At 69.4% G+C, this 57,671-nt stretch carries 42 protein-coding genes (1 of these 42 cut by a window edge); 27 read left to right on the top strand and 15 right to left on the bottom strand.

The window, feature by feature from the left end:
• Positions 1-20: 20 nt before the first annotated feature.
• The gene (locus FB390_RS02035) at positions 21-1,085 is read right to left on the bottom strand and encodes a nitronate monooxygenase (RefSeq protein ID WP_185756918.1); all 1,065 of its coding nucleotides are present in this window, start codon (positions 1,083-1,085) and stop codon (positions 21-23) included.
• Positions 1,086-1,306: 221 nt separating this feature from the next.
• Between FB390_RS02035 and FB390_RS02030 the strand changes: the two genes are divergently transcribed.
• From FB390_RS02030 to FB390_RS02010, 5 genes are all read left to right on the top strand, one after another.
• On the top strand, positions 1,307-2,170 hold the full coding sequence (locus FB390_RS02030) for a M23 family metallopeptidase (RefSeq protein WP_141807418.1): 864 nt from the start codon (positions 1,307-1,309) through the stop codon (positions 2,168-2,170).
• A 173-nt stretch (positions 2,171-2,343) separates the two neighbouring features.
• Entirely contained in the window at positions 2,344-3,327 is a 984-nt protein-coding gene (locus FB390_RS02025) for a helix-turn-helix domain-containing protein (protein ID WP_141807417.1), read from the top strand.
• A 229-nt stretch (positions 3,328-3,556) separates the two neighbouring features.
• The gene (locus FB390_RS02020) at positions 3,557-20,314 is read left to right on the top strand and encodes an amino acid adenylation domain-containing protein (RefSeq protein ID WP_141807416.1); all 16,758 of its coding nucleotides are present in this window, start codon (positions 3,557-3,559) and stop codon (positions 20,312-20,314) included.
• Between the two features lie 183 nt (positions 20,315-20,497).
• On the top strand, positions 20,498-21,520 hold the full coding sequence (locus FB390_RS02015; protein ID WP_141807415.1) for an alpha/beta hydrolase: 1,023 nt from the start codon (positions 20,498-20,500) through the stop codon (positions 21,518-21,520).
• Between the two features lie 110 nt (positions 21,521-21,630).
• Positions 21,631-22,875 (top strand): Nramp family divalent metal transporter, encoded by a 1,245-nt coding sequence (locus FB390_RS02010; RefSeq protein ID WP_141807414.1) that lies wholly within the window; start codon positions 21,631-21,633, stop codon positions 22,873-22,875.
• 96 nt (positions 22,876-22,971) lie between these two features.
• On the opposite strand, the gene FB390_RS02005 is transcribed toward FB390_RS02010, so the two are convergent.
• Both FB390_RS02005 and FB390_RS02000 read right to left on the bottom strand, forming a co-directional pair.
• Positions 22,972-23,997 (bottom strand): SDR family oxidoreductase, encoded by a 1,026-nt coding sequence (locus FB390_RS02005; RefSeq protein WP_141807413.1) that lies wholly within the window; start codon positions 23,995-23,997, stop codon positions 22,972-22,974.
• Positions 23,998-24,295: 298 nt separating this feature from the next.
• Positions 24,296-25,108 (bottom strand): enoyl-CoA hydratase-related protein, encoded by an 813-nt coding sequence (locus FB390_RS02000; protein ID WP_141807412.1) that lies wholly within the window; start codon positions 25,106-25,108, stop codon positions 24,296-24,298.
• A 132-nt stretch (positions 25,109-25,240) separates the two neighbouring features.
• On the opposite strand from FB390_RS02000, the gene FB390_RS01995 reads away from it, so the two are divergent.
• Entirely contained in the window at positions 25,241-26,479 is a 1,239-nt protein-coding gene (locus FB390_RS01995; protein WP_141807411.1) for a TetR/AcrR family transcriptional regulator, read from the top strand.
• A 103-nt stretch (positions 26,480-26,582) separates the two neighbouring features.
• On the opposite strand, the gene FB390_RS01990 is transcribed toward FB390_RS01995, so the two are convergent.
• A complete protein-coding gene (locus FB390_RS01990; protein ID WP_141807410.1) occupies positions 26,583-28,109 on the bottom strand; it encodes an aldehyde dehydrogenase family protein in 1,527 nt (508 codons plus the stop codon).
• Between the two features lie 400 nt (positions 28,110-28,509).
• Here FB390_RS01990 and FB390_RS01985 point away from each other — a divergent pair, with 400 nt between their 5' ends.
• Genes FB390_RS01985 through FB390_RS01975 form a run of 3 tightly spaced genes read left to right on the top strand, consistent with a single transcriptional unit; the run spans position 28,510 to position 31,174 of the window.
• Positions 28,510-29,514 (top strand): ATP-binding cassette domain-containing protein, encoded by a 1,005-nt coding sequence (locus tag FB390_RS01985; RefSeq protein WP_141807409.1) that lies wholly within the window; start codon positions 28,510-28,512, stop codon positions 29,512-29,514.
• On the top strand, positions 29,511-30,329 hold the full coding sequence (locus FB390_RS01980) for an ABC transporter permease (RefSeq protein WP_141807408.1): 819 nt from the start codon (positions 29,511-29,513) through the stop codon (positions 30,327-30,329). The genes FB390_RS01985 and FB390_RS01980 overlap by 4 nt, the downstream gene beginning before the upstream one ends.
• Positions 30,326-31,174, top strand: coding sequence for an ABC transporter permease (locus tag FB390_RS01975; protein ID WP_141807407.1), 849 nt, complete (start codon positions 30,326-30,328; stop codon positions 31,172-31,174). Before FB390_RS01980 ends, FB390_RS01975 begins: the two co-directional genes overlap by 4 nt.
• 187 nt (positions 31,175-31,361) lie before the next feature.
• Here the strand turns inward: FB390_RS01975 and FB390_RS01970 are convergent, their stop codons facing one another.
• The gene (locus FB390_RS01970) at positions 31,362-32,558 is read right to left on the bottom strand and encodes a lycopene cyclase family protein (protein ID WP_141807406.1); all 1,197 of its coding nucleotides are present in this window, start codon (positions 32,556-32,558) and stop codon (positions 31,362-31,364) included.
• 208 nt (positions 32,559-32,766) lie between these two features.
• Positions 32,767-33,243 carry a hotdog fold domain-containing protein gene (locus FB390_RS01965; RefSeq protein WP_141807405.1) on the bottom strand — a complete coding sequence of 159 codons (477 nt, stop codon included), beginning with the start codon at positions 33,241-33,243 and terminating at the stop codon, positions 32,767-32,769.
• Positions 33,244-33,688: 445 nt separating this feature from the next.
• Here FB390_RS01965 and rpsJ point away from each other — a divergent pair, with 445 nt between their 5' ends.
• The 14 genes from rpsJ to FB390_RS01895 all read left to right on the top strand — a co-directional run bounded on the left by rpsJ (position 33,689) and on the right by FB390_RS01895 (position 42,897).
• The gene (rpsJ, locus tag FB390_RS01960) at positions 33,689-33,994 is read left to right on the top strand and encodes a 30S ribosomal protein S10 (protein WP_003938093.1); all 306 of its coding nucleotides are present in this window, start codon (positions 33,689-33,691) and stop codon (positions 33,992-33,994) included.
• A gap of 14 nt (positions 33,995-34,008) precedes the next feature.
• On the top strand, positions 34,009-34,674 hold the full coding sequence (gene rplC / locus FB390_RS01955; RefSeq protein WP_141807404.1) for a 50S ribosomal protein L3: 666 nt from the start codon (positions 34,009-34,011) through the stop codon (positions 34,672-34,674).
• On the top strand, positions 34,671-35,345 hold the full coding sequence (gene rplD, locus FB390_RS01950; RefSeq protein WP_141807403.1) for a 50S ribosomal protein L4: 675 nt from the start codon (positions 34,671-34,673) through the stop codon (positions 35,343-35,345). Before rplC ends, rplD begins: the two co-directional genes overlap by 4 nt.
• Positions 35,342-35,647 (top strand): 50S ribosomal protein L23, encoded by a 306-nt coding sequence (gene rplW / locus FB390_RS01945; protein WP_011207266.1) that lies wholly within the window; start codon positions 35,342-35,344, stop codon positions 35,645-35,647. Before rplD ends, rplW begins: the two co-directional genes overlap by 4 nt.
• 33 nt (positions 35,648-35,680) lie before the next feature.
• Positions 35,681-36,517: a 50S ribosomal protein L2 gene (gene rplB, locus FB390_RS01940; protein ID WP_067785345.1), complete on the top strand. Its 837-nt coding sequence runs from the start codon at positions 35,681-35,683 to the stop codon at positions 36,515-36,517.
• A 15-nt stretch (positions 36,518-36,532) separates the two neighbouring features.
• A complete protein-coding gene (gene rpsS, locus FB390_RS01935; RefSeq protein WP_067785343.1) occupies positions 36,533-36,814 on the top strand; it encodes a 30S ribosomal protein S19 in 282 nt (93 codons plus the stop codon).
• Positions 36,811-37,212: a 50S ribosomal protein L22 gene (gene rplV, locus FB390_RS01930; protein WP_141807402.1), complete on the top strand. Its 402-nt coding sequence runs from the start codon at positions 36,811-36,813 to the stop codon at positions 37,210-37,212. Before rpsS ends, rplV begins: the two co-directional genes overlap by 4 nt.
• A complete protein-coding gene (gene rpsC, locus FB390_RS01925; protein ID WP_141807401.1) occupies positions 37,213-38,016 on the top strand; it encodes a 30S ribosomal protein S3 in 804 nt (267 codons plus the stop codon). It abuts the gene before it with no gap.
• 3 nt (positions 38,017-38,019) lie between these two features.
• Positions 38,020-38,436, top strand: a complete 417-nt coding sequence (rplP, locus tag FB390_RS01920) for a 50S ribosomal protein L16 (protein ID WP_067785334.1) — start codon at positions 38,020-38,022, stop codon at positions 38,434-38,436.
• Entirely contained in the window at positions 38,436-38,675 is a 240-nt protein-coding gene (gene rpmC / locus FB390_RS01915; RefSeq protein ID WP_011207272.1) for a 50S ribosomal protein L29, read from the top strand. Before rplP ends, rpmC begins: the two co-directional genes overlap by 1 nt.
• Positions 38,672-38,941, top strand: a complete 270-nt coding sequence (gene rpsQ, locus FB390_RS01910; RefSeq protein WP_141807400.1) for a 30S ribosomal protein S17 — start codon at positions 38,672-38,674, stop codon at positions 38,939-38,941. Before rpmC ends, rpsQ begins: the two co-directional genes overlap by 4 nt.
• Before the next feature lie 203 nt (positions 38,942-39,144).
• Complete coding sequence (locus FB390_RS01905) at positions 39,145-39,939, top strand: phosphatase (protein ID WP_141807399.1); 795 nt, start codon at positions 39,145-39,147, stop codon at positions 39,937-39,939.
• A gap of 293 nt (positions 39,940-40,232) precedes the next feature.
• Positions 40,233-40,676 carry an EXLDI protein gene (locus tag FB390_RS01900; protein WP_185756917.1) on the top strand — a complete coding sequence of 148 codons (444 nt, stop codon included), beginning with the start codon at positions 40,233-40,235 and terminating at the stop codon, positions 40,674-40,676.
• A 31-nt stretch (positions 40,677-40,707) separates the two neighbouring features.
• Entirely contained in the window at positions 40,708-42,897 is a 2,190-nt protein-coding gene (locus tag FB390_RS01895; RefSeq protein ID WP_141807397.1) for an MMPL family transporter, read from the top strand.
• A 107-nt stretch (positions 42,898-43,004) separates the two neighbouring features.
• Here the strand turns inward: FB390_RS01895 and FB390_RS01890 are convergent, their stop codons facing one another.
• From FB390_RS01890 to FB390_RS01880, 3 genes are all read right to left on the bottom strand, one after another.
• Positions 43,005-45,305: a hypothetical protein gene (locus tag FB390_RS01890; protein WP_141807396.1), complete on the bottom strand. Its 2,301-nt coding sequence runs from the start codon at positions 45,303-45,305 to the stop codon at positions 43,005-43,007.
• Positions 45,306-45,484: 179 nt separating this feature from the next.
• Positions 45,485-45,880, bottom strand: coding sequence for a VOC family protein (locus FB390_RS01885; protein WP_141807395.1), 396 nt, complete (start codon positions 45,878-45,880; stop codon positions 45,485-45,487).
• Positions 45,881-45,944: 64 nt separating this feature from the next.
• Positions 45,945-46,688: a type II CAAX endopeptidase family protein gene (locus FB390_RS01880; RefSeq protein WP_141807394.1), complete on the bottom strand. Its 744-nt coding sequence runs from the start codon at positions 46,686-46,688 to the stop codon at positions 45,945-45,947.
• A 214-nt stretch (positions 46,689-46,902) separates the two neighbouring features.
• On the opposite strand from FB390_RS01880, the gene FB390_RS01875 reads away from it, so the two are divergent.
• A complete protein-coding gene (locus FB390_RS01875; protein ID WP_141807393.1) occupies positions 46,903-47,310 on the top strand; it encodes a hypothetical protein in 408 nt (135 codons plus the stop codon).
• Between the two features lie 87 nt (positions 47,311-47,397).
• Here the strand turns inward: FB390_RS01875 and FB390_RS01870 are convergent, their stop codons facing one another.
• Positions 47,398-48,327, bottom strand: a complete 930-nt coding sequence (locus tag FB390_RS01870) for an RluA family pseudouridine synthase (RefSeq protein ID WP_141807392.1) — start codon at positions 48,325-48,327, stop codon at positions 47,398-47,400.
• 277 nt (positions 48,328-48,604) lie between these two features.
• The gene (locus tag FB390_RS01865) at positions 48,605-49,057 is read right to left on the bottom strand and encodes a TIGR03667 family PPOX class F420-dependent oxidoreductase (protein ID WP_141807391.1); all 453 of its coding nucleotides are present in this window, start codon (positions 49,055-49,057) and stop codon (positions 48,605-48,607) included.
• Positions 49,058-49,397: 340 nt separating this feature from the next.
• On the opposite strand from FB390_RS01865, the gene FB390_RS01860 reads away from it, so the two are divergent.
• Both FB390_RS01860 and FB390_RS01855 read left to right on the top strand, forming a co-directional pair.
• Positions 49,398-51,251 (top strand): ABC transporter ATP-binding protein, encoded by a 1,854-nt coding sequence (locus FB390_RS01860; protein ID WP_141807390.1) that lies wholly within the window; start codon positions 49,398-49,400, stop codon positions 51,249-51,251.
• Positions 51,248-52,984 carry an ABC transporter ATP-binding protein gene (locus FB390_RS01855; protein WP_141807389.1) on the top strand — a complete coding sequence of 579 codons (1,737 nt, stop codon included), beginning with the start codon at positions 51,248-51,250 and terminating at the stop codon, positions 52,982-52,984. The genes FB390_RS01860 and FB390_RS01855 overlap by 4 nt, the downstream gene beginning before the upstream one ends.
• 62 nt (positions 52,985-53,046) lie before the next feature.
• Here FB390_RS01855 and FB390_RS01850 read toward each other — a convergent pair whose 3' ends face one another.
• From FB390_RS01850 to FB390_RS01835, 4 genes are all read right to left on the bottom strand, one after another.
• On the bottom strand, positions 53,047-53,754 hold the full coding sequence (locus FB390_RS01850; RefSeq protein WP_141807388.1) for a siderophore-interacting protein: 708 nt from the start codon (positions 53,752-53,754) through the stop codon (positions 53,047-53,049).
• Between the two features lie 220 nt (positions 53,755-53,974).
• Positions 53,975-55,357 carry an alpha/beta hydrolase family protein gene (locus FB390_RS01845; protein ID WP_141807387.1) on the bottom strand — a complete coding sequence of 461 codons (1,383 nt, stop codon included), beginning with the start codon at positions 55,355-55,357 and terminating at the stop codon, positions 53,975-53,977.
• A 318-nt stretch (positions 55,358-55,675) separates the two neighbouring features.
• The gene (locus FB390_RS01840; protein ID WP_141807386.1) at positions 55,676-56,383 is read right to left on the bottom strand and encodes a siderophore-interacting protein; all 708 of its coding nucleotides are present in this window, start codon (positions 56,381-56,383) and stop codon (positions 55,676-55,678) included.
• A 93-nt stretch (positions 56,384-56,476) separates the two neighbouring features.
• Positions 56,477-56,944 (bottom strand): MTB12 C-terminal domain-containing protein, encoded by a 468-nt coding sequence (locus FB390_RS01835; protein WP_141807385.1) that lies wholly within the window; start codon positions 56,942-56,944, stop codon positions 56,477-56,479.
• Positions 56,945-57,101: 157 nt separating this feature from the next.
• Between FB390_RS01835 and FB390_RS01830 the strand changes: the two genes are divergently transcribed.
• Positions 57,102-57,671, top strand: the start of a protein-coding gene (locus FB390_RS01830; RefSeq protein WP_246123810.1) for a SidA/IucD/PvdA family monooxygenase. 717 nt of this gene lie beyond the right edge of the window; the window shows 570 of its 1,287 coding nt (coding positions 1-570); the start codon lies at positions 57,102-57,104; its stop codon lies off the right edge, out of view.

Below are 57,671 nucleotides of genomic sequence, written 5' to 3'. Positions count from 1 at the left end.
AGTCTAATCGAAAGTGGTTGTCAACAATCCTGGATTCGCCGTGAAAGTGCCGCGTTGAGCGCGGTTTTCGTACCGGCCGCCAGTTGGGCGACCAGTTCGCGGGCCGGTAGCTCCGGCGTCAGCGCTTGGGTTTGGCCAGCCCACAGGTTCACTTCCTCGGGGTTGCCCGCGGCCCGCGCCGCGGCCCGCAACGGCCCTGTCGCGTAGTGGATTTCCGGATACGCGGCGGGCGCCGTCGCGCTGTGCTCGTCCATGAACTCGTTGCGCAGGCCGCGGGCGCGCCGTCCGGTGAAGGCGCGCGTCAGCATGGTCGACGCGGTGCTCGGCAGCGCGGCGCGGTGCACCGGGTTGGTGCCCGCCTCCGGGCAGCGCAGGAAGACGGTGCCGAGCTGCGCGGCGGACGCACCCGCGGCGAGCGCGGCGGCGATGCCCGCGCCGGTCGCGATGCCGCCCGCGGCGACGATCGGCAGGTCCACCGCGGCGGTGAGCAGTTGCAGCAGGGCGAGCAGGCCGAGCGGATCGGCGGCGTCGTCGGCCACCCGGTCGACGAAGGTGGCGCGGTGCCCGCCCGCCTCGGCGCCCTGGGCGATCAGCACGTCGGCGCCCGCGGCCACCGCGATCTCGGCCTCGGCGACGGAGGTGACGGTCACCCAGACCTCCGAGCCCACCGCGTGCAGCCGGTTCACCTCGGCGGCGGTCGGGCAGCCGAAGGTGGAGGTGACGACCGCGACCGGCGACTCGACGAGCAGGTCCAGCTTGGCGTCCCAGTCGTCGGTGTCGTGCTTCGCCGCGCCCAGTTCGTGTCCGGCGGCGAGCTCGGCGAGGTAGTCCGCGTACTCGGCGGGCGGGGTGGGCGGTCCGGGGGCGAAGAGGTTCACGCCGATCGGCGCGTCGGTGCGGGCGCGGGTCGCGGCGATCCGGGTGGCGGTGTCGGCCGCGCTGAGATAACCGGCGGCCAGCACCCCGAGTCCGCCCGCTTCCGCGACCGCCGCCGTCAGCTCGGGGGTGGAGGGTCCGCCCGCCATCGGAGCGAGCACGATCGGGACGCGCAATTCGTCGATGATCACGGCCCAAGTCTCGCCCATCGAGACCTGTGATCCAGCCCTCACCTGCGACTTCACAATCGAAGGTTGCGGAATGGTCACGACAGGGTAGAGTTCCCGTCACAACGGATGCCGAAACGTTACAAACTTCGGTCACCGGGAAATCTGAGCCCTCGGCAACGCGGCCTCGAGACTTCACCGGTATCTCGTTCGCAACGCGGCGGCCTTCGTTCGGAAATGTCGTCGGACGCTAGGACGAAGCATTGTCGCAGCACCGGGTAGGCCCCAGTTCCATTACCGTCAAGAGCCTCATCGGCGACGACGTGACGGGTCGGCCGACGCGGCACCGCGCCGAGTCGTCGCAGGTCGAGCGAGTCCGCGCGGCCGCTGGCGCGGCCGTCGCCGCCGGCGCCCTGATCGGCGGTGTCGCCCAGATCGCCCCGGCGATCGCCAACGCCTCGCCGCTGGCGCCTTCGCGTGACGCCGACCAGGCTGCGGACGAGATCACCTTCAAGGGCACCGCCGACATCCAGAACGTCGCGGCGGCCAAGCAGGTCGCAGCCCCCGTTGCCGAGCCCGCCGCCCCCGCGCCGGAGGCGACCCCGGTGGCCGCGCCCGTCGCAGCCCCGTTCGGCTTCGGCAACCTGCCGCCCGAGATCGCGGGCCCGCTCGCCCAGGTCGAGGACATCCTCAAGGGCGTGCACCAGCAGGTCGCCCCCGCGCCCGCGGTGCGCCCGGTCGCCGGCGCGATCAGCTCCGGCTACGGCACCCGCTGGGGCCAGTTCCACTACGGCGTCGACTTCGCCGACCAGCTCGGCGCGCCGATCCACTCGGTCAGCAACGGCACCGTCATCGAGGCGGGCCCCGCCTCCGGCTTCGGCCTGTGGGTGCGGGTGCTGCAGGACGACGGCACCACCGCCGTCTACGGCCACGTCAACGACATGTACGTGACCGAGGGTCAGCGGGTCCGCGCCGGCGACGTCATCGCCTCCGTCGGCAACCGCGGCCAGTCCACCGGCCCGCACTTGCACCTGGAGATCTGGGACCAGAGCGGCGCAAAGATCGACCCGCTGCCGTACCTGGCTTCCAAGGGCGTCCCGATGCACTGGGGCCCGTCCGCCCACTGATTCCACTGTCCACCAGTGCGACTCGGGCGTAGCTCTGTCTCCGCTGCCGCCATCCGCGGGCTGACCCCGCTGTCGGCAGCGCCGGTTGGGCGTACCTTCGCCGCCGCCCTCGCTGCGGCCATGCGCGGACTGAGGACGGACTATCGTCCGGCAGCGCAGGTTAGGCTCGCCTTGTGACCGATCTGGGCGATATCTTCGAGCCGGGATCACCGCACGGGCGCACCTACGCCGTGCTGGTGCACCACCCCCGATCCGGCCTCGCCGATATCGCGCGCTACCTCGACGTGACGCCGGAAGAGGCCGCCGCCAACCTGGAAATCCTGTGCGCACTGCAGGCCGCCGTCCGGCTCGAGGATGCCGAGGGCGAACCGGTCTGGGACGCGCACGCCCCGGAATCGTTGTCCGAGGCCGAAGCCCGGCGCCGCCAGCACGAGATCAACCAGATGCACGCCGCCGCAGCACGTCTCAGCGAGACGTTCCGCTCGGTGCGACGTTCGCCGCGCGGCAACGGATCCGTGGTTCCGGTCTTCGAACGCCTGGAGATGCTGGCCGATTTCGAGGAGATGCAGACCTCGGCGCGCACGTCGGTCAAGATCATCGAACGCGGCCCCTACCTCAGCGACATCGAGCGCGAGAACCAGCAATACCTGTTGAAGCGAGCCAGGATCGGCGAGGGCATCCGCTATCAGACCCTCTACCAGGACACGATCTACCAGGACGCGGAACGACTACGGCACGCGCTGTCCACCAACGCCAGCGGCGCCCAGGCGCGCACGCTGCCGGAACCGCCGTTCAAAATGATCATCGTCGACGACGAGCGGGCCAGTCTGGTCCTGCACGCCGACGAACGCCGTCCCGACCCGATGGGTCTGCGCTTCACCGGATCTCCCGCGCTGCGCCTGCTGGTGCGCACCTTCGACGTGCTGTGGTCGCTGGCCGCGCCGATCTCGGTGAACCCGAGCGCCGACGAACTCGACGACCGCGACAAAGCGATCCTCACCCTCATGGGCCTCGGCGCCACCGACGACACGATCGCCCGCAGGCTCGGCATGTCCCGCCGCACGGTGGTCCGCCGCACCGCCCGCCTCCTGGAGCGACTTGGCGCGAGTACCCGATTCCAGGCCGGTGTACAAGCCACCCGACGCGGGTGGCTGTGAGCCGTTACAAGGGCGTGAAGGTAGCCTCGACCAGGAATGTAACGCGACACAAGCGTCAGCGATTGGTCTCATAACCGAGTAGATCAGACCGGTCGGCCTGTTGCGGCTGCCCGCCTACACTGATGTGATTGCTCGGACCGCGCCGACCCACGGCAGTTCAGGATGGGCGGGGACTGATCTGCTTTCGGTCGTGCGGTGATAGCTCGACGCGAGAGGTGAATACGCTCGAATGGAAACTGCCCGTCGCTCTACACGTGGTAGTCGTCGCCGCAGGCCAGGTAGTCCACTGTTCGGGCAGTTGCTCACTGCCGCGGTGGAGTCCGCGGCCGATGAGGTGGCGGTGCGTTTCGACCCCGCCAACGACCCCGAGACCGCCGTCGAGTTGACCTACCGCCAGCTGGACGAGGACTCGTCTCGGCTGGCCAGGGAACTGATCGAGCGGGGCATCGGCCCCGGCGACGTGGTGGCCATCGGTATCGCGCGGTCCGTCGCGTCGGTGCTCTCGGTATGGGCCATCGCCAAGACCGGCGCGGCCTACGTCCCGGTGGATCCGAGCTTCCCGCCGGACCGCATCGCGCACATCGTCTCCGACTCCGGCGCCGCGCTGGGCCTGACCACCTCGGCGCATCGCCGGGCGCTCGGGACCGGTGTCTACTGGATCGAGCTGGACGACCCTGTGGTGGCCGAGCGCATCCTGAACAGGGAAGAGCGGCCCATCACCTACGCCGATCGGGTTCGCGCACTGGACGAGCGCCACCCGGCCTACATCATCTATACCTCCGGATCGACCGGCAAGCCGAAGGGCGTCGTCGTCACCCACTCCGGTCTCGCCGGTCTGGTCGCCGCCGAACGCGACCACTTCGGGTTCGACGGCGACTCGCGGATGCTGCACGTCGCCTCGCCGAACTTCGACGCGTCCGTGTTCGAGATGCTGCTGACCTTCGCGGCGGGCGCGACCCTGGTGATCGCGCCGCCGAAGGTGTACGGCGGCGACGAGCTCACGGATCTGCTGCGCCGCGAAGGCGTCACGCACATGCTGATGACGCCCGGTGCGCTGCAGTCGGTCGACCCCACCGGACTCGACGACCTGCGCGTCGTGATAGTCGGCGGCGAGAAGGTCGGTCCGGAACTGGTCGCCCGCTGGGCCGACGGGACGCGCGAGGTCTTCAACGCCTACGGCCCGACCGAGGCCACCATCGTCGCCACCAGCACCGCGCCGATGCACCCCGACGAGCCGATCACCATCGGCTCGGCCATCTCGGGGATGGGCGCTTTCGTGCTGGACAGCGGAATGCGTTTGGTGCCCGCCGGTGTCGTCGGCGAGCTGTACCTGTCCGGTCCCGCGCTGGCGCAGGGCTACCTGAACCGTCCCGGCCTCACCGCGGAACGCTTCGTGGCCAGCCCGTTCGGCGGGGAGTCCGATCCGGCGGGTTCGCGGCTGTACCGCACCGGTGACCTGGTGCGCCGCAGCGAGATCGACGGCACCATCGAGTACCTGGGCCGCTCGGACTTCCAGGTGAAGATCCGCGGCCTGCGCATCGAGCTCGGCGAGATCGACAACGCGCTGACCGCCCACCCGGATGTCGACTTCGCCGCCACGCTCGGCCGGTCGCTGCCCTCGGGCGCGACCGCGCTGGTGTCGTACGTGCTGGCGCGGCCCGGCGCGACCGTGGACACGGACGAGCTCGCCGAGTTCGTCGGCCGATCGCTGCCCGGCTACATGGTGCCCGCGGTGATCATGGTGCTCGACGAGATCCCGCTCACGCCGGTGGGCAAGCTGGATCGGAACGCGCTGCCGGAGCCAGTCTTCGCGGTCAAGGAGTACCGCGCGCCCGCGACGCGGACCGAGGAGATCGTCGCCGAGGTGTTCGCGGCCCTGCTGCTGACGGACGACCCGGACGCCCGCGTCGGCGCGGACGACGACTTCTTCGAGCTGGGCGGCAACTCGCTGCTCGCCGTACAGGCCATCGCGCGGATCGGCACGGCCCTCGGCACGCGGGTGCCGATGCAGCTGCTCTTCGACGCCTCCACGGTGGCCGGGCTGGCCGCGCTGCTGGAGCAGCACGCCGGGTCGGCGCTCGGGCGGGCGCTGGAGCCGCAGCCGCGTCCGGAGCGGATCCCGCTGTCGTACGCCCAGCAGCGCATGTGGTTCCTGAACCGCTTCGATCCGGCCAGCGGCGTCAACAACATCCCGGTGGCCGTGCGGCTTTCGGGCGCGCTCGACGTGACCGCGCTCGGCGCGGCCGTGCGTGACCTGGTGGAGCGGCACGAGGTGCTGCGCACCGTCTACCCCGAATTCGACGGCGCCGGATACCAGCTCGTGCTGCCCGCCGACGACCCGCGCGCGCTGCCCGAGCTGGTCGCCGAACCCGCCACCGAGGCCGAGGTGTTCGACCTCGTCGCGGCGGCCGTGACCGAGGGCTTCGACGTGACCGCGGCGGCGCCGATCCGGCTGCGCCTGCTCGAGGTGAGCGAGACCGAGCACGTGCTGGTCTGCGTGGTGCACCACATCGCGGGCGACGGTTTCTCGATGGGTCCGCTGACCCGCGACCTGATGACCGCCTACGCGGACCGCGTCGCCGGGCGCGCGCCCCAGCTCGCGCCGCTCGCGGTGCAGTACGCCGACTTCACGCTGTGGCAGCGCGAGGTGCTCGGCGCGGAAGACGACCCGGAATCGGTGCTCGCCGAGCAGGTCGCGTTCTGGCGCGCGGAATTGGCCGGGCTGCCAGAACAATTGGAGCTGCCCGCGGACCGTCCGCGCCCGTCGGTCGCCTCCTATCGCGGCGACGTGCTGCGCTTCGAGATCGACGCCGACCTGCACGCCGCGCTGGGCGAGGTGGCCCAGCGCCACCACGCGACGCTGTTCATGGTCGTGCACAGCGCGTTGGCGGTGCTGCTGGCCCGGCTGTCGGGCACCAGGGACATCGCCATCGGCACGCCGGTCGCCGGCCGCGGTGACGCCGCGCTCGACGATGTGATCGGCATGTTCGTCAACACGCTCGTGCTGCGCAACGATGTCGACCCGGCCGCGACGGTCGATCAGCTGCTCGCCACGGTTCGGCACGGCGACTTGGCCGCCTTCGGGCACGCCGACCTGCCGTTCGAGCGGCTCGTCGAGCTGCTCGACCCGGTGCGCTCGGCGGCGCGGCACCCCCTGTTCCAGGTGATGCTGACCTTCCAGAATCTGGCACGCACCGAACTGGAACTGCCCGGCCTGACCGTCTCCGGCGTGGACATGACGGTGCCGCTTGCCAAGTTCGACCTGCAACTGGCGATGGCCGAGCGGGTCGATTCCAGTGGCGCGCCCGCCGGGATCTCGGCCGAGATCACCTATGCCACAGATCTTTTCGACCCCGCGACGGTGCGCGGGTTCGCCGACCGCTTCGCGCTGGTGCTCGCCGCGTTCGCGGGCGATCCCGCCGCCGTGATCGGCGACATCGACCTGCTCGCGCCCGAGGAGCGCGCCGCGGTGCTCACCGGCTGGAACGACACCGCGCGCCCGGTCCCCGCCGCCACCCTCGTCTCGCTGTTCGAGCGCCAGCGCGCCGCGACGTCGTACGCGACCGCGCTGGTGTTCGAGGACGAGCGCTTGACCTATGCGGAGTTCGGCGCGCGGGTGCACCGCATGGCCCGGCTGCTGCTCGCCGCGGGCGTCGGCCCCGGTTCGCTTGTGGCGCTGGCGATCCGGCGCTCGACCGAGCTGGTCGTCGCGATGTACGCGGTGCTGGAGGCGGGCGCGGGCTACGTTCCGCTCGACCCGGACCAGCCCGCCGACCGCGTGGACTACGTCCTGGAGACCGCCCGTCCCGCCGTGGTCCTCACCACCCAGCGGGACGGTTTCGACACCTCCGCCGCACCCGTGCTCGCGGTGGACGCTTTCGAACTCGACGGCTACGAATCCGCGCCGATCTCGGATTTCGAACGGGCGCGCCCGATTCGGCCCGGCGACACCGCGTACGTCATCTTCACCTCGGGTTCCACCGGCCGCCCGAAGGGCGTGGCCGTCACGCACGCCGCGATCGTGAACCGCCTGCTGTGGATGCAGCACGAGTACCCGCTCGGCGCGGACGACGTGGTGTTGCAGAAGACTCCGGCGACGTTCGACGTGTCGGTGTGGGAGTTCTTCTGGCCCTTGCAGGTCGGCGCGCGACTGGTCGTCGCGAAGCCGAACGGTCATCGCGACCCGCTGTACCTGGCCACGGTGATGCTCGAACAGCACGTCACCACCGCGCATTTCGTGCCCTCGATGCTGTCGGTGTTCGTCTCGACGCTGGCCGACGGCGCACCGGTGCCGCCGCTGCGTCAGGTGTTCGCCTCCGGTGAGGCGCTGCCCGCGCCGACCGCGCAGCGTCTGCGTGAGCTGACCGGCGCGCGCCTGCACAACCTGTACGGCCCGACCGAGGCCGCGGTCGACGTGACCTACCACGAGGTGACCGACGCCGACGAGACCTCGGTGCCGATCGGCCGTCCGGTGTGGAACACCCAGCTGTACGTTCTGGATTCGCGCCTGAACCCGGTCGCCCCGGGTGTCGCGGGTGAGCTGTATCTCGCGGGCGATCAGCTGGCGCTGGGCTACCTGAACCGCAGCGACCTGACCGCCGACCGCTTCGTGGCGAATCCGTACGGGCCGCCCGCGTCCCGGATGTACCGCACCGGCGACTTGGTGAGATGGACCATCAACGGTGAGCTGGAGTACCTGGGCCGCACCGACTTCCAGGTGAAGCTGCGCGGTCTGCGCATCGAGCTGGGCGAGATCGAGGCGGCGCTGCTGGCGCAGCCCGGTGTCGCGCAGTCGGTGGTGGTGCTGCGCACGGACTCGCACGCCGGTGACCAGCTGGTGGGTTACGTTGTCGCCGAACCAGGTTCGGCGCTCGAAGCCGAGGCCGTGCGCAAGGAGCTCGCGGCCGTGCTGCCCGGGTACATGGTGCCCGCGGCGCTGGTCGTGCTGGACGCCTTCCCGCTGAACCCCTCCGGCAAGCTGGACCGCAAGGCGCTGCCCGCGCCCGTGTTCGGCGGCGGTTCGGAATTCCGCGCGCCGAGCACGCCCATCGAGCAGACCGTGGCCGAGGTGTTCGCGGCGCTGCTCGGCGCGAACGAGATCGGCTTGGACGACGACTTCTTCGCGCTCGGCGGCAACTCGCTGCTCGCCACCAGGGTGGTCGCCAGGCTGAACGCGGCACTGGACGCGAACATCGAGGTGCGCGAACTGTTCGAGGCCCCGACGGTGGCCGCGCTCGCCGCACGCGTCGTACCGGGCGAGCCCGGCGACGCCCGGCCGCCGCTGGCGCCCGCCGTCCGTCCGGACCTGGTGCCGCTCTCGCTCGCCCAGCAGCGCATGTGGGTGATCAACCAGATCGACCCGCATTCGGCCGCCTACAACATCCCGTTCGCCATCCAGCTCGCGGGCAAGCTCGACGTGGCCGCGCTGCAACAGGCCGTGCTCGACGTGCTGGAGCGGCACGAGGCGCTGCGCACCCGCTACCCGGCCGCCGCCGCAGGCGACATGCCGCACCAAGAGATCTCGACCGTCGCCGACACGTTGCCCGGCGGACTCGTGGTGGAGCAGCCGACCGACATCATGGGCCGCGTCGTCGAACTCATGTGGGGCGGCTTCGACGTCACCGAGCGGCCGCCGGTGCGGATCGCGTTGCTCAACGGCGGCGTTCCGGACAAGCACCTGCTCGTCCTCGTCACCCACCACATCGCGGCCGACGGCGCCTCGCTCGCGCCGCTCGCCCGCGACCTGATGACCGCCTACGTCGCTCGCACCGAGGGCGAGGCGCCGGGCTGGGCGCCGCTGACCGTGCAGTACGCCGACTACGCGCTGTGGCAGCGCGAAGTCGTCGGCGTCGTGGAGGACGAGAACTCCGTCGCCGCACGGCAATTGGCGTACTGGTCGGAACAGCTCGCCGGTCTCACCGGCGCCGCGGCGCTGCCGCAGGACCGCCCGCACCCGCCGGTGCCGTCGATGCGCGGCGCCTCGGTCGGCTTCCGGCTGCCCGCGGAGGTGCACGGGGAGCTCGCCCGCCTCGCGCGCGAGCAGAACTCGTCGCTGTTCATGGTGCTGCACGCCGTGCTCGCCGTGCTGCTCGCCCGCCTCACCGGCGACTCGGACGTCGCCATCGGCACCCCGATCGCCGGCCGCGGCGACCGCGCGCTCGACGACCTGGTCGGCATGTTCGTCAACACCCTGACGCTGCGCACCACCGTCGATCCCGACGCCACCTTCGCCGAACTGGTCCAGGCGGCGCGGGAGACGGATCTGTCGGCGTTCGCCAACGCCGACATCCCGTTCGAGCGCGTCGTCGAGACCGTCGCACACGGCCGCGCCAGCTCGAACAACCCGCTGTTCCAAGCGGTTCTGGCGTTCCAGAACCTGGAGCGGCCGACCCTGGAGCTGCCCGGCCTGACCGTCGGCGTGCTGGATTCGGAGTCGATCGCGGCGAAGTTCGACCTGCTGCTGAACGTCGAACCGCGCCACCGCGAGGACGGTTCGCCCGCCGAGCTCGCCGCCGTCTTCACCTACGCCACCGACATCTTCGACGAGGCGACCGTGCGCTCGTTCGCGCGCCGCCTCGCCATGGTGGCCAGCGCCGTCGCCGCCGACCCGCACCAGCGCGTCGGCTCGATCGACCTGCTCGAACCCGTCGAGCGGGACCGGATGCGCCCCAACCGTATTCCGGTGTCGCGCGACATCACCCTGCCGCAGCTGCTGCGCACCGCGGTGCAGACCAACCCGGACGGCATCGCCGTCGTGGTCGCCGACGCCACCGAGCGGTTCGCCCAACTCCGTTACGCCGACCTGGATCTGCGCTCGACGCTGCTGGCGAGGCTGCTCATCGACCGCGGCATCGGCCCCGACGACGTGGTGGCCGTGGGCATTCCGCGTTCGGTGGAGTCGGTGCTCGCGGTCTGGGCGGTGGCCAAGACCGGCGCCGCCTTCGTGCCGGTGGACACCAACTACCCGGCCGAGCGCATCGGCCACATGGTCAAGGATTCGGGCGCGGTGCTCGGTCTGACGGTCTCCGACGCCCAGCGGGCGCTGCCGGGGCTCGTCGAATGGCTGCTGCTCGACGACATCGAATTCGTCAGCGGGCTCGCGGTGTACTCGGCCAAGCCGATCGCCGACGCCGACCGGGTGCGGCCGCTGCGGCCCCAGCATCCGGCCTACGTCATCTACACCTCCGGCTCGACCGGCACGCCCAAGGGCGTCGTCGTCACGCACGCCGGTCTCTCCGGCTTCTGCGACGAACAGCGCGAACGCTATCGGGTGACGCCCAGTTCGCGGACGCTGCACTTCGCGTCGCCGTCCTTCGACGCCTCGGTGCTCGAGCTGCTGCTCGCGGTGGGCGGGGCCGCGACGATGGTCGTCGCCGCGCCGGAGGTCTACGGCGGGGCCGGTCTCGCGGAGCTGTTGCGCCGTGAGCGGGTGACGCACGCGTTCGTCACGCCCGCTGCGCTGGCGTCCATGGACCCGGCCGGTCTGGACGAACTGCGCGTCCTGATCACCGGCGGCGAGGCCTGTCCGCCGGAACTGGTGCGGCGCTGGGTGATTCCGGTCGGCCACGGCATCCGGCAGTTCTTCAACGCCTACGGTCCGACCGAGGCGACGGTCATGACCAACGTGACGTCGTCGATGACGCCGGACCTGCCGGTGACCATCGGCGCGCCGATCCGCGGTATCGCCGCGTACGTGCTCGACGAGCGGCTGCGCCCGGTGCCCACCGGCGTCGCGGGCGAGCTGTACGTCTCGGGCGCGCAGCTGGCGCGCGGTTACGGCGGCCAGTCCGGCCTGACGGCGAGCCGCTTCGTCGCGGATCCGTTCGCCGCGGGCGGCTCGCGCATGTACCGCACCGGCGACCTCGTCCGCTGGACCCCGCGTGGCGATCTGGAGTACCTGGGCCGCAACGACTTCCAGGTCAAGGTCCGCGGCTTCCGCATCGAGCTCGGCGAGATCGACGCGGTGCTCGCGGCGCACGACAGCGTGGACTTCGCCGTCACCGTCGGGCACGAACTCGACAGCGGGAGCACGATTCTCGCCTCCTACGTGCACGCCGCGCCGGGCGCGCTGGTGGACGTCGCGACGCTGACCGCGTTCGCGGAGGAGACGCTGCCGCGCCACATGGTGCCGACCGCCATCACCGTCCTCGACGAGATCCCGCTGACACCGGCGGGCAAGCTGGACCGTCGCGCGCTGCCCGCACCGCAGTTGCAGGTCAAGGAGTTCCGCGCGCCGAGCGGACCGCTGGAGCAGCTCATCGCCGAATTGTTCGGCGAGGCTCTGGGTTCCGAGGAGCCGATCGGCGCGGACGACGACTTCTTCGCGCTCGGCGGCAATTCGCTGATCGCGACCCAGGTGATGGCCCGCCTCGGCAGCGCGCTCGGCGGCCGCCTCGAGGTGCGCGAACTGTTCAACGCCTCGACCGTGGCGGGTCTGGCCGCGCGGCTGGCGCAGAGCCCCGGAGCCGCACCCGCTCGACCCGCACTGGTCGCCGGTCCGCGGCCGGAACGCATTCCGCTCTCGCCCGCGCAGCGGCGCTACTGGTTCCTCAACCAGTTCGACACCGCCGCGTCGGCCGTCGACAACATTCCGCTGGCGGTCCGGTTGACCGGCACGCTCGACGTCGACGCGCTCGGGCAGGCGATCGCCGACGTGGTCGCGAGGCACGAGGTGCTGCGCACCACCTATCCCGGCTCGGACGAGGCGCCGCGCCAGCTCGTCCATCCCGCGTCCGAGCAGCCCGCCGAACTGGTCCCGATCGACATCACCGAGGGCGATCTCCAGTCCGCGGTCGTCGATTTCGCGTTGACCACCTTCGACGTGACGACCGAAGTGCCGTTCGCCGTGACGCTGTTCCGGTTGGCCCCCACCGAGCACGTGCTCGCGATCGTGGTGCACCACGTCGCGGCCGACGGCGCCTCGATGAACCCGCTGGCCCGCGACGTGATGACGGCCTACGCGGCCCGCGCGGCGGGCGCGGCGCCGAACTTCGCGCCGCTGCCCCTGCAATACGCCGACTACGCGCTGTGGCACGATGCGGTGCTCGGCTCCGAGAGCGACCCGGAATCCATTGCCGCCCAGCAGATCTCCTACTGGCGCACGGCGCTGGCCGGGCTGCCCGACCAGCTGGAGCTGCCCGCCGACCGGCCCCGCCCGCCGGTGCAGTCCTTCCGCGGCGCCACGCTGCGCACCGTGATCCGGGCGGACCGGCACGCCGCGCTGCAGGAGCTGGCGCGGGCCAACCACGCCTCGCTGTTCATGGTCGTGCACGCGGCGCTGGCGGTGCTGCTCGCGCGGCTCTCCGGCACCGACGACATCGCCGTCGGCACCCCGCTCGCCGGTCGCGGCGAGCGCGAACTCGACGACCTGATCGGCATGTTCGTCAACACCGTCGTGTTCCGCACCAAGGTGCGCCCCGGCGAGCGGTTCGCCGACCTGCTCACCGAGGTCCGCGAACGCGATCTAGAGGCGTTCGCCAACGCGGACGTGCCGTTCGAGCGCCTGGTCGAGGTGCTCAACCCGGCGCGGTCGACGGCGCGCAATCCGCTGTTCCAGATCGGCCTTTCGTTCCAGAACCTCGCCGAGACCACTTTCGAGCTGCCCGGTTTGACGGTCGGCGCGGTGGATTTCGACGCCAGGCTGGCCAAGACCGATCTCCAGCTGACGGTGACCGACCGCTACGCCGCGGACGGCACGCCCGCCGATCTGGTCGCCGACTTCAGCTACGCCACCGACCTGTTCGACGAGGCCACCGTGCGTGGCTTCGCGGAGCGGTTCGAGCGCGTGCTGGACGCCGTGATCGCCGACGCCGCGGTGTCGGTGGGCGAGATCGATCTGCTCTCCGCCGAGGAGAGCGAGCGCATCCTGCGGTCCTGGAACGACACCGCGCACCCGGTGGACGCCGAGGCGACCCTGGTGTCGCTGCTCGACGCGACCGTGGCCGGTTCGCCGCACGCCCCCGCGCTCGTCGCCGACACCGGCGCGGGCCTGCTCGAGCTGACCTATGCCGAGCTGGATGCTCGGGTGAACCGGTTGGCGCGGTACTTGATCGGTCGTGGTGTCGGTCCGGAGGATCGGGTGGCGTTGGCCATTCGCCGGTCGGCGGATCTGGTGATCGCGATGTACGCGGTGGCCAAGGCCGGTGCGGCGTATGTGCCGATCGATCCGGGCCAGCCTGCCGAGCGCGTGGACTACATCCTGGATACCGCCGCCCCGCGCTGCGTGCTGACCACCGCGGCCGACGGATTCACCAGCACCGCCGCGGAGACGGTCTCGCTGGAGACGCTGGACCTGACGGCCTTCTCGCCCGCGCCGATCGCGGCCGCTGAGCGCAATGGTGTTCTGGTTGCGGCGAATACGGCGTATGTGATCTTCACGTCGGGTTCGACGGGTCAGCCCAAGGGTGTTGCGGTGCCGCACGCGGCGATCGTGAACCAGTTGCTGTGGAAGTCGGCGGAGTTCGGTCTCGACAGCGAGAACGTGGTGTTGTTGAAGACGGCGGCGACGTTCGATCTCTCGGTGTGGGAGTTCTGGTCCGCGGCGGTCAGTGGTGGTCGTTTGGTGATCGCGACCGCCGATGGTCATCGGGATCCGGCGTACTTGAACGAGTTGATGCGTTCGACGGGTGTGACCACGTTGCATGTGGTTCCGTCGATGCTCGACGCGCTGCTCACCGAATCCGGAGGGCGGCTGCCCGAATCGCTGCGGCGGGTGCTGGCGATCGGCGAGGCGCTGCCCGCCGCGCTGGCCCAGCGGGTCCGCGCGGGCGGCACCGAGCTGTTCAACCTGTACGGCCCGACCGAGGCGGCGGTGTCCATCACCAACCACCCGGTCACCGATGCCGACGCGGGTTCCGTCCCGATCGGCGTGCCGGAGTGGAACAGCCGCGTCTACGTGCTCGACGCCATGCTGCGTCCCGTCCCGGCGGGCGTGCCCGGCGAGTTGTACTTGGCCGGAGCGCAATTGGCGCGCGGCTACTTCGCGCGGCCGGGTCTCACCGCCGACCGCTTCGTAGCCGACCCGATCGCCGCGGCGGTCTCCGGCGACGCGGGCGCGCGGATGTACCGCACGGGCGACCTGGTCGTCTGGAACGCCGACGGTGAGCTGGAATACCGGGGCCGCACCGACTTCCAGGTGAAGGTCCGCGGCTTCCGCATCGAGCTCGGCGAGATCGACGCCGCGCTCACCGCGCAGCCCGGCGTCGATTTCGCGATCACCGTCGGCCGCGAAACCGGCGGGCGCGCGACGACTCTCGTTTCCTACGTGGTGCCGGTCAAGGGCGCGCGGCTCGACCCCGACGCGCTCGTCGCGCAGCTGGGTCACCAGCTGCCGGATTACATGGTGCCCGCGGCCGTCGTGGTGCTCGACGAGCTGCCGCTCACCTCGGTCGGCAAGGTGGACCGGTCGGCGCTGCCGGAGCCGGTGCTGCCGACCCGCGAATACCGTGCCCCGCGCACGGCGGAGGAAGAGGTCATCGCGTCGGTCATCGGCGAGGTGCTGGGCATCGAGCGCGTCGGCGTCGACGACGACTTCTTCGCCCTCGGCGGCGACAGCGTCGTCTCCATCCAGGTGGTGGCGCGGGCGCGGGCCAAGGGCGTGCTGTTCACCCCGCGCCACGTCTTCGAGGCGCGCACTGTCGCGGCGCTCGCCGCGGTGGCCACCCCGGCCGTCGCGGCCGCGGCGGAGCAGACCGGCGAGCTGCCGCTGACGCCGGAGGCCGCCCGCCTGCTCGCCGCGCGACCGGACGGTGTCGAGGTGCGCGCGATCGTGCTCGACGTGCCCGCGGACCGCCCGGTGCCGATGGTGCGCGCCGCGATCGACGCGGTGCTGCAGCAGAACCCGATGCTCTGGGTGCGGCTGCGCCCGGCGTCCGACGGCGTCCCCGCCGCCTTCGACCTGCCCGCCGCGCCGACGCCGGACGACCAGCCGTTCTACCTGCTGGAGGACACCGCGGCCGCCGCCGTCCCGCTGGACGACGTGGTGCAGGCCGCCGCCGCGGCGCTCGACCCGACGCAGGGACGCAACATCCGGTTCGTCCGCATGGGTCCGGACACGGCCGCGCAGCTGGTCGTCGTCGCCAACGGGCTCGTGGTGGACGACCACTCGTGGCGCACCGTCATCGATCAGCTCACCGCGGGCTGGTCGCGGCACCGCCACGCCGCGCCCGAGGCGACCGAATCGGGTCTCGGCACGGTGCTGCGCGCCCTCGCCGCGAAGGCAGAGGACCCGGCGATCGTCGCCGAATTGCCTTGGTGGCAGGGCATGTTGGCCGATATGGCAACGGAACCGCCTGCGGGAGCCGATCTCTCGGTTCGCTCGCGCGTCTCGCTCACCATCACCTCCGAGGGTGCGGCCGCGGTGACGACGATGGCGCAGGCGTACCACGCCACCGTCTACGAGGTGCTGCTCACCGCGCTCGCCATCGCCATGCGCACGGCGGGTAAGGAAGCCCTCGCGCGCGCCGCGGGTCCGGTGGTCCGGCTCACCGCCGACGCACGCGACCGAGCGCACTCGGACCTGGTCGGCGGCTTCACCACCGACTACCCGCTGCCGTTGCGGCTGTCCGGCGTCGATATCGCCGACGCACTGGTCGGCGGTCCGGCCGCGGGCGTCGCGCTCGGGCAGATCAAGGAGCTGCGCCGCTCGGTGCCTTCGGGCGGTGTCGGCTACGGCCTGCTCCGCTACCTCGCCGGCGCGGCGGAACTGCCCCCCGCGGGCCTCGTTCGGCTGCGCTACCGGGATGTGCGCCCGGCGAAGATGCACACCGACGCCGCGGCCGAGGACCTGCTGCTCGACATCGTCGTGGAGGCCACCCGCGAGGGCCTGCGCGCCAGGTTCGACTTCGCCGCAGCCGTTTTCGGCGGTGAGGACGTGAAAACCTTCGCCGAGCACTGGGTCCGGGCCCTCGGCGGTCTCGCCGAGCACGCCCTGCGCCCCGGTGCGGGCGGATACACGCCGTCCGACTTCCCGCTGGTGCGCCTCACCCAGTCCGATCTGGACCGGTTCGGCGGCGCGTACCCCGAGCTGGGCGACGTCTGGCCGATGACGCCGTTGCAGTCGGGCATGCTGTTCCACGCCCAGTTCGCCGACGCCTCCATCGACGCGTACATGCTGCAGTTCGTGCTGGATCTGGACGGCCGGGTGAACGCGACACGCTTGCACGGCGCGGCCCAGGCGATGCTGGATCGGCACGCGAATCTGCGGGTCGCCTTCGCCGACACCGGCGACGGACGCGCGGTGCAGGTGGTGCCGGATTCGGTCCAGGTGCCGTGGCGCCAGATCGCGCTGGATCACCTCGATCCGGCCGTCGCCGCGAGCGAGGCCGAGCGGATCAAGGCCGCCGACATGGCGCAGCACTTCGACATGCGCAGCGCGCCGCTGCTGCGCTTCACCCTGCTGCGCACGGCGACGGATCGGTTCCACCTGATCGTGACCAGCCACCACATCCTGCTCGACGGCTGGTCGGTTCCGCTGCTGATGCGCGAGCTGCTGACCATCTACGCGCTCGGCGTGCGCTCTCGTCATCTGCCGAAGATCCGGCCGTACCGGGACTACCTCGAATGGCTGGTCGCGCAGGATCAAGACGCGGCGCGGCAGGCGTGGCGTTCGGCGCTGGCGGGCATCACCGAGCCGACCCCGCTGGTCGGGGCGGCGAACCGCGAGATCGCCGCGGGCATCGGCGAAGTCGACTTCGTCTTCTCGCCCGAGCAGACCGCGGCGCTGACCGGCGCGGCCGCCCGCGCGGGCGTCACGGTGAACACCGTGGTGCAGGCCGCGTGGGCGCTGCTCATCGGCCGCGTCACCGACCGTGACGACGTGGTCTTCGGCGCGACCGTCTCCGGCAGGCCCGCCGAGCTGGACGGCGTGGAAACCATGGTCGGCCTGTTCCTCAACGCCATTCCGGTGCGGGTGCGCCTCGGCGCGACGCAGACGCTCGCCGAGCTGCTTCGCACGCTCCAGGACGAGCAGGCGGCCCTGCTCGACTACCACTACCTGGGCCTGAGCGAGATCCAGAACACCATCGGTGTGGACGGCCTGTTCGACTCGCTGGTGGTGTTCGAGTCCTACCCGGTGGACCGGGAGGGACTGCGCCGCGCCAGCGCGATCGACGGCATGAGCGTCAGCGGCGTGCACGTCGCCGACGGCACGCACTACCCGGTGTCGGTGATCGTCGCGCTCGGCGAGCAACTGCGCGTCGAGATCAAGTACCTGCGCGACCTGTTCGACGAAGCCGCCGCGCGAACCCTCGCCGACCGGCTCGCCGCGCTGATCGGCGCGTTCGTCGCCGAGCCCCGCGCACGGGTCGCCGAGGTCGACGCGCTGCTCGGGCAGGAGCGCGCCGCGCTGACCGCACGCAACGCCACCGAAGTGCCGGAGCTGCTGGACGATTCGACGCTGCTCTCGCTGTTCGACGCCCAGGTCGCCAAGACGCCGAACGCGACGGCGCTGATCTTCGGCAACACCAGGGTCAGCTACGCCGAACTCGACGCCAGGTCGCGGCGGCTCGCCCGGGAACTGTCGGCGCGCGGCGTCGGCCCGGAATCGCTGGTGGCCGTTGCCATGCGGCGCAGCGTCGACCTGGTCGTCGCCATCTACGCCGTATTGCGAGCGGGCGGCGCGTACGTGCCGGTCGACCCGGATCATCCGGTGGAGCGCAGCGAGTACGTGCTGGCGGGCGCGTCGCCGGTGTGCGTATTGACCACGGCGCGTACCGGTTTCGGCACGGCCACCGGTGTGCCGGTGGTCGCGGTGGACGCGCTCGAGTACGCACCGAGCGCCGTCGCGATCGCCGCAGCGCCGGTGCGGGCCGACAACGTCGCCTACGTCATCTACACCTCCGGCTCGACCGGTCGCCCGAAGGGCGTGGCGATCACGCATCGGCAGATGGCCAACCAGTTCCGCTGGGCCCAGCGCACGTATCCGCACGACGGCTCCGACGTGGTGCTGCACAAGACGCCGATCACCTTCGACATCTCGACGTGGGAGTTGTTCTGGCCGTTGCAGACCGGCGCCGCGGTGCTGATCGCCGAGCCCGACGGGCACCGCGACCCGGCCTACCTGGCGCGGATCATCGCCGAATATCGCGTCAGCACGGTGCATTTCGTGCCGTCCATGCTGGACGCGTTCCTCGACGGCGCGGACGAGCACGCCGAATTGCCCGCGCTGCGCCGGGTCTTCGCGGCCGGTGAGGCGCTCTCGGCGGAGACGGCCGAGGCCTTCGCCGCCGCGCTGCCCGCCGCCGAGCTGGTCAACTGGTACGGCCCCGCCGAGGCGACGGTCGTCACCGCGCACCCCGGCCACGCGGACGGCGGTTCCGCCGTGCCGATCGGTACGCCGGTGGCCAACACCCGCGTGCACGTGCTCGACCGTCAGCTGCGCCCGGTGCCGCTCGGCGCGGCGGGCGAACTGTACGTGGCCGGTGTGCAATTGGCCCGCGGCTACCACGGCGCGCCCGCACTCACCGCGGAGCGCTTCGTCGCGCACGAGGACGGCGAGCGGCTCTACCGCACCGGTGACGTGGTGCGCTGGCGTCAGGCCGGCGACGGTGCGGCGCTGGAATACCTGGGCCGCAGCGACTTCCAGGTCAAGCTGCGCGGTCAGCGCGTCGAGCTCGGCGAGATCGAGGCCGTGCTCGCCGATCACGACGAGGTGCGCCACGTCGCGGTCTCGCTGGTCCGGCTCGCCACCGGCGACCGGCTGGTCGCCTACGTCGTTCCGGTGCCAGGCTCCGCCGTGGACACCGACGACCTGCTCGCGCACGCGCGCGCCGCGCTGCCCGCGTACATGGTCCCGTCGGCGATCGTGCCGCTCACGGCCATGCCGCTGAACGCGAGCGGCAAGCTGGATCGAAGAGCGCTGCCCGAGCCACAGCTGGCGTCCCGCGACTACCGCGCACCGGTGACACCGATGGAGCAGGCCGTCGCCGCGGTCTTCGCCGAGGTGCTCGGCGTGGACGCGGTGGGCGCCGACGACGACTTCTTCGATCTCGGCGGCAACTCGCTGGTCGCGACCCGCGCGGTCGGCAGGCTGCGCGGCCTGACGGGCGCCGAGGTGCGGGTGCAGTGGTTCTTCACCGACTCCACGGTCGCCGCGCTCGCCGCGCGGATCAGCACCGCGCAGGAGAACGGCGTCGACTACGCGGCCGATTCGGCCGCCGCCCTCGGCCCGCTGCTGCCGATCCGCGGCACCGGTTCCGCGGAGCCGCTGTTCTGCTTCTATCCGATGGCCGGACTCTCGTGGAGCTACGCGGGCCTGGTGCCGTACGTGGATCGGTCGCGTCCGATCATCGGACTCCAGTCGCCCGCGCTCTCCGAGGACGACTACCTGCCCGAGTCGCTCGACGCGATGGCGGCGCGCTGCCTGGCCGAGATCCGCTCGGTCCAGCCGCAGGGCCCGTACCACCTGCTCGGCTGGTCGCTCGGCGGCATCCTGGCGCACGCGGTCGCGGTGCGGTTGCAGGCGGCGGGGGAGCGGGTCGCGCTGCTCGCCATGCTGGACAGCCACCACGACATCGGCGCCGCCGACTTCCGCGGCGCGCTGCGCGGTGCGCTGGCCGAGATCGGCATCGGCGCCGAGGACCTGCTCGGCGGCGGTGACGTGCACGATCTGAGCGATGCCTCGCTCGCCGCGCTGCACGCCACCATCCCGCCGGAGCTGGCCGTGCTGACGCCGGAACGGCTGCGCCGCATCTACCGCAGCGCGGTCCGTTCGGCGGAGCTGATCGCCGAGCACCGGCCCGGCGTGTTCCGGGGCAGGCTGGAGTACTTCAGCGCGCGGATCCTCGGCGCGAACCTGGTGCACGGCATCGACCCGGAGACCTCGGCGAGCAAGTGGCAACCGTTCGTCGACGGCGTCGTCGCCGATCACCCGATTCGGACGACGCACGACGAGATGACCTCGCCGGCCGCGCTCGCCGAGATCGGACCGAGACTTTCGTCATTACTCCCCGGGGCCGGAGATGATCCCAATCCGGCTGGTCAGGCATGATGGGGCAACGGGTAGGTAACAATGCCCCCTGTTCCGACGACTACATAGGCCGTATGGTCGGGCGTGGCGCCAACGCGTGGACGTCCGGCGGCCAGGGGAAGCCCATCCGTGATCCCGATACGAAGTGAAGGTGCGAAATTGATACGTCGACAGACCCGGCGCCGTGGCACGCGTGCCGCGGCGATGATCGCGACTACTGCGGTGTTCGCGGGACTCATGTCCGGACTCGGCGCATCCACGGCCACGGCTGACCCGATCGTCGAGTCGAAGGCCCTGCTGGCCAATCCGGTCTCGGCCGACGGCTCGAAGATCGTCAAGGCGGAGATCAAGGACTCCCGCAACATCCGGCTGCACGTGTACTCGGCCGCGATGGACGAGAACGTCATCATCGACGTGCAGCGTCCGGCCGACGCCTCGGAGCCGCGGCCGACCCTGTACCTGCTCAACGGCGCGGGCGGCGGCGAGGACGACGCGTCCTGGGTGGCTCGTTCCGAGGCGCTGGACTTCTTGAAGGACAAGAACGTCAATGTGATCCAGCCGATCGGTGGCAAGTGGAGCTACTACACCGACTGGATCAAGGACGACCCGACGCTGGGCCGCAACAAGTGGACGACCTTCTTCACCGAGGAGCTGCCGCCGCTGGTCGACGGCGCGCTCGGCACCAACGGCGTGAACGCCATCGCGGGCCTGTCCACCTCGGGCACCACCGTGCTCGCGCTGCCGATCGCCAAGCCGGGCCTGTACAAGGCGGCCGCCGCGTACAGCGGTTGCGCGCAGACCAGTGACCCGGTCGGCTCCGAGTTCGTGAAGCTCACCGTCGAGACCTGGGGCGGCGGCGACACCGAGAACATGTGGGGTCCGCAGGGCTCGGAGGGCTGGGTCAAGAACGACCCGTACGTGAACGCCGAGGGCCTGCGCGGTCTCGAGCTCTACATCTCCACCGGCACCGGTATTCCCGGCGAGCACGACGTTCTGAACGGTGAGTACGCCCTGCCCGGCGCCTACGGTCTGGCCAACCAGGTCCTGATCGGCGGCGTCATCGAGGCGGGCACCAACTACTGCACGCACAACCTGCAGACCAGGCTGAACGAGCTGGGTATTCCGGCGACCTTCAACTTCCGTCCGACCGGAACCCACTCGTGGGGCTACTGGAACGACGAGTTCCCGCGCTCCTGGCCGGTGCTGGCCAAGGGCCTCGGTCTCTGAGACCAGCCGATTCGCATCGACCGCCCTGGTCACACGTCGCGTGTGACCAGGGCGGTCATTTTTACGGTCCGCGCCAACGTAAAGTTCGGTAACCCGTAAAATTCTGTTCCATGAGCGCCACAGTCGCTGACCCGCCCCGTTCCGCAGGGCGGCCGCGCGCGCTGGTGGCGCTGCTCGGTCCCGCTTTCGTCGCCGCCATCGCCTACGTCGACCCGGGCAATGTGGCCTCCAACATCAGCGCGGGCGCGGAGTTCGGCTATCTGCTGGTGTGGGTGATCGTCATGGCGAACGTCATGGCCGGGCTGGTGCAGTTCCTCTCCGCCAAGCTCGGGCTGGTCACCGGGATGTCGCTGCCCGAGGCGGTGCGCGAGCGCGCGAGTCGTCCGGTGCGCCTCGCCTACTGGGGGCAGGCCGAGACCGTCGCCATGGCGACCGACCTCGCCGAGGTGGTGGGCGGGGCGATCGCGCTGAACCTGTTGTTCGGGCTGCCGCTCGTCGTCGGCGGGTTGATCACCGGCGCGGTGTCCATGGGCCTGCTCGTGGTGCAGGACCGGCGCGGTCAGCGGCCCTTCGAGCGGGTGATCACCGGCATGCTCGCGGTCATCGCGGTCGGCTTCCTCGCCTCCGTCGTGATCGCGCCCCCCTCGGTATCCGACGCCATCGGCGGCCTCGCGCCGCGCTTCGATGGCGCCGAGAGCGTGCTGCTCGCCGCCGCCATGATCGGCGCGACCGTGATGCCGCACGCGGTGTACCTGCACTCCGGCCTGGCCAGGGATCGGCACGGTCACCCGGCGCCCGGCCCCGGCCGGGTCCGCCTGCTGCGCGCGACGCGGCTCGACGTCGTCCTCGCCATGCTGCTCGCGGGTACGGTGAACCTGGCCATGCTGCTGATGGCCGCGAACACACCGCGCGGCAAGGAAGTCGATTCCATCGAGAGCGCGCACGCCGCGGTGGGCGACGCGCTCGGACCGGCCGCGGCGCTGCTGCTCGCGGTCGGCCTGCTCGCCTCCGGGCTGGCCTCCACATCGGTCGGCGCGTACGCGGGCGCGATGATCATGCAGGGCCTGCTGCGCCGCCGGATTCCGCTGCTGCTGCGCCGCTCGATCACTCTGATCCCGGCCGTCGCGATCCTGGCCGCGGGCATCGACCCGACCCGTGCGCTGATCGTCTCCCAGGTGGTGCTGTCCTTCGGCATCCCGTTCGCGCTGATCCCCTTGGTGCGCTTCACCAGTGACCGCTCGCTGATGGGCGCCGACGTCAACCATCGCGTGACGACCGCGCTGGCCTGGTTCGTCGCGCTGATCATCAGCATGCTCAACGTCGCGCTGATCTACCTGACCGTGACGGGCGGGTGAGCGGCCGAATGCTCGTGGCGCGCTGATCGTCGGCGCGGAATCGGCGGTCTGGTGCGCAGGGGGCAGCAGCCGCGCCGACGATCGGACGTGTGCCGATCAGACCCAGTTCTCGATCCAGTACTTCCAGATGAGCGGGGCGTACGCGGCGAGCGGCGGCACTTTGATGTCGGTCCCCGCGAGCGCGTCGGTGGTGCGTTTGGCGTCGAACCAGCAGGTGAACTCGCTGTGCTCGAGCACGTCGAGCGGGACGCCGACGCGCGGCAGCATCCAGTTGGCGCCGGGCACCCGCAGCATCATGTTCATCGCGCGCTTGGGCATCACCTCGACCAGATGCGGTGCTCCGGCCTCGTCGGCGAACAGGTTCAGCGCCTCTACCGCGCTCATCCGGCGCGGGTCGACGAGATGGTAGGTGCTCGACGCCGGGCCCGGCTGGTGCGCGATGTGGTCGAGGGCCCGCGCCACGAAGTCCACCGGGACCATGTTGGTTTCGCCGAGTTTGGGCACCAGCACCGGGAGGATGCGCGGCAGCTGGGCCGCCATCCGCAGCAGGCGGAAGAAGTAGTAGGGACCGTCGATGCGGTCGATCTCGCCGGTTCTGGAGTGGCCGATGACGATCGAGGGCCGGTAGATCCGCCAGGCGAGACCCGAGTCCCGCACGATGCGTTCCGCCTCGAACTTGGCCTGCTGCAACGGCGTTGTCAGCGCCTGCCCCTTGTCGAACATGTCCTCGGTGAACAGGCCCTCGTAGGAGCCCGCCACCTCGACGGTCGAAACATGGTGCAGCAGACCGGCTCCCAGTTCCTCGGCGGCGTCGACCACGTTGCGGGTGCCCGCACCGCGCTCGGTCAGGTCGTAGCTCGCCGCCAGGTGGAAGACGTGGTCGATGGCGCCGCGATGCTGTGCCAGCCAGTTGCTGTCGATGCCCAGACTCGGCGCGCCGAGGTCGCCGCGGACCGGACGCACCCGGTCTCCCGCGTCCCATTCCCTGGCGCAGCAGGCGTACCGGTCGGCCGATTCCTGACCGGGCCGGACCAGCACGTGGATGTCCGCATCGCGCTCGAGCAGCTGTGGGATCAGAAAACGACCGATGAACCCAGTTGCTCCGGTAACCAGGTAAGCCATAGCGGATCAACATAGTGGGGGCGGGTGTACCTGCTGATGGTGGGGTTCTCTGTGTGAGTACCTGCCAACGGATATGACCAGGTTGTTCGTGGGCCGACTACGCACATGAGCACCTGCCTGGGCGGGTGCGCGGTTGGTCGGCAGGTGTGCGCGCATAGTGCCCGGGATCACACCGGGTGGTGTTCGCGGGTCCCGAGCTACCGGATGGTGACCCGCGAACGACCGATCCCGCGCACCCAGCTGTGTGTCCGGGATTTCCGTCGGCGCCGTGGGATCGCCGCAGCGCCGAGAGGCATTTTCAGTCGGCGAAGACCGGCTTGCGCTTGGTCAGCATCGCGGTGGCTCCCTCGCGGAAATCGGGGGAGGCGAGCAGTTCGCTCTGGCCGGTCTTCTCGGCTGCGAGCGCCGCGTCGAGCGCGGTCAGCGTGGCCTGGTTGAGCGCCTTCTTGGTGAGCTCCAGCGCGCGGCGCGGGCCCGCGGCGAGCTTGGCGACCGCGGCCTCCACCGCCGCGTCGAGTTCGTCATCGGGCAGCACGGCGGTGAACAGCCCGGCCCGCTTCCCGGCGGATGCGGGCAGGCGCTCGCCGAGCAGCGCCATCTCCGCGGCCAGCGGGCGTCCGGCGGCCGCCGCCACCAGCGCGGCCGCGCCGCCGTCGGGCATCAGGCCGATATTGATGAACGCCAGCAGCAGGTAGGAGTCCTCGCTCGCGTAGACGAGGTCGGCGGCCAGCGCGATGCCGACGCCGACACCGGCCGCCGCGCCCTTGATTCGCGCGACCACCGGAACCGGCGCGTCCACGACCGCTCGCACCAGCCGGTTGGCCGCGTCCATCACCATGTCGGAGGTGATGCCGCGCTGCGCCTCGCCGGGGCTCGCGACCAGATCCGCGCCGGTGCAGAAGTCGTCGCCCGCGCCGGTCAGCACGATCGCGCGCACCGAACGGTTCTCGGCCGCGGCCAGGAAGGTGTCGCCGAGCGCGACCATCGTGTCGTAGTCGATGGCGTTCTTGCGCTTGGGCTTGGTGATGGTGATACGCAGTACCTTGCCGTCCTGCACCGCCGTGAAGCCGGCGGGAGCCGTCGCGGCGGGTGCGGAATCGGTATTGCTCATTTTTCGCTCCTGGTCTGCGATTCGGCGGACGCCGGGCCGTGAATGGTGGTTAACTTTGCGAATTGTGGTTAACTTATGTGGACTTGTCCGGCGCTGTCAACCAGGCGGCGCCGTCCCAGAACGGAGAGGTGCATGGTCGCGGAACACGGCGAGGTAGACCTCGCGCCCGCGCGGCCCGAACCAAACGGGGGAAGGGCCGGATCGGAGAACGCCGGTGTTCGCCGCCGCCCGAAGGACCGCAAAGCGCAGATCATCCGGGCCGCCGCCCGCGCCTTCAGCGAGCGCGGGTACTACCCGGTCGGCGTCGACGAGATCGCCGCCGACGTCGGCATTTCCGGCCCCGCCCTGTACCGGCATTTCGCGAACAAGTACGCGCTGCTCGTCGCCGCCGCCGAGGAGGGCGCGCGGCACCTGCTCACCGTCGCGCGCAACGCCGACGATCCCGAGCTGGACCCGGAACCGCGGCTCGACGGCCTGATCAAGGCGATCGCCGAACACACCATCGACATCCGGCGCGAGGCGGGCCTGTACCGGTGGGAGCGCCGCTACCTGGAGCGTGAAGATCGGATCCGGATCCGCAAGATCTACGACGATCTGAACGACACCATCGCCGCGCCCATCGCCGAGCTCCGGCCGGACGCTCCCGAGGCCGACCTGCGGATGCTCGCCGCCTCGGTGCTGAGCGTGGTGGCCAGCATCTCCGCGCACCGCTCGGCACTCTCCGGCGCGCGCCTGCTTCCGCTGTTGCGCGACATGTGCTGGTCGGTCCTGCGCGCCGAGCTGCCGCCCGCGCCCACGCAACCGGATCAGGGTCCCGTCGCGCGCGGCCTGCCGGTCACCTCCAAGCGGGAACAGCTGCTGGCCGAGGCCATCCGGATCTTCGGTCGCCAGGGCTATCACGAGGCGAGCATCGAGGAGATCGGCGCCGCGGTCGGCATCAACGCGTCCAGCGTCTACCGGTACTTCAGCAGCAAGTCCGATCTGCTCGCCGCCGCGTTCCACCGGACCGGCGACCGCGTCTCGGTCGCCATGACCGAGGCGCTGGCCGAGGCGACCAGCAGGCCGGAAGCGGTGCGCCTGATCGCCGCGCGCTACGCCAAGCTGACCTTCTCCACCCCGGAGATCATGCCGGTCTACTACGCGGAGTTCAGCAACCTGCCGCAGGCCGAGCAGCACAAGCTGCGCGCCATCCAGCGCCAGAACGTCCTCGAGTGGGCCAACCTGCTCGACGGCGACCCGGTCGAGGCTCGCTTCCGCGTGCACGCCGCCATCGGCCAGGTCATCGACATCGGCAGGCTCATCCGCTTCGACGCCCGCCCGGCCCAGCTGGCCAGGGTGACGGCGCTGATGAACGCGGTCCTGCTCGGCTGACGTCGTCGATCGCGCTCGGGCAGACGGTCCGGAATCGCGGCGAGGTCGTGGGCGGCCCCACCGCCGGTCGGCGGGACCGCCCTGTCGAGCACCGTCGACGGCGCTAGACCCGGTGGCCGTGGCGTAGTCGGAACATCGCCTTGGCCGTTCGTAGATGGCGTGGGTGCCGGTCGAAGGTGGCCAGGTTCATCGGCGCGCGATAGCGCTTGCGCGCGACGGCCAGCGTTCTGCTGAACTCCCGCAGCCCGTGGTCGCCGTGGCTGTGGCCCTGGCCGTACTCGCCGACGCCGCCGATGGGCAGCGCGGGGATGCCGAGGTGGGCGGTGGTCGAGTTGATCGTCACCACGCCGACGCGCATCGTCTCCGCGAAGGCCTCCACGCTGTGCACGTCCCTGGTGAACACCGAGACCGCGACACCGTTGCCGGTGGCGTTGATGCGCTTGGCGGCCTCCTCGATGTTCGGCACGCGGTTCACGATGAGCACCGGTCCGATCGCCTCGCCGGTGACCGCGATGCTCTCCTCCGGCACCTCGGCGAGCACGATCGGCTCGACGTACGGCTCGCGGAACGAATCCAGCCCGCCGACCACCGCGCGACCACCCCTGGCGAGCGCGTCGCGCACCTGCTTGCGCACCACGTCGACCTGGGCTTCCAAGATCATCGGACCGTAGGACGCGCGCTTGTCCGCGCCCGGGCGCAGCCGCTCGGCCTGTTCGACGACCAGCTCGAGGAAGTTGTCGTACACCGAATCCGCCACGTAGGCCCGCTGCAAGCCGGAGGGATTCTGGCCCGCGTTGGCCATCGCGCCGAACACCGCGGCCTCGGCGGCCTCGTCGAGCTTGGCGTCGACGTGCACCACCATCGCGCCCTTGCCGCCGCGCTCGACCACGACCGGCGTCATGGTCTGTGCGCACAGCGAGATCACTTCCCGCGCACCCGCTTCCGAGCCCGCGTAGGCGATCTTGTCCAGCTTGGCCCGGCACAGCGCGGCCGACGTGCCGCCGTCCCCGGTCACCACCTGGAGCACCGGTTGGCTCGGGGCCAGGTCGGCCCAGCTCTCGGCCAGCCACACCCCGACGCCGGTGGTCAGCTCGTGCGGCTTGAACACCACCGCGTTGCCCGCCGCCATGGCGTAGGCGATCGAGCTCATCGGCGTGAAGACCGGGTTGTTCCACGGTCCGAGTACCCCGACGACGCCGAGCGGCAGATAACCCACCGAACCCTGTTGGTTGCGGCTGAGCCAACTCGAACCGATCCTGCGCCGCCGCAGTGCGCGAGATGCGTTGCGCGCGGCCCAATCCAGATTCTCGATCGCCAGCATCACCTCGATCGCGGCGTCCGCCTCGGGTTTTCCGGTCTCCTCGGAGACCAGCTCCACCAATTGGCTTGCCCGCCTTGCGATGCTGCGTTTCCAGTCCAGCAGCCAGCGTTTACGGCCACTGAAACCCAAATCGGCCCACCATTTTTCGGCGGCCCGTGCGGCGCGGGCGGTGCGATTGAGCTCGCTGCCGCCCATCACGGCGTAATTCCCTACTACCTCCCCGGTGCGCGGATCATGGGAGATCAGCACATTCGATCGGCCCGTTCCTCCCGGATGCGCTGCCAAACGTGGCTGCGCGGACTCGGCCATGGTCACCTCTTCGCAGTCTCGACCCGCGTTGCGCCCACCCGAATCGAGCCGACCCCTGACGGACCGGCTCCCAGCGCGGTCCCGCCACAGACGAGTGAGTGCGTGTATGCCCCCGTTCAGCAGACTATGGTCGGGCGGCCCCGGCCGACAAGGCTGCGTCACCGCCCCTGCACTGCCCTTGCCACGCCTCGACCAGCGCCGATCGGGCGTGGCGTGCGCGCGAGGCGCCGAATGTGATGAAGCACACACTTATCCGGGCTCGCGAGTGGGTATCGCGCGGTCGTCGTTCCGGGATGCGCGATGCCGGTAACATCACGCCAGGCGGCAGGGATCACCACCCCGACGCATTCGTGTGCGTCCGGCGATCGGATCGCCGCCCCCGGCCGATAGTGGAGAGTTGATGCCGAGCTTGAACCAAGCAGAATCGCCGGCACGTCAATCGAAAGCGACGGAGCACGAGCCTGCCGTCCGCGTCGAGGACGTCCGCAAGTCTTTCGGCGACGTGCACGCACTGCAAGGGATCAGCTTCACCGCCGAGAAGGCGAGTGTGCTCGGCATCCTCGGCCCCAACGGCGCGGGCAAGACCACCACGGTCAAGATTCTCTCCACGCTGCTGCGCCCCGACTCGGGCACCGCCGTCGTCGCGGGCCACGACGTGCGCGAGGACCCGGCGGGCGTGCGGCGCTCGATCATGATGACCGGGCAGTACGCCGCGCTGGACGAGAACCTCTCCGGCCGCGAGAACCTCGAACTGTTCGGCAGGCTGATGGGCCTCGGCAGGTCCGCGGCCCGCAAGCGCGCCGACACCCTGCTCGAGGAGTTCGACCTGGTGAGCGCGGGCAAGCGCGCGGTGCGCCAGTACTCCGGCGGTATGCGGCGCCGGGTGGACATCGCCTGCGGTCTGGTCGTGCGTCCCGAGGTGGTGTTCCTCGACGAGCCGACCACCGGTCTGGATCCGCGCAGCCGCCAGGGCGTCTGGGATCTGGTCAACGTGCTCAAGGAGCAGGGCATCACGGTGCTGCTGACCACGCAGTACCTCGAGGAAGCCGACGTGCTCAGCGACAACATCATCGTCATCGACAAGGGCACGGTGATCGCCGAGGGCACCGCCGAGGAACTCAAGGAGAAGACCGGCGGCAGCTACTGCGAGGTGGTTCCGCTCGATACGAAGCAGGTGCTGACCGCCGCGTACGCGCTCGGCGACCTGGTGCCCGCCGCCGTCATGGCCGAACTCGACGGCAGCGACCGGCTCTCGTTCCCGGCCCCGCACGGCGCGACCACCCTGTCGGAGGCGCTGCGGAGGCTCGACAGCGCGGGAGTCACGCTGGCCGACATCGCGTTGCGCAGGCCCTCGCTCGACGACGTCTTCCTCTCCCTCACCGGCCATTCGGGCGGCCACTCGTGACCGCGAGCGCCACCGAACCGGCCGCCGCGGCCGAACTCTTCGCCGAGCTACCCGTCGCCCGGCCGTCCTCCTTCGCGCAATGGCAGGCGCTGACCGGTCGCGTGGTGAAGACCATGGCCACCAAGGGCGAGCTGATCGTCGCCTTCGTGACGCCGCTGGTGTTCACCCTCGGCTTCTATCTGCCGCTGCGCTTCGTGATGAAGCTCCAGGGCATCGACTACGCGCAGTTCGTCATGCCGATCATCGTGCTGCAGACCATGGCGTTCACCATGCTCTCCAACGCGCAGCTCGCCGCGTTCGAGGCGATGACCGGCCTGAGCAGCCGCCTGCAGACCATGCCGATCGGCACGCTGGTTCCGTTCACCTCGCGGATCTGCGCGGGCCTCGTCCGTTCGGTCACCTCGCTGACGGGCGCCGTGCTGTTCGGGTACCTGATCGGCTTCGAATTCAGCGCCGGATTCGGCCAAGCCGTGCTGTTCTGCGCGTTCTCCCTGGCCATCGGCACCGTGCTCGCCATCGGCGCCGACGGCCTCGGCAGCCTCACCAAGAGCCCGGAGCAACTCAGTCAGGCGCTGACCCTGCCGACGCTGATCTTCGGCATGCTGTCCTGCGGCTTCGTGCCGGAGAACAGCTTCCCGGAGTGGATCCAGCCGTTCGTGCGCAACCAGCCCATCTCGCAGTTCTCCTTCGCGCTGCGCGACATGGCGGGCGACGGGGTGAGCTGGGGCGTGCTGTGGGTGCCGCTGCTGTGGCTGATCGGGTTGACGGTGGTGTTCACGCCGTTCGCGGTGTGGGCGAGTGTGAGGCGGTCATGACTGTGACGACGGAGTCCGACGAGAAGGGCACGGAGTTCGCGCCGCTGCCGACGGTGGCTCCACGCTCGGAGCAGGCGATCGGCACCTGGGCGCAGCACAGCCTGTTGCAGTGCAAGCGACTGCTGATGGGCTGGATGCGCGATCCCGCGACCACCATCCAGACGCTGATCTATCCGGCGCTCACCCTGCTGATGTTCGACGTCGTGCTCGGCGGGACCATCACGAGGAACACCGGCATGGACGCCATCTACGGCCAGGTTCCGCTGATCACGTTGGTGGCGGCCATGTCCGGCGCGGTGGTGAGCGCACTCGGTTTCAAGGTGGAGAAGGCCACCGGCCTGCTGAGCCGGTTCTGGACCATGCCGATGAACCGGGCGGCCAGCCTGACTGGACGGCTGCTCGCCGAGGCGGTGCGGGTTCTGATCACCACGCTGTTCGTGATCGCGGTGGGCATGGCGCTCGGCTTCCGCTTCGGCCAGGGGCCGCTGGCGGGGGTGGCGCTGATCTGCATCCCGGTGCTGTTCGGCATCGGCTTCGCGGTGCTGTGCACGGCGCTCGCGACGCTCACCGAGGGCGTGCTGCTGGTCAGCCTGATCACGATCGTCAACACGCTGCTGATGTTCTTCAACACCGGTTTCGTTCCGGTGTTCGCCTACCCGACCTGGTTGCAGGACGTGGTCGGCAATCAGCCGATGAGCACCGCGATCGACGCCATGCGTGGGTTGTCGTACGGCGGGCCGGTCGCCGAACCGCTGTTGAAGACGGTCGCCTGGACCGTCGGAATGGTTGTGGTGTTCGCGTTGCCCGCGATTCGGGGTTACCGCAGAGCGGCCGAAACCGCCTGATCGCCAATCTGTTCGGCGGGTCGACGCGGATCGTCGGCCCGCCGTTTCGCTTCTAGTGCAGCGTCCAGAATGGTCGGCGTAACCGACCGAAGGCCCCCTTCATCCCGCCAGACCGACTGGACGTGACCTTCATTCAGCCGACCTCAGTGCTCGCGGATCGAGGGCTCAGCCGTTGTCCGAGCGTGCGCTACTCGATTTCGGTGCTCAGTGGCTCGCGCGCCGGGGCGAACTCGTAGCCGACCCAGCGATTGCGGTTCGTCCAGCCGACCAGGTCGTAGCGCCAGCGGAACGGCCAGGTGTGCGCGACGGTGTTGAACAGCACCGCGCCGAGCGCGGCGTAGTCGTCGTGCGCGGAGAGCAGCGCGCGCCTGCCGCGTTCCGACTCGGTGAAGAACGCCTCGAACATCGCGATCGACTGCTCGGTGGTCAGCCTGCCGAGGCCCCACAGCCCCCGCATGCGCATCCAGTAGACCAGCCGCGCCCGCCACGGCCACAGCGCCTCGATCGGGTCGCGGCCCTCTTGCAGCGCCGCGACCGCCGTGTCGACCAAGGCGAGCGAATCGGCGACGCTGTAGCCGGTGCAGGGGTGCATCATGCCGCCGCGCGATCCGAACGGAACCGCCCGCGCGACACCCTTCTTCGGCGGCGGCTGATCGAGCGGATAGTGCGCCGCCTCGCTCGGTTCCGCGCCGGTGAGCCGAATGCCGTGCGCGGCGAGCCGGTTCAGCGTCCGCTCGCGCAGCTCGTGCTGCGGCATGCCGCCGCGCAGGCCGAGGCTGGTCTCCTCGAAGATCACCGTGCCGTCGCCGATCGGCACCGCGTAGAGGAACGACGGCGGCGCGTCCTGGCCGGCGCCGTTCTCCGGACGCCAGTCCAGCAGCAGCCCCTCGCCCTCGGCGACCATCGGCGCGGCCGTCTCCGCGTCGACGAAGATGCCGTGCGCGCTGGCCGCCCTGCGCTGCCCGAGCGCGGGCAGGCCGCGGGTGTCGAACACCGCGCCGGCGCGCAGCACCGTGCCGTCGGCGAGTTCGACCTCGTGCGCGTCGACGCGGGTGGCGCGGGCGGCGATCACCTGCGCGTCGTCGAGCGCCAGCGCGTCGTACAGACCCTGCTTGGACAGCACGCAATACGGCCGCGGGATGCGGTGTTCGGTCTTCGTCCACACCGTCGGCGCTTCGATGCGCGCACCGATCGCGCTGGGCGGCAACCACTTCGGCAGTTCGTCGACCCAGCAGGAGTAGGTGGGCGGCCAGAGGCGTTCCGGTCGCGGGTCGATCGCGATCACCCGCAGCCCGGCCCGCATCGCCCGGTGGGCGAGCGCCCGTCCGGTCGGGCCGAGCCCGACGACGCACAGATCGGCCGCCTGGACCGCACCGCCACTCATATCCGCATTCAATCCGCTGCGCTGCCGCCAGGCAAACAGCGGGACCGCAGCCATCTACGCCCTATCGGCCACCCACGGGCGAGCCTTACGAGCCCGTTCGCGGCCGTCTCGCTTCCGAGTGGTCGAAGCGCATGCGACGAAGTCGCGAGTCTCGACCGCTCGGAAGCGAGACATAAAGGCCGCGAACACGCGCGCGCCAGCGCGCCGACTAACAGGGCGTCACCCAGGTGGTGATGTCGGCGTGCACGACCTCGACCCCGTGCTTGTCGTAGATCGACACCGGCACCACCAGGTCCCGGCCCTCGGTGATCCGCGCGAAATCCGGGATCTCGGGCAGCTTCGCCACCGCGCGCAGTCCCGTCTCGGCCTTGGCCAGGTACTGCACGTTCATCGCCTTGGGAATCCAGCGGTGCGTGGTCGGCACCGTGGCCTCGCTCAGCATGCCCATCGCCACCTCGGCCAGGTTGCACGCCGCGATCGCGTGAAAAGTCCCGAGGTGATTGTGGATGCCGAACCACTTCGGCGAGGTCACCTCGCACAGTCCCGGCTCCAGCCGCACGACGCTGGGCAGCACCGTGCCGAAGTACGGCACCCGAGCCACCATTCCCAGCGAGAACAGCGCGTGCCCCAGCCGGTTGTCCGGCAGCTTCTTCCACCCGCGCAGAGTCGCGGTCTCTTTGCTCATGCCATTATCTTACTCAAAAGTAAGTTCGGCGCGCGGGGGTGATCGGGCCGACACCGGGGGCGATTTGAAGTGGGTTGGGGGTCTCGGGCATACTGTTCGGGTTGCCTTGCACGGGGTCGTGCCCGTTTCGGATGAAACGGGGCGTGATCGGCGAGGCGAGCAGTACCCAATCGTGTGCTTCGCCGGTTTCCGGTGTGAGTACGTCCGGGACGTTGTTCCGAGCCTGAGATGAAGTTTTCGATCCGGGCCGAGGAATAAGCGGGAAGGCGACACGCCCGACCGCGTGGACCGGAGAACCATGACAGATGAACAGCGGCGAGGATCGGGCGTGCCCGGTCGTGGTCTCCACTGAGACGTCTTCGTGTGTTCGGGCTGTGCAAATTGAGGGTGGTGCGGAAGCCCGGCTTCCGGATCACGAAGGAAAGCGGAGAAAAGGACACTTAGCGTGGCGGGACAAAAGATCCGCATCAGGCTCAAGGCCTATGACCACGAGGCGATCGATGCGTCTGCGCGCAAGATCGTGGAGACGGTGACCCGCACCGGGGCCCGCGTGGTCGGGCCGGTGCCGTTGCCGACCGAGAAGAACGTGTACTGCGTCATCCGTTCGCCGCACAAGTACAAGGACTCGCGCGAACACTTCGAGATGCGTACGCACAAGCGCCTCATCGACATCCTCGACCCGACGCCGAAGACGGTCGACGCGCTCATGCGCATCGACCTGCCGGCCAGCGTCGACGTCAACATTCAGTGACGGGGACTCGAGACATGACTGACAACAAGAACCGGCCCGCGGCCGGCATCCTGGGCACCAAGCTCGGCATGACCCAGGTCTTCGACGAGAAGAACCGCGTCGTTCCGGTCACCGTCGTCAAGGCGGGCCCGAACGTGGTCACCCAGATCCGCACGGTGGAGCGCGACGGCTACAGCGCCGTCCAGGTCGCCTTCGGCGCCATCGACCCGCGCAAGGTGAACAAGCCGACCTCCGGCCAGTTCGCCAAGGCCGGCGTCACCCCGCGCCGCCACGTCGCCGAGATCCGGGTCGCGGACGCCTCCACCTTCGAGGTCGGCCAGGAGATCAGCGCCGACGTGTTCGAAGAGGGCAGCTACGTCGACGTCACCGGCACCAGCAAGGGCAAGGGCTTCGCGGGCACCATGAAGCGCCACGGCTTCCGTGGTCAGGGTGCCTCGCACGGTGCGCAGGCCGTGCACCGCCGCCCGGGTTCCATCGGTGGCTGCGCCACCCCCGGCCGCGTGTTCAAGGGCATGCGCATGTCGGGTCGGATGGGTAACGACCGCGTCACCACCCAGAACCTGTCGGTTCACAAGGTGGACGCCGAGAACGGCCTGCTCCTGATCAAGGGTGCGATCCCGGGTCGCAAGGGCGGCGTCGTGATCGTCAAGAGCGCCGTGAAGGGTGGTGCGCACGCATGACCAGCCTCGAGAAGAAGGCCAACCTGACGCTGCCGGTCAAGGAGATCGGTGGCAAGACCAACGGCACCGTCGACCTCCCCGCGGAGATCTTCGACGTGACCGCCAACATCGCGCTGATGCACCAGGTCGTCGTCGCGCAGCTGGCCGCGGCCCGTCAGGGCACGCACGCGACCAAGACTCGCGGCGAGGTCTCCGGTGGTGGCAAGAAGCCGTACCGCCAGAAGGGCACCGGTCGCGCCCGCCAGGGTTCGACCCGCGCGCCGCAGTTCGCCGGCGGTGGCACCGTGCACGGCCCGCAGCCGCGCGACTACAGCCAGCGCACCCCGAAGAAGATGAAGGCCGCCGCCCTGCGTGGCGCCCTGTCGGACCGGGCCCGCAACGAGCGCATCCACGTGATCACCGAACTGGTCGCGGGTCAGACCCCGTCGACCAAGACCGCCAAGACCTTCCTGTCCGAGCTGTCGGACCGCAAGAAGTTCCTGGTCGTCGTCGGCCGCGAGGACGTCGCCGCGTGGAAGAGCGTGGCGAACCTGCAGAACGTGCAGCCGATCGCCCCGGATCAGCTCAACACCTACGACGTCCTCAACAGCGACGACGTGGTGTTCAGCGTCGAGGCCCTGAACGCTTTCGTTCACGGTCCCGCCGAGGCGGCACAGGAGGAGAGCAAGTGACCACCATCGCCGACCCCCGCGACATCCTGCTGGCGCCGGTCATCTCGGAGAAGTCCTACGGACTGATCGAGGAAGGCACCTACACCTTCCTGGTGCACCCGGACTCCAACAAGACGCAGATCAAGATCGCCGTCGAGAAGGTCTTCGGTGTGAAGGTCACCAGCGTCAACACCGCCAACCGTCAGGGCAAGCGCAAGCGGACCCGCTTCGGTTACGGCAAGCGCAAGAACACCAAGCGCGCGCTCGTGACCATCTCGGCCGACAGCAAGCCCATCGAGATCTTCGGAGGCCCGGTCGCGTAAGCGGGCGGGAATCCAGAAAGCAGAGAAGAACTCATGGCAATTCGCAAGTACAAGCCGACAACGCCGGGCCGCCGCGGCTCCAGCGTCTCGGACTTCGCCGAGATCACCCGGTCCACCCCGGAGAAGTCGCTGCTTCGTCCGCTGACCAAGACCGGTGGTCGTAACGCGCACGGCCGCATCACGACTCGTCACCGCGGTGGCGGTCACAAGCGTGCCTACCGTCTGATCGACTTCCGTCGCCTGGACAAGGACGGCATCCCCGCCAAGGTCGCGCACATCGAGTACGACCCGAACCGGACCGCCAACATCGCGCTGCTCCACTACGTGGACGGCGAGAAGCGCTACATCATCGCGCCGAAGGGTATCCAGCAGGGCACCCCGATCGAGTCCGGCCCGACGGCCGACATCAAGCCGGGCAACAACCTGCCGCTGCGCAACATCCCGACCGGTACCACCATCCACGCGGTGGAACTGCGTCCGGGCGGCGGCGCCAAGCTGGCCCGTTCCGCGGGCATGAGCATCCAGCTGCTCGGTAAGGAAGGCCCCTACGCCACGCTGCGTATGCCCTCCGGTGAGATCCGTCGCGTCGACGTGCGCTGCCGCGCCACTGTCGGCGAGGTCGGCAACGCCGAGCAGTCGAACATCAACTGGGGCAAGGCCGGCCGCATGCGCTGGAAGGGTCGTCGCCCCACGGTCCGTGGTGTCGTCATGAACCCCGTCGACCACCCGCACGGTGGTGGTGAGGGCAAGACCTCCGGTGGTCGCCACCCGGTCTCGCCGTGGGGTCAGCCGGAAGGCCGCACCCGTAAGCCCAACCGTCCGAGCGACAAGCTCATCGTCCGCCGTCGCAAGACCGGCAAGAAGCGCTGAAGGAGGAGGTAAGAAATGCCACGCAGCCTCAAGAAGGGCCCGTTCGTCGACGACCACCTCCTCGCGAAGGTGGACGTGCAGAACGAGAAGGGCACGAAGCAGGTCATCAAGACCTGGTCGCGTCGTTCGACCATCATCCCGGATTTCATCGGACACACCTTCGCGGTGCACGACGGCCGCAAGCACGTCCCGGTGTTCGTCTCGGAGTCCATGGTTGGACACAAGCTCGGTGAGTTCGCGCCGACCAGGACGTTCAAGAGCCACGTCAAGGAAGACCGGAAGAGCAAGCGGCGATGACGACGACTGAGACTCAGAACCCCACTGCCCGGGCGACCGCCAAGCACGTGCGCGTCACCCCGATGAAGGCTCGCCGCGTCGTGGACCTGGTCCGCGGCAAGCGGGTCGAGGACGCTCTCGCGATCCTGAAGTTCGCGCCGCAGGCCGCGAGCGAGCCGGTCGCCAAGGTCGTCGCCAGCGCCGCGGCCAACGCCGAGAACAACCTCGGTCTGAACCCGGCCACGCTGGTGATCTCGACGGCCTACGTCGACGAGGGCGCCACCATGAAGCGTTTCCAGCCGCGGGCCCAGGGCCGCGCGTTCCGGATCCGCAAGCGCACCAGCCACATCACCATCGAGGTCGAGAGCGTGCCCACCGCCGGTGCTGCTCGCAGCCGCCGGAAGGGAGGGGCAAAGTAAATGGGACAGAAGATCAACCCCCATGGCTTCCGCCTCGGTATCACCACCGACTGGAAGTCGCGTTGGTACGCGGACAAGCAGTACGCGGACTACGTGAAGGAAGACGTCGCCATCCGTCGGCTGCTGGCCAACGGCATGGAGCGGGCGGGCATCTCGAAGGTCGAGATCGAGCGCACCCGTGACCGCGTGCGGGTGGACATCCACACCGCGCGTCCGGGCATCGTGATCGGCCGCCGCGGTGCGGAAGCCGATCGCATCCGCGCCGAGCTGGAGAAGCTCACCGGCAAGCAGGTTCAGCTGAACATCCTCGAGGTCAAGAACCCCGAGTCGGACGCGCAGCTGGTTGCCCAGGGTGTGGCCGAGCAGCTGTCCAACCGTGTGGCGTTCCGTCGCGCGATGCGCAAGGCCATCCAGTCGGCCATGCGTTCGCCGAACGTCAAGGGCATCCGTGTGCAGTGCTCGGGCCGCCTCGGCGGCGCCGAAATGTCGCGCTCGGAGTTCTACCGTGAGGGTCGGGTGCCGCTGCACACGCTGCGCGCCGACATCGACTACGGCCTCTACGAGGCCAAGACCACCTTCGGTCGCATCGGCGTGAAGGTCTGGATCTACAAGGGCGACATCGTCGGTGGCAAGCGTGAGCTGACCGCCGCGAGCGCTCCGGCGGGCGATCGCGATCGTCCGCGCCGGGAGCGGCCGAGCCGCCCGCGTCGTTCCGGTTCCACCGGCACCACCGCGACCAGCACTGAGGTCGGGCGCGCCGCCACCGCGGTGGCGGACGCCCCGGCAGAGAATCAGGAGGGCTGACGCATGCTGATGCCTCGCAAGGTCAAGCACCGCAAGCAGCACCACCCGAGCCGTTCGGGCATGGCCAAGGGCGGCACGTCGGTGGCCTTCGGTGACTTCGGAATTCAGGCGCTCGAGCCTGCCTACGTCACCAACCGGCAGATCGAGTCGGCGCGTATCGCGATGACTCGCCACATCCGCCGTGGCGGCAAGATCTGGATCAACATCTACCCGGATCGCCCGCTGACCAAGAAGCCCGCCGAGACCCGAATGGGTTCCGGTAAGGGTTCGCCGGAGTGGTGGGTCGCGAACGTCAAGCCCGGCCGCGTGATGTTCGAGATGTCTTACCCGAACGAGGAGATCGCTCGCGAGGCGCTGCGCCGCGCGATGCACAAGCTCCCGATGAAGTGCAGGATCGTGACCAGGGAGGAGCAGTTCTGATGGCTACCGGTACACCGGCCGCAGAGCTCCGCGAGCTCACCGAAGAGGAACTCGTCTCCCGCCTGCGTGAGTCGAAGGAAGAGCTGTTCAACCTGCGCTTCCAGATGGCGACGGGTCAGCTGGACAACAACCGTCGTCTGCGCGTCGTCCGTCACGAGATCGCGCGCATCTACACGGTCATGCGTGAGCGTGAGCTCGGTCTGGCCACCGGACCCGCTGGCAAGGGAGATGCGGCATGAGCGAGAAGAAGGACGAGCGCGGCAGCCGCAAGGTTCGTGTCGGCTACGTCGTCTCGGACAAGATGAACAAGACGATCGTCGTCGAGCTGGAAGACCGTACGCGGCACCCGCTCTACGGCAAGATCATTCGCACCACCTCCAAGGTGAAGGCGCACGACGAGAACGAGATCGCCGGCATCGGCGACCGCGTTCAGCTGATGGAGACCCGTCCGCTGTCGGCCACCAAGCGCTGGCGTCTGGTCGAGGTCCTGGAGAAGGCGAAGTAATTCCACGCTCCGCGGCTCGAGTCACGAAGGCCCGCTTCCCCCCTGGGAAGCGGGCCTTCGCCGTATTCGGAGTCGTCCTGGGGTCGTGCGGTGTCAGGGGTGGGGCGGTAGCGTCGGGGGCGAGATTTCGTAGTCGGCCGCGATAGGCCCGGGCCGCTGTGTGCGGTGGGGCGTCGAGGACTGCGCTGGTTCGAAGGGGTGTCATGGGATTCGAGCGGGTGTCGCGGGCGGAGCTGCGAGAGCATTTGGTGCGCAGTGCGATTGCGGGGGAGGTCGCGACGCCGCGGGAGGGGAATCTGCGGCATTACGGGCGGATGGTGGCCAAGGATCCCGGGTTTCAGTTCGGGTTGCGGCTGCGAAATTGGTCGTTCGACGAAACGTTGGCGATGATGGCGCGGCTGTGCGGAGTGAATCCGAACCCGGACCATACCCGGGGCGTCGACACCATCGATCCGGATCTCACGCTCGATGCGCTGGACGCGATGGGTGAGCGCATCGGCGCCGCGGCCGCCGAGCGCGCGACCGTGTTGCTGGCGACCGGTCATCCGGACACGCTGCTCGGCGTGTACCGAGCGATCGAGGATGCGCTGCGCGCCGCCGGTTGCACCGTTCTCACGCCCGCCGCCGGGTGGTCGTACGAGCCGCCGCTCTGGGAACCCTCCCGGTATCGCGAAATCGCTTACGCCTCCGGCGTCGCCGCACTGGTCGGCGCGGACGGGCGGTGGCGGCACACGCACGATCCCGACCCGATGCGCGCGGCGCTCGCGGAACTGGACGGCGAACTTCCGCGGCTGGTCGTCGCCGATCACGGCTGGGCGGGGGCCGCGGGTGAGGCGGGTATCGAGACCGTCGGATTCGCGGACTGCAACGATCCGGCGCTCTTCGCCGGACATGACGAAGGCAAGATCGCGGTCACGGTACCGCTCGACGATGGCCTCGATCCCATTGTCTACCAGCCGCTTACGGCGTATCTCTTGCAGCGCGCCGGCCTCGAGTAACCCGTACTTCGCCGTGGCGAGAATCCAGCGGAGTCGAATGGTGGTCGACACGCCGGGCTGAACCGCCATATGACTCCGCTCGATTGGCGCGAGGGTGCCCGACGGAGCGGAGCAGGCGGGCAGGTCTTGCGCTATACGTATACATCTACTTATAGTGTGTCGGTACCAAGTGCCGAGAACGCGCACGACGTCATCCACAACCGCACAGCATCCGACCACGACGGACCGAACGAGGGTCCGCCGCTGGTTGAAGTATGCCTGCATGCGCATTCACGAATGGAAACGGGGACATCATGACCAACGAGCAGCAATCAGGCGACATACCCGCCGAGCCCGCCCCGATCGTCGCGGACAAGTCCGATGATCTGGAAGAGATAGTGCTGAAGGCCGGGCCGGGTGGCGGGCGCCTCCAGCGTTTCCACGGTCGGCGGCTCGCGGAGGCGCGGCAGATCACCAAGGACGGCGCCGAGGTGGTGCGGGTCTATCGCAGCCGCAAGGGCAAATACGTTGTGCAGCGCCAGTTCACGGATTGGTCCGACTTCGCGATGTTCACCGACTGGAGCCGGGACTGGAAGAAGTGGCGCACCATGTTCGGCCTCGGCGAGCAGAGCTGCGGCGATTTCACTGTCTCCGTGGTGGATTCCGTGGCGGAAGTGCGAGAACTGGTGCCGGACAAGGTCTACCGCACCATCACCGACATCGACCAGCACGGCCGTCTCCAAGACCTCGACATCTGAGCCGATCCCGGCCTACGAAAGGAACACTCGCATGTTCGGCCGTCTCGGGCGCCTCGTCGTCCATCACCCGTGGAAGGTGATCGGCTTGTGGCTGATCGCCGCCATCGCGGTGGTGGCCTCCGCCCCCGAATTCACCTCGACCACCGACCAATCCAGCTTCCTGCCTTCGCACTACGAGTCCATCGAGGCGATGGAATTGCAGGAGAAGGCGTTTCCGCAGAACTCGGCGCCCGCGGCACTGATCGTCTTCGCCCGCGAGGACGGCGCGCCGCTCACCGAGGAGAACTCGGCGGCGGTGGCGGCCGCGGCGACGAAGCTCAGCGGTGCGAACATCAAGGGCGTCACCGGCATTCAGGCGACGCCACCCTCGGAGAATCGGCTGATCCAGGTCATCGCCGTGCAGATGACCAAGGTCACCAACGCCTCCGACAAGACCCAGGGCGACGCGGTGAAGAGCCTGCGCGACAGCTTGAAAGAGCAGGTGCGCGACACCGCTCTGAAGGCGGGCATCACCGGTGCCGCGGCGCAGACCCTCGACCAGACCGAGTCCGGTGAAAAGGGCATGGCCATCATCGGCGTGGCGACCATCGTGCTGATCCTGGTGTTGCTGCTGATCATCTTCCGCAGTCCGGTGATCGCGCTGCTTCCGGTGATCGTGATCGGCGGCGTCTCCAGTATGGTCGGCAGCCTGATCGCCATGGTGAGCAAGGCATTCGACCTGGAGATGGACACCTCGGTCAACTCCATGCTCGTTGTCGTCCTTTTCGGTGTCGGCACCGACTACATCCTGTTCCTGATGTTCCGGTACCGGGAGCGGCTGCGCGCCGGCGAGGATCCCAAGACCGCGATGGTCAGCGCGGTCGCCAGGGTCGGCGAGGCCATCACCTCGGCGGCGGGCGCGGTGATCATCGCCTTCATGGCGCTGACCCTCTCCACCCTCGGCCTGTTCCGTTCGCTCGGGCCCGCGCTGGCGATCGCGGTCGCGGTGGCGCTGGTGGCGGGACTGACCCTGGTGCCCGCGATCGTGTCGCTGCTCGGGACGAAGGTGTTCTGGCCGTCGAAGGCGTGGCAGGTCGAGCCGAAGGGTGCGCGGTTCACCGCGATCGGCGCGGCGTTGGGGCGGCGGCCCGGCGTGTTCGCCGTCGTCTCCGGCGGTGTGCTGGTGGCGCTGAGCGTCTTCGCCATCGGGTTCAACCCGACCTTCGACCTCGGCTCGGGCTCGACCTCGGACGCGTCCGAATCCGTCGTCTACAACAAGGAATTGCTGAAGGGCATGCCTGCGGGCGCGACCCAGCCGTCGGACGTGCTGCTGCACGCGCCGGACGGGCAGCTCAACCAGGATGAGCTGCTGGGATACCGCACGGCGCTGGCCCAGGTGCCCGGCGTCGGCGCGGTCGGCGAACCGCTGCTCTCGGCCGACGGCACCATCGCGAACTTCCAGGTGACCCTGGCCGACGCGCCGGAATCGGATGCCGCACTGGACACTGTCCGCGGACCGCTGCGCACGACGGCGCACGACGCGGCGCCCGCGGGCACCACGGCGGCGGTCGGCGGAATCACCGCGGTGTTCGTGGACTTCCAGGACGCGATGAACCGCGACTACGCGATCGTGTTCCCGGTGGCGGCGATTCTGATCATGATCGTGCTCGCGCTGCTGCTGCGCAGCCTGGTCGCACCGTGGTACCTGATGGCCTCGGTCTTCCTCGGTTTCGCCGCGACGCTCGGCGCCACGGTGCTGGTCTTCCAGAACATCCAGGGCGATTCCGGGTTGATCTTCACGCTGCCGGTGATCATGTACCTGTTCGTCGTCGCGCTCGGCACCGACTACAACATCCTGATGATCGCCCGGCTCCGCGAGGAGACCCGCGAGGGTCGCGACCCGCGCGAGGCGGCGGCGCTGAGCCTGCGGCACACGGGCCCGACGGTCGCCGCGGCGGGCGTCATCCTGGCGGGCACCTTCGCCGCGATGATGTTGGCGGGCAACAGCATGCTCTCCCAGATGGGCTTCGCGATCTCGGTGGGCATCGCCATCGCCGCCTTCGTCATGGCGATGTTCTTCACGCCCGCGATCACCGCCCTGCTCGGCCACCGTGCCTGGTGGCCGGGACACGGTGACCGCGACGGGAAGTCGGGCGGCTCGGCAAGCGCGGATCACGGATCCGGCTCGTATTACACGACATCCGCCGATGCCACGCGGGTGGAAGCGGTCGTCGATCGGTAGTGCCGACTGAGCCGAAGGGCTGTTCGTCGAAAGTATTCGGCGGACAGCCCTTTCGGCTCGGCGGGCGATACCTGCGGTTCGCCGGTCGATCCGCTGTGCGACAGGCGTCAGCTGTTGGTCGCGTAGGGGCGGCGGACCTTGTGGGCGGAGTCGATGACGCGGGCCACCGCGGAGCTGGAAACGCCCACTTCCTTGGCGATGCCGGTGCCGGACCAGGATTGGTCGGCGAGCGTGAGGATGTCGGCGATCTGCTCGATCGGCAGCTTGGACAGGCCTTGCTCGGCGATGCTCCTGGCGACCATGCGGACCTCGTCCTCGGCGCTGTCCGGTTCCTGGTCGAAGTCGTCCTCGGCGTCTTCGGCGATGGCGCGCTGGGTGGCGAGAATGATTTCGGTGCTGCGCGGGCGGTGGGGTTCCGGCTCGGGCTCCAAGGTGAGTTGTTCGGCGGGGGTTTCGGTGCGCTCGCGGCTCGTTGTGTCGGTGCGGTCATTCGCCTTGGCGTCGGAACCGCGGCGCTGCTTTGTGGTTCGGGTCTTCTCCGGTTCGGTGGTCGATTCCGAGGATGCTGTGGAGAGGACCGGGTTGTCCTCCGTGACCGCTCGGTCCTCATCGGGTGTCGAGCGGCCGTTGCGGGCGGCCTGGAATTCGGCGAGATCGACGGCGTCCGTGGTGCTCAGGGCATCCGTTGCTTCGGCGGCGTCCGCTTGGGGATACGCGATGGTGCTCAGGGCGTGGGATCCGGCCCACATCGATGGGGTGTGGCCGCTGCCGTTGGTCCGGCCGTTGCCGTTCGCGGCGCCGTTGATCGGTCGCAGTCGCGGTTGGGAGAGCGGGACCGCGTGGGCGGCAGGGTGATTGGTGCGTCCGTTGTTCGAACCGTTGCGGCGCGGGGAAGGTGGTGTGGCGTCGTCGTCTTCGTCGGTGAGTCCGCCGGTCAGCAGGGAGAGGGGAACGGCGTACGAGATGCTGCGCATCGGAGCGTGGATGTCGGATTGCTCGCTCGCGGTGGGGATCTCGTCCTCGCCGGATTCCAACTCGGCATCGGCCGCCGCAGGTTGGGCGGAGTTGTTCGTGGAAGGCTCGCCAGCGCGGTCGCTCGCGGGTGTCGGGCCGGTTTCGTCGCTTGCGGATGGTGAATCGGTTCGGCGGTTTGCGTTGGGCCGTGCGGTATCGCCGTCCGCCGAAGTCGCTACTGTGCCGTTGGTCTCGGCAGTGCGATCGGTTCGGCGGCTCGGCAGATCCGTGGTGCTGTCCACCGAGGACCGTACGTTCGCGTCAGTCGCGGCCGGCTGGCCGGTTCGGTGGCTGAGGAGTTCGGTATCGCTGTTCGCCGAAGACGGTACGTTCGCGTCACTATCGGACAGTCGGTCGGCTCGGCCACGTACCGATGCCGGTTCGCTGCCCGCGGACGGCGCGGTGGCGTTGCTCGCGGACGTCAGCCGGATCTCGCCGCCGACGCCGAGCGGATCGGTTCCAACTCTCGCCGTAGCCGTTTCGCTGCCGACAGGATTCCCTACAGAATCGCTCGCATCGAACAGAGGACCCGCACCGAATCCGCCCGAGCCCAGCGCATATCCATCCCGCTCCGGAACAGCCCTCTGGTACTCGTCACCCTGATAAGACCCGCGCAACTTCGGCACCGCGGTGTCGTCGACGATCGGCACGCTATCGATGAGCTGCGCGTATCGAGCCGCGACCCACGCGTGCAACCAGATCACCACGCCGACCATCGCGGGCGCGATCGCGTACTCCGCGGCCCGGCCGAGATCGCCGGAAGCCAAGTGCGGCCCGGTGTTCAGTGCGATGGTGGTGCCGAGCAGTGCCGCCTCGAAGACGATCACCTTGCCGCGCGGCAGTTCCCGTCCCCAGCGGGCGGCGGTCGTCGCGACCACCATGATGGTGATGATCGGAATGGAGATCATCGCCTCGATGCCGTAGCTGAGCCAGTACAGCGGATCCGACATGTCGCCGCTCGGCACGAGGTTGTGCTGCACGTTGACGCCCGCCCACACCATGCCGAGGACGACGACGCCGATCAACGCCCGCGAGGACCACTCGGCGCGGCGGTAGAGCTGGGCGAGGCGCGCGTCCTGGTTGGCGACGCGGCGGCGGGCCGCCAAAGCGCGGCGGTGCCAGCGCGCGTCGTCCTCGTCGGCGCGACGGATGGCGGCCGCGGTGCGCCGGTCGAGCTTCTCGGCGGCGAGCTCGTCCTCCACGGCGCGGCGTCGCTGGGCGCGCCGCTGGGCCCGGATCCATTCGGCCAGTTCGCGTTCCGCCGCGATCTCGGAATCGGAAAGCACCTCGACCAATGCGGTGTCGTGTTGCAGCGGCAATTTCCCGCGCGCCGTCGCGACCCGCTGTGCCAGTGCCGCTATCTCGGAATTGCCGGTCGACGGTTCGTCGGGCATCGCGAGCCTTCCCTGGAGCCGATATCGGGCCGATCACTCGGCGTCGACAAGTGTGCTCGAACATATGTGTGAACGCGATGAGACTAAACCGACGACCGCCCCGGGTCAACGCGAACGGCAGCGGCGTCGCGGGATGCCGCGGGCCGCCCGAGGTGGCGCGCGGGCCATTCCCGCCGAATTCAAGCGTCTTTATGGCAGACGGCCTCCAGCAGAACGCCGTCGTACCCGAGCCAGAAGGTCGCGAAGTAGGGCGGCGGATACTCGGGGAATTCACGTGGGGCATGGACTATTTCGTCGCCGCGGGATGCGGCCCAGGAATGCGTCGCCCGGACGGCGGCGCGAGTGCGCACCATGAACGCCAGGTGCTGCAGTCCAGGCGTGGCGCGCGAATATCCGGACGTCTCCGCCCGATAGAAGAACAGGTAGGCGCCGACCTTCCCATTGGCGGGCCGGTAGGCGAACTGGGTGTCGTCAAGCAGGAAAGGCTCGTAATCGACGAGCGGCATCATTTCGTCGTAGTACGTCCGCGCCGCGGTGAGATCCGTGACGTTGATGCCGAGATGTCCGAGGGGCACGACTCGAACCTACGGCCGCGGCTCGCGACTGGAAAGGATGCTTGACACGCCAAGCGGCGCGGCCTCAGGCCAGGGTTGTGTGCCAGACGAGGGCGGCGGCGAGGGCGCCTGCGCCGTTGACGGACCAATGTAGGGCGATGGGGGCGAGGAGGCTGCCGCTGCGGCGGCGCAGCCAGGTGAAGACGACGCCCGCGGCCGCGGTGGCGGCGACGGCGAGCAGGATGCCGGCGATCTGGCCGACGAGTCCGCCGCCGAGGAATCCGGTGAGTCCGCGGTTGCTCGTGGTGAGGCCGAAGGACGAGGCGATGTGCCAGAGGCCGAAGAGCAGGGAGCCCGCCGCGAACACTCCGCGCGCGCCGTAGACGCGATCGAGGGTGCCGTGCAGCACGCCGCGGAAGGCCAGCTCCTCGGGGATGACGGTCTGCAGCGGGATGACGATCATCGACGCGATGAGCGCGCCGGAGATGGTGGCGTACCGGTCGGCGAGGAAGAACGGGCGCGTCACCGGCAGCAGCGCGCCGATGGCCACGGCCGTGAGGACGATGCCGACGGCGGCAAGCGCGTACAACGACCCGCGCCGCCAATGCCTGGGGGAGAGCCCGAGTTCGGCCCAGCCGAGCCCGCGCCTGCGGACCAGAACGAGCAGCACGATCGCGGCGATCGGGACGGTGACGATGTTGGCCCACGCGGTGGTGAAGTGCGCGATCAGGTTGGTGCCCGCCAGGACGACGATGACGACCGCTACATCGATATAGGCGTGCAGTTTGCCGCGGGCCGGTGCCGCTTCCTCGAGGTCCGTTCGAAACACCCGGCCCAGTCTAGGGTCGGGTCATGCGGCTCGCTGCCGGATGAGCGGCTGATCACAGCCGCCGAATGCCCGGCGAAGATCGACTCGGCGGCGCTATCCTGCATCTGAATGACACATGTTTCAGTTTTTTCCGGAAACCGGCCCGTAGGGAACTGGACGGTCGATACAGTCCGCTCATTCGCACCCGTGTGCGTTTCGAAGAGGAGTTATCCGAATGAGTAGATCCCGCAATCGGGCCGGTCGTCGGCTGGGCGTCGGCCTCACGACGCTGGCCGCGGCGAGCTGCGCGGCGGTGCTGACCGCGCCCTACGCGTCCGCGACGATCGACAACCTCACCGTCTCGTCCAACAACCTCCAGGCGGGATGCACCTACCAGGTCACCGCGAAGGTGAACCACTGGTTCGAGGTCTGGTTCTACGACAACGCGCTTGTCATCGCGGGCAGCCCGGTCAAGCCGGTGAACGGCGAGGCGACCATTCAGTGGAAGCCGAAGAAGTCGGGCACCCACACGCTCGCCGCGCTGCAGGGCCTCGCCTACGAGATCAAGGTGAACGTGGCCGAACCCACCCTCACCGGCAGCGCCACCTGTGGCGCCGGACCCCTCGCCTGGATGGGGTCCTGAGAGCCGCGCTCGCGGTGTCGTAGCCACCACCGCGAGCGCTCGGGCCGGTCGACACCCCCTGTTCCGTCGACCGGCCCCCTTCTCTTCTCAGCCCGCCCACGCGGCGTGGTCGGTCCACGCTTGCAGGCTCCGGGTCGTCTCGAACCGTCGCGGCTCTCCGCTGACCGGATCGGTGAACTCGAGCGACGCGGCGAGCAGCTGCAGCGGCCGGGTGAAATCGTGCACCGGCTTGTCGGTGAGGACCGGATAGAAATCGTCGCCGAGAATCGGCACGCCGAGGCCGTTCATGTGCAGGCGCAGCTGGTGGGTCCGCCCGGTCAGCGGTCGCAAGCGGTAGCGACCGAGTCCGTCGCGGTGTTCGAGCAGGTCGACGCGGGTCTCCGCGTTGGGCTCGCCCTCGACCTCCTGGGCCGCGAGCACCTGCTTCTCCTTGACGATGCGGCTGCGCACCGTGCGCGGCAGCTCGAGGTCGGGCCGGTAGGGGGCGATCGCCTCGTATTCCTTGCGCACCGCGCGCCGGTGGAACATGGTCTGGTACGCACCGCGTCGAGCCGGGTTGACGACGAACAGCAGCAGTCCCGCGGTCACCCGATCGAGCCGGTGCGCGGGCACCAGATCGGGCAGGCCCAACTCCTCGCGCAGCCGGACCAGCGCCGTCTGCCGGATGTGCTGTCCGCGCGGAATGGTGGCGAGGAAGTGCGGCTTGTCCACCACGAGCAGGTCCTCGTCGCGGTGCACGACGGTGATGTCGAACGGGACGTCGGTCTCGTCCGGCAGGTCGCGGTGGAACCACACCGCGCCGCCGGGGACATAAGGCGCGTCCGGCGCGATGGGCCCTTCGAGGTCGACGATGCCGCCCGCGTGCAGCAGTTCATCGATGCGTTCCGGCGCGACACGGGGAAGTCGCTCGACCAGGTGGTCGCGAATCGTCGCCCACTCGCCCGTCTCCGGCAGTCGCAGCCGGGCCGGATCCAAGCCGTACCGCTTGGGCAGCGGCGGCTGCTGCCTTCGTCTCATCGGCGACAACTCTAATCGCCGCTGCTCAACGGGCCTCGCTCGCCCTGGTCGGGACCATGCGGTCCGCGGCACACCCCGTCAACCTGGCTACCGCCATTTCTCTCCGGTCGATAGTCGAATGGATTCGACGGTAGTCATATGGCGGCGAGTTGATCTTGTGATGCCACCATTCGACTCCCGTCGATTCCGTGCCCTGGGGCGGCCCGACGGGCGAGTGCGCCGCGCCCTCGCCCGGCGGTGCGCTGCCCGCGCCGAGCAGCGCACCGGTTGTCGTCGTTCAGAATCCGCGCAACCGGTTCGGCGTAATCCGAACGGGCACCGAGTATTCCGCGTAGAACTCGGCCGCCGTCATGTTGATCTCCACCAACCCCTGCGTGTACTTCTCGGTGTACGCCGCGATCTCCTCGTCGGACGGCCACTCCTCGACGATCCGCGCCGTCCCGGTCAACACCACGACGTCGCCGCCGGACTCGGTGCTGTTGAGGTTCAGCGAGACGCGCGGGTTGTGGGCGATGTTGCGCAGCTTCGCCTTGTCCGGCTGGCTGAACAGCAGGAACTCGCCGTCGCGCCACTGGAACCACACGGGGTTGGGCTGCGGCGTTCCGGACGGGCCGACGGTCGTGAGCCAGATGACGGACTCGCGGCCGAGGCGTTCGGCGACCTTGGCGCCGAACTCGGTGCCGGTGTCGACGACGGGCGCGGCGGGATGATCGGAAGTCTGAGCGGTCATGCCCTGCACAACGCCGCCGAACGCGTCACGATTCCGGTTGGCGGGATCTGGCCGGGTGACGAACATTTCCACAACTCCAACTCGGGAGACGGGTAGACAACGGGCAAAAGTAGTTCCCACGTTGGTGTTTCGGAGCCGAGACGAAGCGGCGTTCACGCAAGCTTCCACGTCGCGTCGAACAGCGGAAACGCGCGGTCCCGCGCCGTCATCGGTGGTCGACCGCCGTTCGCTTGGCGTTCGGCCGCCCGAGGGTCGGGAAAGTTAGCCTTACCTATCTTCCTGTGTGATGATGGGGCGGTTTCCGGCGAGATGCGCCAGGGATGTCGAAAGGCGAGGACATATGACGGTGGAGGTCGCGCCGCCCACGGCGGCGGAGACGGGGAACCGGCCGCCACGGGCGGTGGCGAAACAGCGCAAGCAACAGCAGGCCAAGGCGCGCAAGGAGATTCTCGCGCCCGTGCAAGGGGCGCTGACACTCGCCAGCGTCGTGATGGCGATCGCCTCGGTCTGCACCGTGGTGCCGTTCGTGCTGATCGTCGAGGCATGTCGCGAACTGCTCGACGATCCGGTGGACACCGATCGCGTGTGGCGGCTGTTCGGCCTGGCGATGCTGGTGCTGCTGGTGCGCGCGCTGTTGCAGGCGGCGGCCTTGACCTATACGCACTTGGTGGACGGCGGCTACCAGCTCACCGTGCGCCGCGCGCTCGCGGCCAAGCTCACCAGGGTGCCGCTCGGCTGGTTCGGCGAGCACGGCTCCGGCGAGGTGAAGACGTACCTCCAAGACGACGTCGAGGCGCTGCACTACCTGGTCGCACACGCCCGGCTGGAGTTCGTCGGCGCCCTGCTGGTGCCGCTGGTCTCGCTCGGCTACCTGTTCACCGTGGACTGGCGGCTGACACTGGTCCTGCTGCTGCCGCTCATCGCCTACGCCTTGGCATTCCGCAAGATGATGGATCGCGAGAACATGGACCGCCTCGCGGTCTACACCCGCTGGGAACGCCGGGTCCAGCAGGCGACCATCGAGTTCGTCGACGGCATCCAGGTGGTGCGGGCATTCGGCCAGGCGGGCAAGGCGCACCGCGAGTTCCAGGACGCGGTGGACGGCCAAGCCGACAGTTTCGGCCGCTGGAAGACGCCGATGATCCGGCTCCAAGCGGTCGCCGACATCGTGATCTCGCCGGTCTGCGTCATGTTGGTGATCGTGGTCGCCGGTTTGGCCGGCGTCGGCCGGGGCTGGCTCGCCCCGCTCGACGTGCTGCCGTTCCTGCTCGTCGGTCTCGGCCTCGGCAGCGCGTTGCTCGGTCTGGGCTACGGTGGACAGGCGTTGCGCGCCGCGGGTGCGGCGGCCGAGCGCCTGTACGACCTGCGGCAAAGCCCCGAACTCGCCTCTGGCGCAGGGGAATCCGATGCGACGAGCGAGCAGGCCGAACCGGGTCTGGTCCGCTTCGAGTCCGTCGGGTTCGGTTACCGCGAGGGTCACGATGTGCTGCGCGACATCGACCTGGAGCTGCGGCCCGGCACCATCACAGCGCTGGTCGGACCGAGCGGCTCGGGCAAGTCGACGCTGGCCAAGCTGCTGCCCCGCTTCTACGACGTCGGTTCGGGGCGCATCACCATCGGTGGTCGCGATATTCGCGACTACCCGAGCGACGAGCTCTACCGCACAGTCGGTTTCGTCTTCCAGGACGTCCGGCTGATCCGCGGCAGCATCCGCGAGAACCTGCGGCTGGCCGCCCCGGACGCGGACGACGCCGCGCTGGAGCGGGCCGCCCGCGCCGCGCAGATCCACGACCGCATCCTCGCGCTGCCACGCGGTTACGACTCCGAGATCGGCGTCGACGCGACGCTGTCCGGTGGTGAGGCGCAACGTCTTTCGGTGGCACGCGCGTTGCTCGCCGACACGCCCGTTCTGGTACTCGACGAGGCGACGGCCTTCGCCGACCCGGAGTCCGAGGCGGCGGTGCAGGACGCGCTGGCCGCACTGGTGGCCGGACGCACCGTGCTGGTCATCGCGCACCGGCTGCACACCATCACCGGTGTGGACCGGATTCTGGTGCTGGAGAACGGAACCCTGGTCGAGCAGGGCGACCACCGCAGCCTGCACACGGCGGGCGGCGCCTACCAGCGGCTCTGGGAGATCAACGAGGCGGCCCTCGGCGCGGTCTCGCTCGTGGAAAGTGAGGCAGCCCGATGATTCGCAAACTGCTCGGCCTGGTGCCCGCCGAATTCGCCCCGCTGACACCGCGATTGCTCGCCGCCATCGTCGGCCAGGCGATCAGCCAAGCGGTCGCGTATCTGCTGTTGGTTCCGGTGCTCGAGGCGTTGTTCGACGATGATCTCGGGCGCGCCTGGTTCTGGGCGCTGCTGATGTTCGCCGCAGTCGTCGCCGTCGCGGTGTTCGGCTACCTCCAGGTCGCGCTGGGATTGCGCATCGCGATCGGCATGCAGCGCGGTCTGCAAACCCGGCTCGGCGACCATCTGAACGCGTTGCCGCTCGGCTGGTTCGAAACCCGTAGCGCCGGGCCTCTCTCGCGGATCGCGGTGGAGAACGTGCGCGAGATCCAGGGCGCGGTCGCCTATCTGCTCGCCAAGGTCGTCACCGGTATCGTGGTCCCGCTCGGCGTGGCGGTCGGCATGCTCTTCATCGACTGGCGGATCGCGCTTGCCATGCTGCTCGCGGCCCCGGTGCTCTTCCTCGTCAACGGTCTGGCCCACCGCGCGTACCAGCGGGCCGATCAGGGGCTGCACGCCGCCGCTGCCGAAGCCGATTCGCGCGTAGTCGAATTCGCGCAGGCCCAGCCGGTGCTTCGCGCGTTCGGCGCGGTCGGCGCGGGAAACAAGGCGCTGGACGGCGCACTGCGGCAGCAGCGTTCGGCGAACACCAGGATGGTCTTCACGTCGGTGCCGAGCCTGATCGTCTTCGCGCTGTTCGTGCAGGCGGTGTTCCTGGTCCTGGTGTACGTGGTGATCGCGAGGGTGACCGACGGCGCCGTCTCGACGGCCGTGGCGATCGCGCTGATCGCCGTGAGCTCGCGGTTCATCGAACCGCTCAATCAGGCCGCGCAACTGGGCAACGGTCTGCGATCGGCGGCCGCCGCCGTCGACCGCGTCACCGGGCTGCTCGCGGAAAAGACACTGCCCGAGGCGAATTCGCCGGTGACGCCGGGCGTGCCGACCGTGATCTTCGACAATGTGAGCTTCGGCTATCGGCCCGGTGAGCCGGTGCTCTCCGACATCACCTTCAGCGTTCCGGCCGGGACGACGACCGCGATCGTCGGCCCGAGCGGCGCGGGCAAGACGACGCTGCTGCGCCTGGCCGCGCGGTTCTACGACGTGGACGCCGGGCGGGTGGCCGTCGGCGAACACGATGTGCGGGAACAGCCTTCGGAGACGCTGCTGAACCAGCTGTCGCTGGTCTCCCAGAACGTCTACCTGTTCGACCGGTCGGTGTCGGACAACATCCGGATCGGCCGCCCCGACGCCACCGACGCCGAGGTGCTGCGCGCCGCCGAGGCCGCGCGGGTGGACGAGATCGCCCAGCGCCTGCCCGACGGGTACGACACCGTGGTCGGCGAGGGCGGCGCCGCGCTGTCCGGCGGTGAGCGGCAACGCGTCTCGATCGCCCGCGCCCTGCTGAAGGACGCCCCGATCGTGCTGCTCGACGAGGCGACCAGTGCGCTGGACCCGCACAGCGAGGCGGTGGTTGTGCGCGGCATGCACCAGCTCACCAGGGGCAAGACGGTGATCGTTGTGGCGCACCGCTTGGCCACCATCGCCCACGCGGACCAGATCCTGTTCGTCGACGGTGGTCGCATCGTCGAACGCGGCACGCACGCCGAACTGCTCGCGCAGGGCGGTCGCTACGCGGACTTCTGGAACGAGCGCAGTCGCGCGTCGGGGTGGCGGTTGGAACCGGCCGCGGTCTGACCCGGCGACAACGAGAACGGGCCGCCGCGGGATGTTCCGCGGCGGCCCGATCGGATACGCCCTTACTTCCAGTAGGCCTGGTACTTCAGCTGGGACTTCGGCAGGTTGTGGGTCTGCTTGAGGGTCTTGACGATCGAGCGGGTGGTGTGGCCGTCGCAGGCGACCCAGGCGAAAGCGTCCGCTGCGCAGGAAATCTCTTGCGCTTGTTCGCGCAGCAGGCGGCCGTCGTCGATGCGCTGTAGCCAGGTGATCTGGTGGTGCGGCTTGTTGCGGACCGGCAGGGTCTGATCGGATTCGTACTGCCATTCCAGCCACACCCGGGCGGGCGCGTCGCCGATCGCGTCGAGCAGGGAGTTGATCGCGGGCAGCGAGGCGGTGTCGCCGAAGAGGAGGTATTCGCTCGGCGGCGTCTCCGGCAGCTCGAACTTCGACCCCAGCACCGACGCCTCGATCTCGTCGCCGACCTTCGCTCGCTGCGCCCACGCGCTGGCGGGGCCGCTGTGCACGGCGAACTCGATGTAGAAGTGGTCGCCCTCGGGATCCTGGTCGACGATCGTGTAGCCGCGGTGGTGCAGCTTGTCGGTCTCCGCGTCCGGGATCCACAGCCGGATGAACTGCGTCGGGTGCACCGGGTGGTCGGCGAGCAACCCGCCCGCGGTGAACCCGATCCGCTGGTATCGGTCGGTGATCGCCTCGGTCGACGTCACGCGCAGTCGGTAGTCATCGGCGCGCCACACCTTCAGGATGACGCCATTCGCCCCTCTTCCCATGGGATATGAGGTTAGCCTAACGAAACTCGGTTGTCGCCCGCTGGGTGCCGAATCGGCGCATCCCGCCCGAACTCACGCTCAGGGCGTCGCCGCGATATGCACCGTCGTCGGCTCCGTCGCCACCGACCCGCACCATCCGCCGATCGCAGCCGGCCAGGTCGGCGACCCGTTCGGTGCGGAACCCGCGACGCGCCGGACCCCACGAGAACAGCGACGGCGATCAGCGCCCAACAGGCCCGCCGCGAATATCGCGGTGCTTCCCGGCCGCCGCCACAACATCCGCGCCCGATCCACCGAGCGGTCCGCTCAGAAACGCGACCATGATGTCGACGGTCACCCGCTGTGTCGCCGCCGGCCCGCGCGATCCGCCGATCATCTGCGCCGCAGCGAACCGCCCCGGCCCGGAGAGGAACAGCGGAACATCGGTGAAGCTGTAGTGATTGGCGTCGCCGATCTCGAAACGGAAGCCGCCCGAACGCAGCCCGTCGAGCAGCGCGGCATTGCGATCCAGGAACTTCGCGGAGTGACCCGTCTCGGCGTACGCGCTCTGCACCAGCAGGAACGGTTGGCGCAGCGGGCGTTCCGGCAGGTCGCCGTACAGGGTGCCGTCGATGTTGGCGGCGGCGCGGATGCGTTCGTCGTCGGCGGCCGCGGCGGCTGCGGCGGCGCCGCCGAACGAATGCCCGATGGCGGCGATGTGTCCGGTGTCGAGGTGACCGGAGAGCCTGGGGCCGAGCGCGCCCGGCCGGTCGAGTTGATCGATGACGAACCGCAGGTCGGCCGCCCGCACCGCCTGCTGCTCGACCATGTACTGCTCGCCCTCGGCCTCGTCGGCCGGAAAGTTCCGCACCGGCGTCGCGATCCGTCCGTCGGCGAGCTCGGTCACGTCCGCCTCGTAGGGGTGATCGACGGCGAGCACCACGAACCCACGGCTGGCGAGCTCGGCGATCAGTCCGGTGTAGAACGCGCGCGGCGCACCGTATCCCGGCGAGAACAGCACCACCGGCCAGCGATCGCGGTCCCGCCCGAGTGACGCGCGGTCATCGCCGTGCGTATCGATGCGGTCGTAGCCGCGCATGAGGAAGCTGGGAATCTGGGCGACTCGGCTCGGCAGCCTGCCGAGCCCGTCGAGATAACGCGAGCCGTTCCCGGTCGGCTCGGCCGCCGGATACCAGGCCTGCGCGATGACGTTGCGGCGATCGGCCAGGTCGTCGGTCGCGGTTTCCGGCCGGTCCGGATCGACCCAGCGAAACGTCTCGGTGCCAACGGCATACGGCCCGCTCGGCGCGGGCAGCGTCGGCACCGGTACCGGCAGCCACGCGAATGCCGCTGCGACGACGAGCAATCCGATCCCAGCGCGTGCGGCGATCCTGCCACCCCGTCCGCTCGGCCGCGCCGCGACGAACCACGCGGTCGCGCCCAGCAGCAGGTAGGTCGGAACGAACTGCCAATAGAACCCTTCGAGCAACCACTGCACCGCCGCCCCGAGCGCCAGCAGGCCCAGCATGGCGAACGCGGGCGCGCGCCCGATCCGGCTGGTGCACAGCACGAGCGCCGCGCACGCGATCGCGGCCATGGGGATCAACGCGTCGATGAGCGACATACCTGCCTCGCTTCCGCTCGGGCAACGGATTCGAGATCGAGCCTGACGCGCGATCGAGTCATCGCGCGTCGTCAGCAGGTCGCGACATGATCATCCGAAGGAATGACCGCGAGTACGCAATCTCACGCTCCGGACGGAGTCCACCGACAGCCCGTGGGTGGCCGGAGCGGAGGCGGAGTACGCACAGTTGGCGCTGTCGGACGGAGTCCGTCCCAGCCCGCGCTCGGCCGGAGCGAAGGCGGAGGAACGCACAGGTGGCTCTGTCGGACGGAGTCCGTCATCAGCCCGCGCATGGCCGGAGCGAAGGCGGAGGAACGCCTACTTCCAGTACGCCTGCGACTTGATCGCGGTCTTCGGCAGGTTGTGGGTCTGCTTGAGGGTCTTGACGATCGAGCGGGTGGTGTGGCCGTCGCAGGCGACCCAGGCGAAAGCGTCCGCCGGGCAGGCGATCTCCTGTGACTGTTCGCGCAGCAGGCGGCCGTCGTCGATGCGCTGTAGCCAGGTGACCTGGTGGTGTGGCTTGTTGCGCACGGGCAGGGTCTGGTCGGATTCGTACTGCCATTCCAGATAGACGCGGGCTGGAACGTCGCCGATCGCGTCGAGCAGGGAGTTGATCGCGGGCAGCGAGGCGGTGTCGCCGAACATCAGGTATTCGCTCGGAGCCGTTTCGGGGAGTTCGAAACTGGACCCGAGCACCGTCGCGTCCAGCCCGTCGCCGACCGCCGCATTGACGGCCCAACGCGCCGCGGGCCCGTCGTGCACGGCGAACTCGATGGCGAACTTGTCGCCCTCGGGATCGGGGTCCACCAGCGTGTAGCCGCGGTGGTGCAGCTTCTCGTTCTCGAGGTCGGGAATCCAGAGGCGGATCCACTGGGTGGGGTGCACCGGATGGTCGGCGAGCAGGCCGCCCGCGTCGAAGCCGAGCCGAATGTATTTGTCCGTGACGTATTCGGTCCCGGTGACAGTGAGCCGGTAGTCCTGACCGCCCCACGCTTTCACAATGACGCCGTTGAAACCTCTGCCCATGAAGGTGAGGTTAGCCTAAGCTGAGTCGAATGTCACGACCGTGGTAAACGACAGCGGCCCCCGCCGAAGCGGGGGCCGAACCGCGAGGACTGCTCAGCAGCCCTGGCCGACGAAGTTGCCGATGGTGCAGACGGATTCGCGGCTCAGCTTCCAGGTGCCGTCGATCTGCTTCCAGGTCAGGTCGAAGGTCCACGGCTCGTAACCGTCGGTGGCGGTGTACAGCACGGCCGAGAGGGTGTCGCCGTTGACGGTCACCGGGCCGGTGATGTCCCAGCGCCAGCTCGGCGGGGCGATGGCGATCAGCGTGGCGGCGGTGTCGAAGGTGGGCAGGCCCGCCGCGCCGGTCTCCAGTTCGGCGGCGCGCGCGGCACGCGGCGCGCCCGCGTTGAACAGCAGCGCCATCTTGGCGCGCAGTTCACCGGTGCTCGGCGCGTTGGCGCGCAGCGGGGCGGTGATCGGCGCGGCCTCGGCGATCGCGGCGGTGGTGACGGTGCCGAACGCGCCGACCAGGGTGGCGGCGGCAAAGGCCACCGCGCCCAGCTTCTTTCGGGTGCTGATCATGAAAGTACTTCCCATCGTTCTCGTGCCGGAGTGCTGTCCCCGCTGTGGGGATCGACACTGCGGTTCACTGTAAGGTAAGCCTATGCAAACATGAAGGCGGGGGCTCGTCGATGTGGGCGCGAACACGGATACGCGCGATGTGAGAGTGGGAGAACCGGTGGAAACACTTGTGGTGATCGGCGCGGGTCCGAAGGCGATGGCCGTCGCCGCCAAGGCGCACGTACTGCGCGAACTGGGGCTGCCCGCGCCGCGTGTCGTCGTAGTGGAAGCGCAGACGGTGGGCGGCAATTGGCTGCCGAGCGGCGGCTGGACCGACGGTCGGCACCGGCTCGGCACCAGCCCGGAGAAGGACGTGGGCTTCCCGTACCACTCCACCTGGGCGCGCGGCCACAACCGCGCCATCAACGAGGCCATGACGGCGTTCAGCTGGACCTCCTTCCTGGTGGACCAGGGCACCTACGCGGAGTGGATCGACCGCGGGCGTCCTAGTCCGCAACACCACGTCTGGGCCAAATACCTCCAGTGGGTCGCCGCGCGAACCGATTTCGAGCTCGTCCTCGGCACCGTGCGCACCATCGCCGCCGCGGCCGACGGCTGGCTGATCACCGCGGTCGACGCCGACGGCATTCCGACCGAGATCGACGCCGACGCACTGATGATCACCGGTCCGGGCCGCAGCGAGAAGGCGCTGGCCAAGCACCCCAAGGTGCTCAGCGTGGCGGAATTC

This window comes from Nocardia bhagyanarayanae (genome assembly GCF_006716565.1).
GTDB lineage: Bacteria > Actinomycetota > Actinomycetes > Mycobacteriales > Mycobacteriaceae > Nocardia > Nocardia bhagyanarayanae.
The sequence above is the reverse complement of the archived record's forward strand: the minus strand, read 5'-3'. Positions and strand labels throughout refer to the sequence as shown.

What these genes read in the sequence shown, in the direction of transcription:
- rplP (WP_067785334.1), top strand. Translation starts at nt 38,020, where the DNA reads ATGCTGATGCCTCGCAAGGTCAAGCACCGCAAGCAGCACCACCCGAGC.
- FB390_RS01900 (WP_185756917.1), top strand. Translation starts at nt 40,233, where the DNA reads ATGACCAACGAGCAGCAATCAGGCGACATACCCGCCGAGCCCGCCCCG.
- FB390_RS02020 (WP_141807416.1), top strand. Translation starts at nt 3,557, where the DNA reads ATGGAAACTGCCCGTCGCTCTACACGTGGTAGTCGTCGCCGCAGGCCA.
- FB390_RS01995 (WP_141807411.1), top strand. Translation starts at nt 25,241, where the DNA reads ATGGTCGCGGAACACGGCGAGGTAGACCTCGCGCCCGCGCGGCCCGAA.
- FB390_RS01975 (WP_141807407.1), top strand. Translation starts at nt 30,326, where the DNA reads ATGACTGTGACGACGGAGTCCGACGAGAAGGGCACGGAGTTCGCGCCG.
- FB390_RS01855 (WP_141807389.1), top strand. Translation starts at nt 51,248, where the DNA reads ATGATTCGCAAACTGCTCGGCCTGGTGCCCGCCGAATTCGCCCCGCTG.
- FB390_RS01850 (WP_141807388.1), bottom strand. Translation starts at nt 53,754, where the DNA reads ATGGGAAGAGGGGCGAATGGCGTCATCCTGAAGGTGTGGCGCGCCGAT.
- FB390_RS01895 (WP_141807397.1), top strand. Translation starts at nt 40,708, where the DNA reads ATGTTCGGCCGTCTCGGGCGCCTCGTCGTCCATCACCCGTGGAAGGTG.
- rplB (WP_067785345.1), top strand. Translation starts at nt 35,681, where the DNA reads ATGGCAATTCGCAAGTACAAGCCGACAACGCCGGGCCGCCGCGGCTCC.
- rpsS (WP_067785343.1), top strand. Translation starts at nt 36,533, where the DNA reads ATGCCACGCAGCCTCAAGAAGGGCCCGTTCGTCGACGACCACCTCCTC.
- FB390_RS01870 (WP_141807392.1), bottom strand. Translation starts at nt 48,327, where the DNA reads ATGAGACGAAGGCAGCAGCCGCCGCTGCCCAAGCGGTACGGCTTGGAT.
- FB390_RS01990 (WP_141807410.1), bottom strand. Translation starts at nt 28,109, where the DNA reads ATGGCCGAGTCCGCGCAGCCACGTTTGGCAGCGCATCCGGGAGGAACG.
- FB390_RS01840 (WP_141807386.1), bottom strand. Translation starts at nt 56,383, where the DNA reads ATGGGCAGAGGTTTCAACGGCGTCATTGTGAAAGCGTGGGGCGGTCAG.
- FB390_RS02010 (WP_141807414.1), top strand. Translation starts at nt 21,631, where the DNA reads ATGAGCGCCACAGTCGCTGACCCGCCCCGTTCCGCAGGGCGGCCGCGC.
- FB390_RS01845 (WP_141807387.1), bottom strand. Translation starts at nt 55,357, where the DNA reads ATGTCGCTCATCGACGCGTTGATCCCCATGGCCGCGATCGCGTGCGCG.
- rpmC (WP_011207272.1), top strand. Translation starts at nt 38,436, where the DNA reads ATGGCTACCGGTACACCGGCCGCAGAGCTCCGCGAGCTCACCGAAGAG.
- FB390_RS01835 (WP_141807385.1), bottom strand. Translation starts at nt 56,944, where the DNA reads ATGATCAGCACCCGAAAGAAGCTGGGCGCGGTGGCCTTTGCCGCCGCC.
- rplC (WP_141807404.1), top strand. Translation starts at nt 34,009, where the DNA reads ATGACTGACAACAAGAACCGGCCCGCGGCCGGCATCCTGGGCACCAAG.
- FB390_RS01865 (WP_141807391.1), bottom strand. Translation starts at nt 49,057, where the DNA reads ATGACCGCTCAGACTTCCGATCATCCCGCCGCGCCCGTCGTCGACACC.
- FB390_RS02035 (WP_185756918.1), bottom strand. Translation starts at nt 1,085, where the DNA reads ATGGGCGAGACTTGGGCCGTGATCATCGACGAATTGCGCGTCCCGATC.
- FB390_RS01875 (WP_141807393.1), top strand. Translation starts at nt 46,903, where the DNA reads ATGAGTAGATCCCGCAATCGGGCCGGTCGTCGGCTGGGCGTCGGCCTC.
- FB390_RS02005 (WP_141807413.1), bottom strand. Translation starts at nt 23,997, where the DNA reads ATGGCTTACCTGGTTACCGGAGCAACTGGGTTCATCGGTCGTTTTCTG.
- FB390_RS01985 (WP_141807409.1), top strand. Translation starts at nt 28,510, where the DNA reads ATGCCGAGCTTGAACCAAGCAGAATCGCCGGCACGTCAATCGAAAGCG.
- FB390_RS01965 (WP_141807405.1), bottom strand. Translation starts at nt 33,243, where the DNA reads ATGAGCAAAGAGACCGCGACTCTGCGCGGGTGGAAGAAGCTGCCGGAC.
- rplD (WP_141807403.1), top strand. Translation starts at nt 34,671, where the DNA reads ATGACCAGCCTCGAGAAGAAGGCCAACCTGACGCTGCCGGTCAAGGAG.
- FB390_RS02000 (WP_141807412.1), bottom strand. Translation starts at nt 25,108, where the DNA reads ATGAGCAATACCGATTCCGCACCCGCCGCGACGGCTCCCGCCGGCTTC.
- FB390_RS01890 (WP_141807396.1), bottom strand. Translation starts at nt 45,305, where the DNA reads ATGCCCGACGAACCGTCGACCGGCAATTCCGAGATAGCGGCACTGGCA.
- FB390_RS02015 (WP_141807415.1), top strand. Translation starts at nt 20,498, where the DNA reads ATGATCGCGACTACTGCGGTGTTCGCGGGACTCATGTCCGGACTCGGC.
- FB390_RS01860 (WP_141807390.1), top strand. Translation starts at nt 49,398, where the DNA reads ATGACGGTGGAGGTCGCGCCGCCCACGGCGGCGGAGACGGGGAACCGG.
- FB390_RS01905 (WP_141807399.1), top strand. Translation starts at nt 39,145, where the DNA reads ATGGGATTCGAGCGGGTGTCGCGGGCGGAGCTGCGAGAGCATTTGGTG.
- rpsQ (WP_141807400.1), top strand. Translation starts at nt 38,672, where the DNA reads ATGAGCGAGAAGAAGGACGAGCGCGGCAGCCGCAAGGTTCGTGTCGGC.
- FB390_RS01970 (WP_141807406.1), bottom strand. Translation starts at nt 32,558, where the DNA reads ATGAGTGGCGGTGCGGTCCAGGCGGCCGATCTGTGCGTCGTCGGGCTC.
- rpsC (WP_141807401.1), top strand. Translation starts at nt 37,213, where the DNA reads ATGGGACAGAAGATCAACCCCCATGGCTTCCGCCTCGGTATCACCACC.
- rplV (WP_141807402.1), top strand. Translation starts at nt 36,811, where the DNA reads ATGACGACGACTGAGACTCAGAACCCCACTGCCCGGGCGACCGCCAAG.